The 49393-nt window shown below is 69.2% G+C and carries 47 protein-coding genes and 1 tRNA gene; 24 read left to right on the top strand and 24 right to left on the bottom strand.

Annotation, left to right across the window (positions count from 1 at the left end; genetic code table 11):
- From AC5Y4S_RS28690 to AC5Y4S_RS28680, 3 genes are all read left to right on the top strand, one after another.
- A partial coding sequence (locus AC5Y4S_RS28690) for a hypothetical protein (RefSeq protein WP_500035920.1) occupies nucleotides 1–236 on the top strand: 236 nt, incomplete at its 5' end.
- A 14-nt stretch (nucleotides 237–250) separates the two neighbouring features.
- Nucleotides 251–907, top strand: a complete 657-nt coding sequence (locus tag AC5Y4S_RS28685; RefSeq protein WP_500035919.1) for a glycosyltransferase family 2 protein — start codon at nucleotides 251–253, stop codon at nucleotides 905–907.
- The gene (locus AC5Y4S_RS28680; protein WP_500035918.1) at nucleotides 904–1566 is read left to right on the top strand and encodes a TIGR04282 family arsenosugar biosynthesis glycosyltransferase; all 663 of its coding nucleotides are present in this window, start codon (nucleotides 904–906) and stop codon (nucleotides 1564–1566) included. Before AC5Y4S_RS28685 ends, AC5Y4S_RS28680 begins: the two co-directional genes overlap by 4 nt.
- Before the next feature lie 238 nt (nucleotides 1567–1804).
- Here the strand turns inward: AC5Y4S_RS28680 and AC5Y4S_RS28675 are convergent, their stop codons facing one another.
- The 11 genes from AC5Y4S_RS28675 to AC5Y4S_RS28625 form a co-directional block, all read right to left on the bottom strand.
- On the bottom strand, nucleotides 1805–3157 hold the full coding sequence (locus AC5Y4S_RS28675) for a hypothetical protein (RefSeq protein WP_500035917.1): 1353 nt from the start codon (nucleotides 3155–3157) through the stop codon (nucleotides 1805–1807).
- 14 nt (nucleotides 3158–3171) lie between these two features.
- Nucleotides 3172–4248, bottom strand: coding sequence for an o-succinylbenzoate--CoA ligase (menE, locus tag AC5Y4S_RS28670; RefSeq protein ID WP_500035922.1), 1077 nt, complete (start codon nucleotides 4246–4248; stop codon nucleotides 3172–3174).
- A gap of 68 nt (nucleotides 4249–4316) precedes the next feature.
- Nucleotides 4317–4622 carry a DUF3349 domain-containing protein gene (locus AC5Y4S_RS28665; RefSeq protein ID WP_500035916.1) on the bottom strand — a complete coding sequence of 102 codons (306 nt, stop codon included), beginning with the start codon at nucleotides 4620–4622 and terminating at the stop codon, nucleotides 4317–4319.
- Nucleotides 4623–4668: 46 nt separating this feature from the next.
- Nucleotides 4669–4968, bottom strand: a complete 300-nt coding sequence (locus AC5Y4S_RS28660; protein ID WP_068109538.1) for a hypothetical protein — start codon at nucleotides 4966–4968, stop codon at nucleotides 4669–4671.
- The gene (locus AC5Y4S_RS28655) at nucleotides 4965–6182 is read right to left on the bottom strand and encodes an inorganic phosphate transporter (RefSeq protein WP_068177496.1); all 1218 of its coding nucleotides are present in this window, start codon (nucleotides 6180–6182) and stop codon (nucleotides 4965–4967) included. Before AC5Y4S_RS28655 ends, AC5Y4S_RS28660 begins: the two co-directional genes overlap by 4 nt.
- 115 nt (nucleotides 6183–6297) lie before the next feature.
- Entirely contained in the window at nucleotides 6298–6687 is a 390-nt protein-coding gene (locus AC5Y4S_RS28650; protein ID WP_068109545.1) for a VOC family protein, read from the bottom strand.
- Nucleotides 6688–6705: 18 nt separating this feature from the next.
- A complete protein-coding gene (locus AC5Y4S_RS28645) occupies nucleotides 6706–7596 on the bottom strand; it encodes an SDR family oxidoreductase (protein ID WP_500035915.1) in 891 nt (296 codons plus the stop codon).
- A 31-nt stretch (nucleotides 7597–7627) separates the two neighbouring features.
- Complete coding sequence (locus AC5Y4S_RS28640; protein WP_500035914.1) at nucleotides 7628–8530, bottom strand: 1,4-dihydroxy-2-naphthoyl-CoA synthase; 903 nt, start codon at nucleotides 8528–8530, stop codon at nucleotides 7628–7630.
- Nucleotides 8527–9219, bottom strand: coding sequence for a hypothetical protein (locus AC5Y4S_RS28635; RefSeq protein ID WP_500035913.1), 693 nt, complete (start codon nucleotides 9217–9219; stop codon nucleotides 8527–8529). The genes AC5Y4S_RS28640 and AC5Y4S_RS28635 overlap by 4 nt, the downstream gene beginning before the upstream one ends.
- A gap of 5 nt (nucleotides 9220–9224) precedes the next feature.
- Entirely contained in the window at nucleotides 9225–9680 is a 456-nt protein-coding gene (locus tag AC5Y4S_RS28630) for a nitroreductase family deazaflavin-dependent oxidoreductase (RefSeq protein WP_500035912.1), read from the bottom strand.
- 10 nt (nucleotides 9681–9690) lie between these two features.
- Nucleotides 9691–10545 carry an aldo/keto reductase gene (locus tag AC5Y4S_RS28625; protein WP_500035911.1) on the bottom strand — a complete coding sequence of 285 codons (855 nt, stop codon included), beginning with the start codon at nucleotides 10543–10545 and terminating at the stop codon, nucleotides 9691–9693.
- An 83-nt stretch (nucleotides 10546–10628) separates the two neighbouring features.
- Here AC5Y4S_RS28625 and AC5Y4S_RS28620 point away from each other — a divergent pair, with 83 nt between their 5' ends.
- Nucleotides 10629–11177: a TetR/AcrR family transcriptional regulator gene (locus AC5Y4S_RS28620; RefSeq protein WP_500035910.1), complete on the top strand. Its 549-nt coding sequence runs from the start codon at nucleotides 10629–10631 to the stop codon at nucleotides 11175–11177.
- Nucleotides 11178–11290: 113 nt separating this feature from the next.
- On the opposite strand, the gene AC5Y4S_RS28615 is transcribed toward AC5Y4S_RS28620, so the two are convergent.
- Complete coding sequence (locus AC5Y4S_RS28615; RefSeq protein WP_500035909.1) at nucleotides 11291–13042, bottom strand: PE family protein; 1752 nt, start codon at nucleotides 13040–13042, stop codon at nucleotides 11291–11293.
- Between the two features lie 249 nt (nucleotides 13043–13291).
- Here AC5Y4S_RS28615 and AC5Y4S_RS28610 point away from each other — a divergent pair, with 249 nt between their 5' ends.
- The 4 genes from AC5Y4S_RS28610 (at nucleotide 13292) to AC5Y4S_RS28595 (ending at nucleotide 19803) form a co-directional block, all read left to right on the top strand.
- Nucleotides 13292–15907 (top strand): ATP-binding protein, encoded by a 2616-nt coding sequence (locus AC5Y4S_RS28610; protein ID WP_500035908.1) that lies wholly within the window; start codon nucleotides 13292–13294, stop codon nucleotides 15905–15907.
- Between the two features lie 663 nt (nucleotides 15908–16570).
- Nucleotides 16571–17116: a hypothetical protein gene (locus AC5Y4S_RS28605; RefSeq protein WP_500035907.1), complete on the top strand. Its 546-nt coding sequence runs from the start codon at nucleotides 16571–16573 to the stop codon at nucleotides 17114–17116.
- Nucleotides 17117–18303: 1187 nt separating this feature from the next.
- Nucleotides 18304–18648 carry a hypothetical protein gene (locus AC5Y4S_RS28600; RefSeq protein WP_500035906.1) on the top strand — a complete coding sequence of 115 codons (345 nt, stop codon included), beginning with the start codon at nucleotides 18304–18306 and terminating at the stop codon, nucleotides 18646–18648.
- 93 nt (nucleotides 18649–18741) lie between these two features.
- Nucleotides 18742–19803: a hypothetical protein gene (locus AC5Y4S_RS28595; protein WP_500035905.1), complete on the top strand. Its 1062-nt coding sequence runs from the start codon at nucleotides 18742–18744 to the stop codon at nucleotides 19801–19803.
- A 4-nt stretch (nucleotides 19804–19807) separates the two neighbouring features.
- Here the strand turns inward: AC5Y4S_RS28595 and fadD8 are convergent, their stop codons facing one another.
- Entirely contained in the window at nucleotides 19808–21412 is a 1605-nt protein-coding gene (fadD8, locus tag AC5Y4S_RS28590; RefSeq protein WP_500035904.1) for a fatty-acid--CoA ligase FadD8, read from the bottom strand.
- Between the two features lie 67 nt (nucleotides 21413–21479).
- Between fadD8 and AC5Y4S_RS28585 the strand changes: the two genes are divergently transcribed.
- Genes AC5Y4S_RS28585 through AC5Y4S_RS28560 form a run of 6 tightly spaced genes read left to right on the top strand, consistent with a single transcriptional unit; the run spans nucleotide 21480 to nucleotide 28227 of the window.
- The gene (locus AC5Y4S_RS28585) at nucleotides 21480–23084 is read left to right on the top strand and encodes an amidohydrolase (protein ID WP_500035903.1); all 1605 of its coding nucleotides are present in this window, start codon (nucleotides 21480–21482) and stop codon (nucleotides 23082–23084) included.
- On the top strand, nucleotides 23081–24052 hold the full coding sequence (locus tag AC5Y4S_RS28580) for an o-succinylbenzoate synthase (protein ID WP_500035902.1): 972 nt from the start codon (nucleotides 23081–23083) through the stop codon (nucleotides 24050–24052). Before AC5Y4S_RS28585 ends, AC5Y4S_RS28580 begins: the two co-directional genes overlap by 4 nt.
- Nucleotides 24049–24837, top strand: a complete 789-nt coding sequence (locus AC5Y4S_RS28575) for an alpha/beta fold hydrolase (protein WP_500035901.1) — start codon at nucleotides 24049–24051, stop codon at nucleotides 24835–24837. Before AC5Y4S_RS28580 ends, AC5Y4S_RS28575 begins: the two co-directional genes overlap by 4 nt.
- 32 nt (nucleotides 24838–24869) lie before the next feature.
- Nucleotides 24870–26504 carry a 2-succinyl-5-enolpyruvyl-6-hydroxy-3-cyclohexene-1-carboxylic-acid synthase gene (gene menD / locus AC5Y4S_RS28570; RefSeq protein ID WP_500035900.1) on the top strand — a complete coding sequence of 545 codons (1635 nt, stop codon included), beginning with the start codon at nucleotides 24870–24872 and terminating at the stop codon, nucleotides 26502–26504.
- Nucleotides 26501–27043 (top strand): DUF3592 domain-containing protein, encoded by a 543-nt coding sequence (locus tag AC5Y4S_RS28565; RefSeq protein WP_500035899.1) that lies wholly within the window; start codon nucleotides 26501–26503, stop codon nucleotides 27041–27043. The genes menD and AC5Y4S_RS28565 overlap by 4 nt, the downstream gene beginning before the upstream one ends.
- Nucleotides 27044–27072: 29 nt before the next feature.
- Nucleotides 27073–28227 (top strand): glycosyltransferase family 4 protein, encoded by a 1155-nt coding sequence (locus AC5Y4S_RS28560; RefSeq protein ID WP_500035898.1) that lies wholly within the window; start codon nucleotides 27073–27075, stop codon nucleotides 28225–28227.
- A gap of 1 nt (nucleotide 28228) precedes the next feature.
- On the opposite strand, the gene AC5Y4S_RS28555 is transcribed toward AC5Y4S_RS28560, so the two are convergent.
- Complete coding sequence (locus AC5Y4S_RS28555; RefSeq protein ID WP_500035897.1) at nucleotides 28229–29053, bottom strand: SDR family oxidoreductase; 825 nt, start codon at nucleotides 29051–29053, stop codon at nucleotides 28229–28231.
- A 45-nt stretch (nucleotides 29054–29098) separates the two neighbouring features.
- Entirely contained in the window at nucleotides 29099–29575 is a 477-nt protein-coding gene (locus AC5Y4S_RS28550; RefSeq protein ID WP_500035896.1) for a MarR family winged helix-turn-helix transcriptional regulator, read from the bottom strand.
- Between the two features lie 76 nt (nucleotides 29576–29651).
- On the opposite strand from AC5Y4S_RS28550, the gene AC5Y4S_RS28545 reads away from it, so the two are divergent.
- Genes AC5Y4S_RS28545 through AC5Y4S_RS28535 form a run of 3 tightly spaced genes read left to right on the top strand, consistent with a single transcriptional unit; the run spans nucleotide 29652 to nucleotide 32823 of the window.
- Complete coding sequence (locus tag AC5Y4S_RS28545; RefSeq protein WP_500035895.1) at nucleotides 29652–30803, top strand: sulfotransferase family protein; 1152 nt, start codon at nucleotides 29652–29654, stop codon at nucleotides 30801–30803.
- Complete coding sequence (locus AC5Y4S_RS28540) at nucleotides 30793–32109, top strand: DUF1214 domain-containing protein (RefSeq protein ID WP_500035894.1); 1317 nt, start codon at nucleotides 30793–30795, stop codon at nucleotides 32107–32109. Before AC5Y4S_RS28545 ends, AC5Y4S_RS28540 begins: the two co-directional genes overlap by 11 nt.
- A gap of 18 nt (nucleotides 32110–32127) precedes the next feature.
- A complete protein-coding gene (locus AC5Y4S_RS28535) occupies nucleotides 32128–32823 on the top strand; it encodes a demethylmenaquinone methyltransferase (protein ID WP_068139389.1) in 696 nt (231 codons plus the stop codon).
- Here AC5Y4S_RS28535 and AC5Y4S_RS28530 read toward each other — a convergent pair.
- From AC5Y4S_RS28530 to menJ, 3 genes are all read right to left on the bottom strand, one after another.
- A complete protein-coding gene (locus AC5Y4S_RS28530; protein WP_068177465.1) occupies nucleotides 32820–33155 on the bottom strand; it encodes a DUF732 domain-containing protein in 336 nt (111 codons plus the stop codon). The two genes, AC5Y4S_RS28535 and AC5Y4S_RS28530, sit on opposite strands and share 4 nt — an antisense overlap.
- 26 nt (nucleotides 33156–33181) lie before the next feature.
- Nucleotides 33182–33859 (bottom strand): class I SAM-dependent methyltransferase, encoded by a 678-nt coding sequence (locus AC5Y4S_RS28525; RefSeq protein WP_500035893.1) that lies wholly within the window; start codon nucleotides 33857–33859, stop codon nucleotides 33182–33184.
- 129 nt (nucleotides 33860–33988) lie between these two features.
- Entirely contained in the window at nucleotides 33989–35215 is a 1227-nt protein-coding gene (gene menJ / locus AC5Y4S_RS28520) for a menaquinone reductase MenJ (RefSeq protein WP_500035892.1), read from the bottom strand.
- A 15-nt stretch (nucleotides 35216–35230) separates the two neighbouring features.
- Here menJ and grcC1 point away from each other — a divergent pair, with 15 nt between their 5' ends.
- From grcC1 to AC5Y4S_RS28500, 4 genes are all read left to right on the top strand, one after another.
- A complete protein-coding gene (grcC1, locus tag AC5Y4S_RS28515; protein WP_500035891.1) occupies nucleotides 35231–36238 on the top strand; it encodes a nonaprenyl/(2E,6E)-farnesyl/geranylgeranyl diphosphat synthase in 1008 nt (335 codons plus the stop codon).
- A gap of 72 nt (nucleotides 36239–36310) precedes the next feature.
- A complete protein-coding gene (gene htpX, locus AC5Y4S_RS28510) occupies nucleotides 36311–37165 on the top strand; it encodes a zinc metalloprotease HtpX (protein ID WP_500035890.1) in 855 nt (284 codons plus the stop codon).
- Nucleotides 37166–37252: 87 nt separating this feature from the next.
- Nucleotides 37253–37609, top strand: coding sequence for a type II toxin-antitoxin system HicB family antitoxin (locus tag AC5Y4S_RS28505; RefSeq protein ID WP_500035921.1), 357 nt, complete (start codon nucleotides 37253–37255; stop codon nucleotides 37607–37609).
- Between the two features lie 110 nt (nucleotides 37610–37719).
- Nucleotides 37720–39156, top strand: coding sequence for a PE family protein (locus tag AC5Y4S_RS28500; RefSeq protein WP_500035889.1), 1437 nt, complete (start codon nucleotides 37720–37722; stop codon nucleotides 39154–39156).
- Between the two features lie 4 nt (nucleotides 39157–39160).
- Here AC5Y4S_RS28500 and AC5Y4S_RS28495 read toward each other — a convergent pair whose 3' ends face one another.
- Nucleotides 39161–40660 carry a SulP family inorganic anion transporter gene (locus AC5Y4S_RS28495; protein WP_500035888.1) on the bottom strand — a complete coding sequence of 500 codons (1500 nt, stop codon included), beginning with the start codon at nucleotides 40658–40660 and terminating at the stop codon, nucleotides 39161–39163.
- A gap of 232 nt (nucleotides 40661–40892) precedes the next feature.
- Nucleotides 40893–41918, bottom strand: coding sequence for an NAD(P)H-dependent glycerol-3-phosphate dehydrogenase (locus tag AC5Y4S_RS28490; RefSeq protein ID WP_152531235.1), 1026 nt, complete (start codon nucleotides 41916–41918; stop codon nucleotides 40893–40895).
- A gap of 149 nt (nucleotides 41919–42067) precedes the next feature.
- Between AC5Y4S_RS28490 and AC5Y4S_RS28485 the strand changes: the two genes are divergently transcribed.
- On the top strand, nucleotides 42068–43510 hold the full coding sequence (locus AC5Y4S_RS28485) for a trypsin-like peptidase domain-containing protein (RefSeq protein WP_500035887.1): 1443 nt from the start codon (nucleotides 42068–42070) through the stop codon (nucleotides 43508–43510).
- Here the strand turns inward: AC5Y4S_RS28485 and AC5Y4S_RS28480 are convergent.
- A complete protein-coding gene (locus AC5Y4S_RS28480) occupies nucleotides 43438–44925 on the bottom strand; it encodes a flavin-containing monooxygenase (RefSeq protein WP_500035886.1) in 1488 nt (495 codons plus the stop codon). The genes AC5Y4S_RS28485 and AC5Y4S_RS28480 overlap by 73 nt on opposite strands.
- Nucleotides 44926–45034: 109 nt before the next feature.
- On the bottom strand, nucleotides 45035–45526 hold the full coding sequence (locus tag AC5Y4S_RS28475) for a YajQ family cyclic di-GMP-binding protein (RefSeq protein WP_500035885.1): 492 nt from the start codon (nucleotides 45524–45526) through the stop codon (nucleotides 45035–45037).
- Between the two features lie 80 nt (nucleotides 45527–45606).
- Between AC5Y4S_RS28475 and AC5Y4S_RS28470 the strand changes: the two genes are divergently transcribed.
- Nucleotides 45607–45692, top strand: a tRNA-Tyr gene (locus AC5Y4S_RS28470).
- 183 nt (nucleotides 45693–45875) lie between these two features.
- On the opposite strand, the gene AC5Y4S_RS28465 is transcribed toward AC5Y4S_RS28470, so the two are convergent.
- Entirely contained in the window at nucleotides 45876–46679 is an 804-nt protein-coding gene (locus AC5Y4S_RS28465) for a mycofactocin-coupled SDR family oxidoreductase (RefSeq protein WP_500035884.1), read from the bottom strand.
- Nucleotides 46680–46784: 105 nt separating this feature from the next.
- Here AC5Y4S_RS28465 and AC5Y4S_RS28460 point away from each other — a divergent pair, with 105 nt between their 5' ends.
- The gene (locus AC5Y4S_RS28460; protein ID WP_500035883.1) at nucleotides 46785–48077 is read left to right on the top strand and encodes an NRAMP family divalent metal transporter; all 1293 of its coding nucleotides are present in this window, start codon (nucleotides 46785–46787) and stop codon (nucleotides 48075–48077) included.
- Here the strand turns inward: AC5Y4S_RS28460 and AC5Y4S_RS28455 are convergent.
- Nucleotides 48074–49060 (bottom strand): cation diffusion facilitator family transporter, encoded by a 987-nt coding sequence (locus AC5Y4S_RS28455; RefSeq protein ID WP_500035882.1) that lies wholly within the window; start codon nucleotides 49058–49060, stop codon nucleotides 48074–48076. The two genes, AC5Y4S_RS28460 and AC5Y4S_RS28455, sit on opposite strands and share 4 nt — an antisense overlap.
- Nucleotides 49061–49393 lie beyond the last annotated feature (333 nt).

Genomic DNA, 49393 nt, shown 5'->3' with positions numbered 1-49393 from the left:
AGCCGACGACGACGCTGGCCCCGAAGGTGACCACCACGCAGGCGCCGGTGACGACGCAGGCGCCGGTGACGACGCAGGCACCCCCGCCGACGACGCAGGCGCCGCCGCCGACGAAACCGCAGACGCAGCAAACCATTCCGCCGCAGACGCAGCAGACCGTTCCGCATACCCAGCAGCCGGTGACCCCGCAGCAGCCGGTGACTCCGAAGCCGCCGCCGGCCACCACCCATCACTGATCGCGGCCCAGCGCATGCCCGACGACGCGGTCACGGTGGTGTTGCCCTGCCTCAACGAAGAGGAGTCGCTGCCGGGGGTGCTGGCGGCCATCCCCGCGGGTTATCGGGCGCTGGTCGTCGACAACAACAGCACCGACCAAACCGCGGCGGTGGCAACCCGTTTCGGCGCCCGGGTGGTCGCCGAGCCGCGGGCCGGCTACGGGTCGGCGGTGCACGCCGGCGTGGTGGCCGCGACGACCCCGATCGTCGCGGTCATCGATGCCGACGGCTCCATGGACCCCGGCGACCTGCCGCGGCTGGTCGCCGCACTCGAATGCGGCGCCGACCTGGTGACCGGGCGGCGGCGGCCGGTGCCCGGGCTGCACTGGCCGTGGGTCGCGCGGGTGGGCACCGTGGTGATGAGCTGGCGGCTGCGCACCCGCCACGGCCTGCCGGTGCACGACATCGCGCCGATGCGCGTCGCCCGGCGCGACGCGCTGCTGAACCTCGGCGTCGCCGACCGGCGATCGGGCTACCCGCTGGAATTGCTCGTCCGGGCCGCCGCGGCCGGCTGGCGCGTGGTCGAGCTCGACGTCAGCTACGGCCCACGCACCGGTGGCAAGTCGAAGGTCAGCGGATCGCTGCGGGGCAGCATCACCGCGATCCTGGACTTCTGGAAGGTGATCTCGTGAGCGTCCTGCCGGTGACCGTCCTGGTGGTCGCCAAGGCGCCCGAGCCGGGCCGGGCCAAGACGCGCCTCGCGGCGACCGTCGGTGACCGCGTGGCCGCCGACATCGCCGCCGCCGCGCTGCTGGACACGCTGGACGCCGTGGCCGCCGCGCCGGTCGCGGCGCGGGTGGTGGCGCTGACCGGCGATCTCGCAGCGGCGGCGGGCGCCGCCGAGATCCGGCGACGGCTCGAGTCGTTCACCGTGATCGCGCAGCGCGGGGACGACTTCGCCGACCGGCTCGCCAACGCCCACGCCGACTCGGCGGACGGATACCCGGTACTGCAAATCGGGATGGACACCCCCCAGGTCACCGCCGAGCTGCTGGCCGACTGCGCGCGCCGCCTGCTCGACGCGCCGGCAATCCTGGGGCTGGCGCACGACGGCGGCTGGTGGGTGCTGGGCGTCCGCGCGCCGGCGATGGCCGAATGCCTGCGCGGTGTGCCGATGTCTCGGCCCGACACCGGGGAATTGACGTTGAAAGCGTTGCGCGACGACGGCATCGACGTGATATCGGTGCAACTCCTGGCCGACATCGACGTGGCCGACGACGTCGGCGCGGTCCGCGACGCGTGCCCGGCCGCCAGTCGCTTCGCGCGGGTCACCCGCGCGGCCGGGCTCTAATGCGTGTGAATCCATGGCTTTTCGTGTGAACCCTTGGCGGAAAAATCGCCGAAATCCCGCCGTGGATACACACGCAAAGCCGTCGGTTCACACGCATAACCGTCGGTTCACACTTGCCGTGGCGGCGCCGTCTTCCGCGCATTGCGTGTGTGAATCCATGGCTTTTCGTGTGAACTCTGGGCGGAAAAATCGAAATCCCGCCCTGTATGCACACGCAAAGCCCTCAGTTCACACGCAATCACCAATTGGTGACGATGACGGTGTTCACGACCAACGCCCCGACGGCGTTGACCGCCAGCCACAGTCGGTGTGAGCGCACCGGCAGCAGCGCGGGCGCCGCGGTCAGCCAGACGGTGAACGGCAGCCAGATCCGCTCGACCTCGGCCTTGCTCAGCATGGAAAGGTCCGCACACGCGACGGCGGCCAGCATCGCCAGCAGCACCAGGTGGAAGCCGGAGCGCCGGCGGATGGCGGACCGGTCGAACACCCGCGTGATGCCGGCGACGCTGCCCAATCCGATCGCGCACACCACGCTGGCCAGGTTGGCCCACACCCAATACTGAAACGGCCGGTCCTTGGCGATGCCCTGCCAATAGCGTTGCTGCACAAGGGCATACCCGTCGAACCAATAAAATCCCGCGACGGCGAACGCCACCGCCACCGCCAGCGCGGCCAGCGCCGCGGGGCCGACCGCGCGCAGCACCGCGCGCCAGTCGGTCGCCGAGACCAGCACCGCCCACGCCGGCAGCCCCAGCAGCATCAGGCCGTAGCTCAGGAAGACGCTCCACCCCAGCAGCAGGCCCGCGCCGGCGGCCACCAACGCGGGGAACCGGACGGGGCGGCGCACCGCCACGGCCAACAGCGCCAGCCCCCACGCCGCAACCCCGGCGAAATAGCCGTCGGCCGAGACCGCGACCCAGATCGCCGTCGGGGCGACCGCGACGAACGGCGCCGCCCGCCGCGCGGTCTGTTCGTCGGCCAGCGCGCGCACCGCGACCACGACGGCCGCCGCCGCGCTGGACCCGGCCAGCAGGCACAGCAGCCCGGCCCAGGCGCCGCCGTGCAACCCGATCCGGTCCAGCCAGACGAACGTCAGGAGCGCGCCCGGCGGATGCCCCGACACGTGCGTCACCCACGAGTTCGGTTGGTAGTCGACGATGCGACTGGAGAACGTGCGCACCGCGGCGGGGATGTCGGTGATGCTGGGCACCTGCGACAGGTACTCGTCCCTGGTGGTCAGCCGCCCGGCGAAGCCGCGTTGCCAGCCGTCGATCAGCGCCAGCGCGAACGCCCATGCGCAAGCGGTGGCCCACGTCCCGAGCGTCAGCGCCCGCCACGAAAGCCGTTGCGCCACACGGGGACCCCACACCACGGCGGCCACCGCGATCAGGATGGCCGCCCCGGTTCCCCAGCTGGCGTGGATCTCCCACGCCCCGAAGATGGGCGTGGCCCCGGTGCGCGTGCCGAACCGCTCCTGGGCGACGTCCAGCCGCGGCCGAACCCCCCAGTGCAGGTGCGGCAGCACGAACGCCGCCGCCACCAGCACGGCCGCGAGCGCGACGGCAACTGACTCCCGTCGCGCGACCCTCACGGTCGCCCAGCCTATTAGTCCGTGCCGGAGAACCGGCGCACCAGCGCCGCGCGGTCGACCTTGCCGATGCCGCGCCGCGGCAGCGCGTCCACCACGTGCAGCTCGCGGGGCGCGGCGGTCGCCTCCAGCGCACGGCTGACATGGGCACGCAGCGCCTCGAGCGTCGGCGCGTCGCAGCCCTCGCGCACCACGATCGCCGCGACCACCCGCTGCCCCAGCCGGTCGTCGGCCAGGCCGAACACCGCGCAGTCGCCGACGGCGGGGTGGGTGCTCAGCGCGGCCTCGACCGGCTGCGGCAGCACGGTCAGCCCGCCGGTGCTGATCGCGTCGTCGGCCCGGCCCAGCACGGTCAGCACCCCCCTGCCGTCGATCGCGCCCAGGTCGTCGGTGTGAAACCAGCCCGGCTCGGCGAACGGGTCGGGCTCCACCGGGTTGCGATACCCGCTGGCCAGCGTCGCGCCGCCGATGACGATGCGCCCGCTGGGCGCCACCCGCAGCGCCACCCCGTCCAGCGGGAGGCCATCGTAGACGCAACCCCCCGCGGTCTCGCTCATCCCATATGTGCGCACCACCGCGATGCCCGCCGCCGCGGCGGCGTCCAGGATCGGCCGCGGGGCCGGCCCGCCGCCGAGCAGCACCGCGTCCAATTCGGCGAGCGCGCCCGCGGCCGACGGGTCGGCGAGGGCCTTGGCCAGCTGGGCGGCGACGAGCGACGCATACCGCCGCCCGGCCCCCAATCGCCTTACGGCAGAAGGCAATTCGGTGACATCGAAGCCATGGGAGACGTCCAGCTCGACGGGCGTCGAGCCGGCGAGCACGCTGCGCACCAGCACCTGCACCCCGGCGATGTGGTACGGCGGCAACGCCAGCAGCCAGGCGCCGGGCCCGCCGAGGCGGTCGTGGGTGGCCGTCGCGCTGGCGGTCAGGGCGGCGGCGGTCAGCAGCGCGCCCTTCGGTGCACCGGTGGTGCCCGACGTCGTCACGACCAGGGCCACATCGTCGTCGATGGGCTCACCCACCCGCAGCCCGGCCGCCGTGCGGTCGTCGTCGGCCGGCAGCGTTACCAGCGCCGAATCACGCCCGCCCAGCACCCGCTCCAGGGCGGGCAACAACAACGGGGCGGCGGAGCCCGACGCGACGCGGAGCGCGCGCAGCAGGGCTATGCGGGGTCCTCCGCGGCGCCGCTGGGCTCGTCGAACGGCCAACCGTGGGCGGCCAACCGCGCCCGCACCCGCTCCACGTCCCCTTCGGACGGCAACTCGTCGGTGATCTTGCTGATCGCCACACCGATGTCGATGTCGTCGAAACAGCCGCGCTCCATGAGTTCGCGCGCCACGGCGATGACCTCGTCGTGACCCAATCGTCGGGTCAGCAGGGCGAGCACCGGGAAGGTGTCGGTCGGCGGGACGCCCTCGGGGTATCCCGCGCGCAACCACGACACAATCGAACTGAGGAATCCGTTCACGTTGCTCTCACTCCGCGCGGGGGATGGCTGGGTGGACGATTCAATCCTACTTGGGCTTGGCTCCCAAGAACGCCTGTCCCGTCTGGTGCGCGATGAAGTCGCGCGAGATGTACAGCAGGGCGAACAGGATCACGGCCAGCACTATTGCGTAGATGACCCAGGCGATCCCCAGCAGCACCGGGTTCTTGTGCGGCGGGCTGCCGTCGGGGCTGACCTCTCCGCTCCCGACCGCCTGGAACCGCAGCCCGAGGGCGAACATCCCCGGCAGGAACGCCCCGGCCAGCATGCTGAAGATCAGGATCCGCAGGGAGGCCTGGTAGTTGAACCAGTCGCTGAAGTGGCTCATGAGGGGTTCCCCGCGCTCACGGTGTCGTCGTCGGACCCCACCTTGGACCCTCTATCGGACGGCGGATGTCCGTCGCCCTCGAGGCCGGCGGTGAGGCTGCCTTCCCATTCGGCGTTGACGTTCTTGTGGTCGACCTTGACCCGCCGCGACCGGATGTAGATCAACGTGGAGACCGCGACCAGCAGCCCGAAGCCGATGATCGCCCCGGGGTAGCCGCCGATGAGGTGGACGGTCCAGTAGGTGATCGCCCCGACCAATCCGGCCAACGGGAGCGTGATCAGCCACGCGGTCACCATCCGGCCGGCCACGCCCCAGCGGACCTCGCCACCGGGCTTGCCCAGCCCGCTGCCCATCACCGAGCCGGTGCAGACCTGCGTCGTCGACAGCGCGTATCCGAAGTGGGTGGACAGCAAAATGACTGCGGCCGAGGACGATTCGGCGGCCATGCCCTGCGGTGACTTGATCTCGACGAGTCCCTTGCCCAGGGTGCGGATGATCCGCCAACCGCCCAGGTAGGTGCCTGCCGCCATCGCCAGGGCGCAACAGAGGATGACCCAGAACGGTGGCGACGCCTCGGTCTTGCTGACCGCGCCGTACGACATCAGCGCCAGGAAGATGATGCCCATCGTCTTCTGGGCGTCACCCGTGCCGTGCGCTAGGGAGACCAGCGACGCCGACCCCCACTGGCCGTACCGGAAGCCCGCCTCGGTGCGCGACGTGTCGAGGCCGCGGGTGACGCGGTAGACCAGCCAGGTCGCGATCGCCCCGACCAGGATGGCCAGGATCGCGGCGACGACGGCCGGGATCAGCACCTTGGACACCAAACCCTTCCAGATCACCCCGTGCGAGCCGACGGCCGCGAGTGTGGCGCCGACGATGCCGCCGATCAGCGCGTGCGACGAGCTGGAGGGGATGCCGAGGAGCCAGGTGAGCAGGTTCCAGACGATGCCGCCGACCAGGCCGGCAAACACCAGTTCCAGCGTCACGATGTGCCCGTCGATGAGGCCTTTGGCGATCGTGGCCGCGACGGCGGTGGACATGAACGCGCCCACCAGGTTCAGCACCGCCGACAACGCGACAGCGGCCTTGGGCGCCAGCGCCCCACTGGCGATGGACGTTGCCATCGCGTTGCCGGTGTCGTGGAAGCCGTTGGTGAAATCGAATGCGAGTGCCGTGATTACGACAATGATTAGGAGGAACAAATCGATGTTCACAGCGCCTGATTCTCGTAGTAGGGGGATTAAATTGTCGAACCCAGGAATGGCAGAAACGCAGGTGTACCTTGACTTGTCTTCTGATGTTAGCCGTTAGTTAACCGAACGGTCCCCCTCAGTCGCCGCGGGTATCGCGGCGCAGCGGATGGTCGCCGGGGACCTCGACGAAGATCAGCGTGATCCCGTCCGGATCGGTCACGTGCATCTCTCGCAAACCCCACGGCTCGCGCCGCGCCTCGCGAGCGATCGGAACCCCGCGGCCCTCCAGCTCGGCCTGCGTTGCCGCGACGTCGCGGACCTGCAGCCACAGCGCGCCGGGAAACGGGCCGCGGGAATGGTCCGGCGAGCCGTAACCGGCCAGCTCCAGCAGGGACTGCCCCGCGAAAAACACCGTCCCCGCACCGTATTCGCGGGCTATCGCCAGGCCGATCTCGTCGCGGTAGAAGCTCAGCGACCGCTGATAGTCCGCCGGCCGGAGCAACATCCGGCTGGCCAGGATCTCCATAACCTCGTGTCTATCACGTCAGGCTTCATGGTTGGGCTGGATGGATTGGCGCTGCATGAGCGTGTTGACCCAGCGGGGGCCGAAGGTGTCCAGCGCCTTGGCGGCGATCGCCATGCGCGGCGCGATCCGCACCGGGCGGGTGCGGGCCGCGGTGACCATCCACTCGGCGGCCTCCTGGGACGTCAACGCGGGCATCCCGTCGTAGGCCTTGGTCGGCGCGATCATCGGCGTGGCGACCAGCGGGTAGTACAGCGTCGTGGAATGGACGCCCATTCGGCCCCACTCGGTTTCGACGACCCGGCTCACCGTCGACAGCGCGGCCTTGGAGGCGTTGTAGACCGAAAACAGCGGCGACGCCTCCGACAGGACTCCCCACGTCGAGACGTTGATGATGTGGCCGTCGCCGCGCTCGAGCATCGCGGGCGCGAGCCCGCGAATCAGCCGCAGCGGCGCGTAGTAGTTAAGCACCATGGTCCGCTCCACATCGTGCCAGCGTTCCAGCGACTCGGCCAGGGGCCGGCGGATCGACCGGCCGGCGTTGTTGATCAGGATGTCGACGCCGCCGACGCGCTTTTCGACGTCGGCCACCAGCGCGTCGACCGCGTCCAGGTCCGAGATGTCACAGGGGATCGGTATCGCGCTGCCGCCGGCCTTCGCGATCCGGTCCGCCAGCGCCTCGAGCAAATCCCCGCGGCGGGCGACGACGACCACCGTCGCGCCGGCGTGGGCCAGTTGTTCGGCCCCGGCCTCACCGATGCCCGACGACGCCCCGGTCAGCAGGATCCGCTTGCCGTCGAGGTCGACCGGCTTGATCGCGGGCCGGTTGACCAGTATCTGCGGGGACGCGGGCGGTCGCATGGTCGCCAGCACCAGCTGGTCTCTGAATCTGCTGAGGGGGCTCTTGCTCACGTGCGGAGTCTAGGCGGCGGCCCGCGGCCGCCTAGAAGTAGCGCGGGAACGCGCTCCAGTCCGGCGGCCTCTTCTCCAGGAACGCGTCGCGGCCCTCCACGGCCTCGTCGGTCATGTACGCCAGCCGGGTGGCCTCGCCGGCGAACAGCTGCTGGCCTACCAGCCCGTCGTCGAGCAGGTTAAACGCGAACTTCAGCATGCGTTGCGCCTGAGGGGATTTCGCGTTGATCTCGGCCGCCCACTGGATGCCGGTGCGTTCGAGGTCGACGTGATCCACGACCTCGTTGACCGCACCCATGTGGTGCATCTGCTCGGCGGTGTAGGGCCGGCCCAGGAAGAAGATCTCGCGGGCGAACTTCTGGCCGACCTGACGGGCCAGATACGCGCTGCCGTAGCCGCCGTCGAAGCTGCCGACATCGGCGTCGGTCTGCTTGAAGCGCGCGTGCTCGCGGCTCGCCAGGGTGAGGTCGCAGACCACGTGCAGGCTGTGCCCGCCCCCGGCGGCCCACCCGTTGACCAGGCAGATGACCACCTTGGGCATGAACCGGATCAGCCGCTGCACCTCGAGGATGTGCAACCGGCCGGCGCGGGCGGCGTCGACGGTGTCGGCGGTCTCCCCGCTCGCGTATTGATAGCCCGACCGGCCGCGGATGCGCTGATCGCCGCCGGAGCAGAACGCCCAGCCGCCGTCCTTGGGCGACGGGCCGTTGCCGGTCAGCAGCACCACGCCCACGTCGGGAGACATGCGCGCGTGGTCGAGCGCCCGGTAGAGCTCGTCGACGGTGTGCGGCCGAAACGCGTTGCGCACCTCGGGGCGGTCGAACGCCACCCGCACCGTGGCGTCGGTGACGTGGCGGTGGTAGGTGATATCGGTCAGGTCGTCGAATCCGTCGACGGGTCGCCAGGCCTGCGCGTCAAATGGGTTGTCACTCAAGGCTGTTGAACTCCGTCCTTGCTGATGGTGAGGTCGCCGCAGCCGATGGTCTGCGCCGAGACCACCGCGGGGTCCTGCGCGGACGTGGCCGCCACGGTGTCGGACTTTCCGATGGTAGCCAGCGTGCCGTTGAGGTTGATCTCGGTGCGCCGCACCGTCCACTGGCCGTCCTGGTTCAAGGCCTGCAGCCCGACCAGGTGCCGGCCGGGCGACGGTGGGCCGAGGTCGCTGCAGCCGATTCCGGTGCCGTTGCCGCGCAGGTTCGCCAGGTCGAACAGAAACGGCGCGCCCTGGTTGTCGGCGGCGGCCTGCAGTCGGCAGTCGGCGAACACGTAGAGGCGCGCGCTGCGGCCGTCGCTGACGATGATCTGGTGCTGCCCGTCTTGTTGCGCGTCGATCGCCAAGGCGCTCAACGAGATTGGGCTTGCTGACTCGATCTGTACGCCGGAGTTTGCGCCGCTCGCCGTCGTGACGCCGGCGACTCGGTTGGTGCGGCCACCGTCGCGAAACTGCCCGACCCACAACGTGTCCGGCTGGCCGTCCCAGTCGAGATCGCCGACCCTACGTTGTGCGGCGCCGGACGGGGGAGGGTCGCCGCCGGGCGCGCAGCCCGTCGCGCCGAAAGACCGCGCCGGGGGCACGCCCAACGCGGCGACCAGCAGCGTCACCACCAACAGCACACGCCGCATCGCGACTACACCGGGTCCAACCGGAACACCGCGCACCGGCCGGCCAGGGCTTCGAATTCCTCGGGGCGACCGTCGATCACAAGCCCCGCCCGCTTCATGAAGCCGACGCCGGTGGGCACCTCCGCCGGGAAGGCGCGCAGGATCGGCCGCGCATCGTCGGGCGACAACTCCACCATCCGCACCGTTTGGACGCGCCGCCCCCGGGCCACCGTCGCCTGCCCGGCGGCGCGCGCGTTGGCCACCCAGTCGGCGCCGGGGAACCCGGCGACGACGAACTCGTGGCCGTCGACCGTCATCGGGGTCACCGGTGTCGTCCGGTCCCGCCCGGACTTGCGGCCTTTCACCGTCAGCACGACCGGGCTCTCACCCCCGAAACTCATTCCCAGCCGCGACATCCGGATGACGAGCTTGTTTGCCGGCTTCAGCCACCACGGCGGCCGGACGGGTTCGACGCTGCCCACGGCAGCGACGTTACCCGCCGGGCTGCGCCTCGAGCCGTGCGAGCACGTCGGAACCCAGCGCGACGTCCCCGGCGCCGAGGTTCTCCTCGAGGTGCGCCACCGATCGCGTCCCCGGAATGAGCAATGTGTTGGGGGAGTGGGCCAGCAGCCATGCCAGCCCGATTTGAGCTGGTGTAGCGCCGATTTCGCCGGCGACCTCGACCACCACCGGGTGGTCGGTGACCTTCGGGAGGCCCGGGAAGGCCGACCCCAACGGGAAGTACGGCACCCACGCAATGCCCTCCGCCTTGCACAGGTCGAGCGTGGCCTCCTGGGACCGGTCGAGGAGGCTGTAGGCGTTCTGCACGCAGACGATGCCCGCGGGTAAGGCCCGGCGCACCACGTCGAGCGGGACGCTGCTGATGCCGATCGCGCCGATCTTGCCCTCGTCGCGCAGCGCGATCATCTCGGCCAGCTGGTCATCGAGGTCGACGTCCTGGTCGCCTTCGACGGCCGCGGAAGGCCCGAGGTCCATGCGCCGCAGGTTGACCACCGGTACGCAGTCCAGGCCGAGCTGGCGCAGGTCGTCCTCGACCGCGGCGCGCAGCTCCGCGGGTTGTTGCGCGGCGGCCAGCGGCATCGGCTCTTCGCCGGTCCATCGCGCGCCGACCTTGCTGACGATGACGAGGTCTTCGGGGTAGGGGGCCAGCGCCGCGCGGATCCGCCGGTTCACCTCGCCGGGACCGTAGAACGACGCGGTGTCGATGTGGTTGACGCCCAGTTCGACGGCGCGGCGCAGCACCGCGGCCGCGTCGTCGTCGGAGACCCCCTCGAACAGTTGCATCGCGCCGTAGCCGACACGGGCGACGATGGGAAAGGTTGTCATGGTGCTCCCGTCTGACACACTGGTAAGAAATGCGGAGGATCCTCCGCTTGTCCGAGCCTAGCAGAAACGGAGGAACCTCCGCTTTGGCTCAGCCGACCCGATCCGACGCGCGCCGCAACCGCGAGAAGCTATTGCAGGTGGCGACCGCCGCGTTTGCCACCGCGGAGGGGCGGCCGGTGTCGCTGGAATCGATCGCGCGCGACGCCGGCGTCGGGATCGGCACGCTTTACCGCCATTTCCCGACCCGGGAGGCCCTCGTCGAGGCGATCTACCGCGCCGAACTCGCCGAGGTGGCCGCGGCGGCCGAGGAGCTGCTCAAGCGCCATCCGCCCAGGACGGCCCTGCGGCGGTGGATGGACCGCTACGCCAGCTTTGTCGCCGCCAAGCGCGGGATGGCCGAGTCGTTACAGGCGATCTTCGCCTCCGGCGCCCTGCAGCCCAGCCAGACCCTCGACAGCATCGTCGGCGCCGTCGGCACGCTGCTGCGGGCGGGCGCCGACGACGGCAGCCTGCGTCCCGATGTCCACGCCGACGACGTGGTGGCCAGCCTGCTCGGCATCTTCCTGGTCACCGGTTCGCCGGAGCAGACGGCCCGCATGCTGGACCTGCTGCTGGCGGGCGTGTCGCGCTGATCGGGGTCGATCTTCGTGCCAGGACGCCGACGGGTTACCACGAAACGGCGTTGATCCCCAAACGGAATTCGCCTCAGAGCCGCTGATCACGGTGTTCCCGAACACAATTGGTGCTAGCCGCCGCCGTTGCCGCCGTGACCGCCGTTGCCGGTGCCGACATTGCCCGCGATGGCTCCGCCGCCGCCACCGCCGCCGATGCCGGCGTTGCCTCCGCTCCCGCCCGGGGCGCCGGGGTTGCCGCCGGTGCCGCCGGAGCCGCCGCCAAAGATTGCGCCACCGCCCGAGGTATTGATTCCAGCTTCTCCCCCGTCTCCGCCATTGCCACCGAATCCGGGGATGCCTCCGCCGCCGCCGCCACCACCGCCGCCGGACCCGACAACCGCGGTGGTCGCCGAGCCGCCGCCGGCGGAGCCGCCGCTGCCGCCTTCACCGCCGTCGAGGGCGCCGCCACCGGTGGAGCCGGTGCCCCCGGTGATCCCGGTGCCGGTGGCTCCGACGCTTGCGGCGCCGCCGCCGCCCCCGCCGCCACCGAGACCGCCAGCGGGGCCGACATAGCTGCTGCCGTAGCCGCCGTCGCCGCCTTGGCCGTCGGCGTAAGCGGTGGAACCCGGGTTGATTTGGGCCTCACCACCGCCGCCGCCTTTGCCGCCGTTACCGCCGTGGCCGCTGGTGCTGTGGCCGCCGGCGCCGCCACCGCCGCCGCCACCACCGGCGAGGGTGCCTTGCGTGATGTTGGTGATCGTGCCACCACCGCCGGCGCCGCCATTCCCGCCGTCGCCGCCATTGCCGCCGACGCTGTTGCCGCCGTTGCCGCCGGTGCCGCCGTTGCCGCCGACGTCGCCGCTGGCGGCGAACAGGCCGCCGTGGCCGCCGTTGCCGCCGTTGCCGCCGTTGCCATCGACGCCCGCGACCGCGCCGGCGCCGCCCGCGCTGCCACCGACGCCGGCGTTGCCGCCATTGCCGCCGTTTCCGCCTGAGCCGCCAAGAAGCGGAGAACCGCCCTGGCCGCCCTGGCCGCCGTCGCCGCCGGCGCCGCCGTTACCGTTGGCGCCCGCATGACCGCCGAACGAGCCCGACAGTCCCTCCGGCTCGCCCCCGACCCCACCCATGCCGCCGTTGCCGCCTTGACCACCGTTCGTGCCGCTTCCGGCGAGCGCACCAGAGATGCCAGCGCCGCCGGCACCGCCGAGGCCGCCGAGCCCGCCGATACCGCCGGCGCCGCCGCTGCCCATGATCAGCCCGCCATTGCCGCCCGCCCCGCCGGTTCCGCCGGTGCCGCCGGTGCCGCCGTCGGCGTGGCCCGCCGCCGAGCCCGCGGTGCCGGTGACGCCGGTCCCACCGGCGCCGCCCCGGCCACCGTTGCCGAAGAACCAGGCGTTGCCGCCGCGGCCGCCGGGCTGTCCGGGTGCACCCGAGCCGCCGTCACCGCCGGGCCCGAACAGCAACCCCCCCGGCCCGCCGGGCGCCCCGGTGCCCGGCGCGCCGTTGACGCCCTTGCCGATCAACGGGGTGCCGAGCAACAGCTCGGTGGGCGCGTTGATCACCCCGCGCACCTCTTGCCACGCGGCATCTAGCGGCGAGGCGTTGGCCGCCTCGGTGGCCGCATAGGCGCCGCCCGAGCCTCTCAGGGCCTGCACGAACTGGGCGTAAAACGCCGCGGCCTGAGCGCTGAGCTGCTGAAAGGCCTGTCCCTGCGCGGCAAACAGCGACGCCACCGCCGCCGACACCTCGTCTTCGGCGGCGGCGAGCAGGCGTGTGGTTGGGCCCGCGGCCGCGGCGTTGGCGGAGCTGATGCTCGAACCGATGCTGGCCAGCTCCGTTGCTGCCGCCCCTACATACTCGGGCGCTGCGAAAACGAATGACACGTGCGGATCCTTCGAACTAGTAGCAGTGATGGTTGGGAGTGAGCGGCGGAATGGGACGCGTCCGGGCGGTGTCGCGGATACAGTGAGAGCCGCATCATGTCCGGATGTGCGGTTGCTGTGGCCGCGGCGGCCCGTGGGCGCGTCTGTTTAGTGTGTGCCGGCGGGGAGGCGCGGTTGATGGGCAATTGGGCCCATTTTTCTGGCACCCGGTACAGACGGTGGGGTCTTGGTCAGAACGAGGCGGCGTCGGTGGAGGGGTTGCTGGAGCGCTCGGCGGTGCTCGCCGAGCTCGGCAATGTGGCGCGGCAGGTTGCGCGCGGCGGTGCGGGGCGGCTGGTTTTGGTGCGGGGGGAGGCCGGGGTCGGAAAGACCGCGGTGCTGGATCACTTTGTGGCCGGGCTGGATTCCTCGATGCGGATACTGCGGGGGTGGTGTGATCCGCTGGCCGCACCGCGCCCGTTGGGGCCACTGATTGACGCGTTGGCCGGGGTGGGCCCCGCCGCTGCCGGCGCGCTGGACGCGGCGATTCAATCCGGTGATACCGGCGTGCTCTACCGGCGGCTGCTGGCGGTCCTGCGCGGCGGGCACACCTGGGTATGGGTGATCGAAGACGCCCATTGGGCCGACGGTGCCACCTTGGATCTGCTGCGCTTCCTGGCCCGGCGCACCGAGTCACTGCCGCTGCTGCTGGTGGTGTCCTACCGCGACGATGAACTTGACCGCCAGCACCCACTGTCGGTCGCCCTGGGGGATGTGGCCACCTGCGCGGCGGTGCGCCGCATCGGGCTCGAGCCGCTGAGCCGCCGTGCGGTGGCGCAGCTGGCCACCGGCAGCGGGGTTAACGCCGAGCAGCTACACGAATTGACCGGGGGTAACCCGTTTTTCGTCACCGAGGTGCTGGCCGCCGGCCCGGCTGCGCTGACCCGGCAGGGCTTGCCCCGCAGCATCGCCGAAGCGGTCCGCGGCCGGCTGGCCCGCCTGTCGCCGGCCGCGCGCGAGACCGCTGCTGCGGTTGCGGTTTGCGGCCCACGCGCCGCTGTCGCCCTGGTGGAAAAGGTCTGTCCCGCGGCCGCCGTCGGACTGGCCGAATGCCTCGACGCCGGGGTGCTGGTGGAAGGGCACGACGTCATCGACTTCCGCCACGAACTGGCCCGCCGCGCCACCGCTGACCAGATCGCCAACTACCAGCGCCGAGTGTTGCATAAACAGGCGTTGGCGGTGCTGGCCGAACCGCCAATCGATCCGGATACGTTGGCGGCGTTGGCATTTCACGCCGAGCAGGCCAGCGATACTGATGCCGTCATCCGTTACGGGCCCGCGGCCGCCGAACGGGCGTCAGTACTTGGCGCGAACCGGGAAGCCGCCGAGCTATACGAGCTCACGCTGCGCCACGCCGATAGCGTGCCCGCCGAACAAAAGGTGCGCTGGATCGAGCAGCACGCCTTGACCTGCTATCTGTGCGGGCTCGCCGAGGCGGCGGTGTCATCGTGGCGCGAGGCGATCCAATGTCGTCTCGCGCTGGGTGATCCGCTCGGCCAAAGCGAGAATCTGCGCTGGCTGTCCCATGAGTTATGGGGAATGGGCCGGGTCAGCGAGGCCTTCGATGCTGCACGGGCCGCGTTGGAGCTGGTGCAAGACGGCGGACCGAGTTCGCAGCTGGGCTGGGCGCTGGCCAACTTGGCCGAGTTCGGGAGCTGGGGATTCGACTCGGCCGCCGTTGACTACGCCGACCGAGCCATCGCCTTAGGCACGCGCATCGGTGATAACGCCCTGGTTATCCGGGCCCGCGCGGCTGCCGCAACGGCTCAGATCCTCACCGCCGACTCCGGTTGGGAGCAGCTGGAATCGGCGTGGCGTGAAGCGATGGTCACCGAAACCCGCGGCGAACATGCCGGACTGCTGGCGACTCTCGTTTGCTGGCTGGCGGCGCTGCACTACGACATCGATCGCGCCGATCGCTACATCACTGACTCGCTCGCCTACTGCCGTGACCATAACGTGTTCACCTTCGAGGCCCTAGTCGTCGGGGTCGATGCGGCGGTGCGGCTGCACCGCGGCGACTGGGATCACGCCCGCACGGCTGCCGAAGATCTCCTCACCCGGCCAGGCCTGGCCGCCGTGAACCGGATTCTGCCGCAGCTCATCCTCGCCCTAATCCATGCGCGGCGCGGACAGCACTCCGCCACGCTGCTTAACGACGCCCTAGCCAGCGCCGAAACGGACCACCTTCGGTTCTTCTCGGTGTGGGCAGCGCGTGCTGAGGCGGCCTGGCTGGCCGGCGACGACGAAACCTGCCGCGGTGAAGCCTACGCAGGGCTGGCGGCCACGGGTGCCCGAGCTGACCCCTGGCTGATCGGAGCGCTGCACCGCTGGCTGTATCTGACCGGCGCTGTCCCCGCACCCTCCAGCGACGACCCCGCCACACCGTTCGAGCTAGAGATCCGGGGCGACTGGCAGGCCGCCGTCGAGGAATGGCTGCGCCGCGGCTGCCCCTACGAGGCGGCCATCGCCCAACTCGGCGGCGATATCGCCGCCGTGCAATCGGCACTGGCGACCTTCGACAGCCTCGGTGCCAGGGCCGCGGCGCGGCGCGCCCAACAACGGCTCACCGAGTTGCGTGGTCGCACCCGCCGCAGCCGGCGTGCCGACATCCTGGCCGACCCCGACGGGTTGACCCGGCGCGAACGAGAAATACTCACCCTGATCGCCGCGGGTCACAGCAACGCCGACATCGCCACCGAACTCACCATCAGCCGCCGAACCGTTGCCCACCATGTCGCGGCGATCCTGGCCAAACTCGGCGTCGACAACCGCATCCAAGCCGCCGCCCACGCACTGCAACGCCAATCCACATCAGGGCTCTGACACGGCTCCACGGTGCCGCCTGTACCGGGCGCCAAAAATGGGCCTACTTGCCCATCAACCGCGCCGACGCGTCGGCGCATGCTACTCACACGCGCCCCGGGGCGGGCCGCCCGGACGCGTACCGCTCTCGCCGCCGCGCCGCGCTGTTGGGATCGGTAGCCGCCCGAGCGGACTGCACTGTGTGCACGACCTGCCGAGCACGGCAACCGACGACAAAGTAAACACGACATGAACACCACTCACACCGTGAAGAAGATCATCGCGGGGACACTACTGTCAGGCGGCGTCGCGGTGGCCAGTTTGGCGCTGGGCGTAGGCACTGTCCGAGCCAACGCGGAACCACTTACCTGGTGTCCAGGGCAGTCCATGGACTACCCGTCTGGCCGGACATGAGCTTCGGGGTGAAACCCAAGATACCCGACCGGCACGTTCGGGACATGAATGTCTGCCATGCCTGGTACATGGTTGCGACCGGCTGGGGCAATGTCCCGTGGATCCAACCGAACCGGCAGCAGACGCTGTCTCGTTCGGATGTTTGGGATGGAGACAATCCACCGGGCGATAACCCAGGAAACGTCCAGTGCGGCCTGATGTTTTGCCCCAACCCGGGAGGCACGCCTCACGGGTTTCCATCCATAAACAGAACACCGTGACCATTTGCTGATGGAGGAGGACGTGGTGGACAAGAATGACCGCGGACAACGCATCGCCGCGGACGCGGACGCGGCGGATGCGGGCGTTGGATCGAAAACACGGCGGAATCGCCGGCCGCTGGGGATTAGGGGCTGGTTGTTCGCGATCTTTTTCGTAGGGTTGGGACTGTACTTCCTTAGCTTCAGCGCGCGGCAATTCTACGGGTATCAGGTTGGGACGCCGACGACGGCGACGGGTATTGAGTGCCGCTACGGCGTGCCGGGCTCCAACCCGGCCGACCCGGGCGACTTTAGATCTTCGTTTACGTTGTCAGAAGGCTGCACTGCTGTATGGAGCGTCGGCGGACAATCACAGACCGGCCCGATCGTTGGCGTCCAGCACCTCGGATCGTCGGACGTTCATGTGAGTGGCGGCACAGCCTTTACGGCACCGTCGGCAAGCTGGTTTTTCGTCGGCCATATCTTCGGAGGCCTGTTTCTCATCGTCGTGTTGGGCTTGGGCCCCCTGTGGGACTTCGGCCGTCTGTGGAGGTGGATGAAGCCGACCGGCCGCTGAGCCCGTCGCGTCGCGGAGTGGCGTACGCGAGGTGTGCGTTTCGCCTGAGGCTCTGCAGGTCTTCTCTATGCCGTGAGCGCGCGTGCGGCTGCAATGGTTTCGGCGGATTTGTCGGATGGCGTTAGCAACACCAGGGGGTTTTCGGAGAGATAGCGCCTGCAGCATGGGTAAGGACGGTTCCTGTTGGGGCACATGGAACATCGGCGGTCCGGCACAGAGCGGCATACTGGCGCAAAAGGCTCCTGGCGGATCGACGCTCGATGTTCGCGTGAGAAATAGCGGGACGTACGGAGCCACCTCGTGGCGTATGGGTGCAGTCCTTGGTGGCGTTTTGGCCCTGATCTCGATCCTCGTCTTCGCTGTGGAGGGAAGTCGGATCGGCCGGTTAGTCGGGAGACCCTGAATTAAGCGGCCCTGACCGAATCCGGGCCGCAAGACCCCACGGTGCTGGCTGTTTCGAGTGCCAAAAAATGGGCCAAATTGCCCATCAACCGTGCCCACCCGGCGGCGCACACTTTATACCCACGCGCACCTGGGCGGGCAGCAGCGACGGGTGAGCCGGCAGCGCATCGACCGAAGGCGAAGTCACAACATGAACACCAAGCACACCATCAAGAAGTTCGTCGCGCGGACACTGCTGTCAGGCGGCGTCGCTGCGGCGGGCTTATGCCTGGCCGCAGGTACCGCTCAAGCCCATCTCGGCCTTATGGCACCGGTGCAGGGCCTTTCGCCAGAAGACGGGCCAGTGCCGCCGGGCGCATCCGGGCCGTACAAATGTTGCCCCGGAGATCCGATGGGACTGCGCCCAGCGACCGGTCACGGATGCCCGGGCGGGTCAAACGGGCTTGGCGTTAACTGGGACAGGTCTCAGTGCCACACGTGGTGGGGCGTCGTGTGGGGGCACGGAAACGTTGACGCCAGTGTCTGGGAGGGACCCGATCCACCGCCGCCGGAAGCGACGCAGAAGCCACCGTGCGGGTTCCCTTTCATGTGTTCGGGAACGCCGTGATCACCGGCTGGCAGCCCTTGCGGGATACCGCTCGCGCGGCGGAGTGACTTGCCTTGTCTAACAGGATGATTCGCCTGGACTCGGCCGCGACGGAGATCGTCCGGGAAAGGAACGCGAGGCCATGGCGCACCAACACGCGATACAGAGGACCGTCGCCGCCGCGCTGCTGTCGGCTGGCGTGGCCGTCATCGTATTGGGACTGTCAACAGCTCCGGCGCGCGCCGACACATTTTCTCCGCAGCCGCATAACTGGTGTCCCGGACAAGGATTGCCGTTCCGGGGCATCCAATGGGACATGGGTGTGTGCCACACCTGGTACGAGGTTCCGTTCGGGCAGGGCAATGTGCGGATGGTTGACACGCACGGAAACCCGTTGAACAGCTTCGTGTCGGCGGACATTCCTGCGCCGGTGTTTACGCCTCCGCCTTCGCCGCCGCCACCACCGCCGCACCCCTTCTGCACCCCGCGCGGCAATTTGATCATCATCCCGCCGATTTGCGACGAGATCGGCGTGCGCGATTGATCGGCCGGAATGGCAGATGTTGCGGCCCGGCCGCCCGCGAATGTGTCGGTGGGTCTTCATGATTGGTGTCGGACACGAGCGGAGGCATTCCGGATGAACGCCAACGACGGATCGACTGCGTCGCGCCAGTTCGTGGCCGCGTCGCCGTCCGTTTCCTCCACGATGAATGAATTCGCGACCGGGAGCCGAACCCTTGTCCTCCTATACGCCATGGGGATTGGCGTCGGTTTGGGGGTCGGCGCGGGCGTAGGGGCGAGCGTGGGCGTGGGCATGGGGCTCGGCGTGGGCCTGGCCTCCGGGACGGCCACCATCATGCTGGTCCCCCTGGTCTGGTTGGCCTACGCGTGGTGGCGTTCGCGCCGATCCGTCCGTATTGGCGTCACGAGCGACGGCCTGACAGTCGGTCAGTGGCCCGGTGATGTCTTTTCACTCGTCGAGGCAGAGCTGGGCCCATGGGTGACGATGGGCGTGGCGTTGCACCTGCGCTGTGGCCGCCACCGGTTTGTTCTCGGCGCGCGAGATCGTCGCATCAGTCCCGCTACACGGCTGGACGCACCACCCGTCGCGGCCGTCGACGCGTGGTTAGCGGACTCGGAGTTCAACGAGCTTCTCGCCATCGGCGGTGGTCGCGGTGCGGTGAATCTACGCGAGCCCGCACCCGGGGAACGGACTCGGTGCCTGTTGTTTCCCAACCCCTATTTGGCGGAACAGGCGGGGTCGTTTGCCCTCCGAAAACAACTGCGGCTTCAGCGATCACTGCGGCACCCGAGCCTGTTCCTTGACGTGGACGACAGTGCGATCCGAGTGATCGACCCGCACAGCGATGCCACAGGTGCCTCGGCGTCGCCTACGCAGGCGACCGCGATGCCCGCGGCCTTCCAGCCCGATAGCGTCACGAGCGGCGATGGCAGCACGCATGTCTATCCCGGGGTCACCGGCCTGGTCGTCTGCGTTCCGGGTGTGCAGCCACTGACCATCGGATGTCTGGAGGCGGCGGGGCCGGGATTTCGATTTTCGTGGCGCGGCGATGTGTCCACGCGGAATGAACGTCCTGTTTACGTCGTCTCGGGCGCGGATTGGCTGACGCTCGCTCAGACATTCGGGTTTGCCTCCCGTGTGGAAGACGCAGCGGCAACCGGCCGGCCCTCGCGGTAAGGCGCTAGCCCACGGCGCGGCCGGCGCCCTCCCAGAACTGCGCCCGCACGGCCTTCTTGTCCGGCTTGCCCAGCCCGGTCAACGGCAGCGCGTCGACGACCACCACCCGCTTCGGTGACTGCACCGAGCCCTTACGGTCCTTGACGGCGGCCTGGATCTCGGCGGTCATCGCGTCGATCGCGTCGTCGTCGCGCGGCGCGTCGGTGCGCAGCACCACCACGGCGGTGACGGCCTCGCCCCACTTCTCGTCGGGCGTGCCGACCACACACACCTGCGCGACGGCCGGATGCTCGGCGATCACGTCCTCGACCTCGCGGGGGAACACGTTGAAGCCGCCGGTGACGATCATGTCCTTGACCCGGTCGACGATGAAGTAGAAGCCGTCCTCGTCCTCGCGGGCCATGTCGCCGGTGTGCAGCCACCCGTCTTTGAAAGTCTTCGACGTCTCGTCAGGCAGATTCCAGTAGCCGCCGGCCAAAAGCGGTCCGCTGACACAGATTTCGCCCGGCTCACCCTGCGGCACCGGCTTGCCGTCGGTGCCCAGCAGCGCCACCCGGGCGAACAGGGTCGGGCGCCCGCACGACGTCAGCCGCTTCTCGTCGTGGTCGGCCTTGGCCAGGTAGGTGATCACCATCGGGGCCTCGGACTGGCCGTAGTACTGGGCGAAAATCGGGCCGAACCGCCGGATCGCCTCGGCCAGGCGCACCGGGTTGATCGCCGAGGCGCCGTAGTAGACGGTCTCCAGCGACGACAGGTCGCGGGTGTGCGAATCGGGGTGGTCCATCAACGCGTAGAGCATCGACGGCACCAGCATGGTCGCCGTAATGCGTTGCTCTTCAATGACTTTCAACACCTCGGCCGGGTCGAACTTGCTCAGCACCACCATCTCGCCGCCCTTGACGACCGTGGGCGTGAAGAACGCCGCGCCGGCGTGCGACAGCGGCGTGCACATCAGGAAGCGCGGGTGCTCGGGCCACTCCCACTCGGCGAGTTGGATCGCCGTCATGGCGGCGATGTTCCCGGTGGTCCCGATCACGCCCTTGGGCTTGCCGGTCGTGCCGCCCGTGTAGGTCAGGCCGCCGATGTTGTCCGGCGGCAGGTCGGCGACCACCAGCGGCTTGGGCTCGTACTTCGCCGCCTCCGCGGACAGGTCGACGGCCACCCCGCTCAAAGCCTCGGGCACCGGGCCGATGGTCAGGATCTGCTTGAGCGACGGCACCTTCTCCAGCAGGCCCAGCGCGCGCTCGGTGAACATCGGGTTGGGGTCGATGATCAGCGAGCTCACCCCGGCGTCGGTGAGCACGTACGCGTGATCGTCGAGCGAGCCGAGCGGGTGCAGCGCGGTGCGCCGATAACCCTGGGTCTGGCTCGCGCCGAGGATCATCAGCACCTCGGGGCGGTTGAGCGACAGCAGCCCGACGGTGACACCGGTGCCCGCGCCCAGCGCCTCGAACGCCTGCGTGTACTGGCTGATCCGCTCGGCCAACTGACCACCCGTCAGCGTGGTGTCGCCGAGAAACAGCACCGGCCGGTTCTTGTGGCGCTTGAGCGCCCCCACCAAAAGGTGGCCGTTGTGGGTCGGGTTGCGCAACAGGTCGTTGTCACTCATAGGGGCAAGACTAGAACGTGTTGCAATTCGGGTGGGCCGGACCCTCCGACCCGTAGCATTCGTGCTCATGGCCGTCGCAGACCTCGTCGTCACGGGGACCGTGCTGACCGTCGACGACGCGCGGCCCACCGCGGAGGCGCTGGCCGTGACCGGCGGCCGGATCGTCGCCGTGGGCACCCGCTCCGACGTCGCCGCTCTCATCGGCCCCGGCACCCAGAACGTCGAAATCGGAGACGGCTGCGTCATGCCGGGATTCGTTGAGGCGCACGGCCATCCGCTGATGGAGGCCGTGGCGCTGTCGGACCGGATCGTCGACATCCGGCCGGTCACCGTCCCCAGGGCCGACGACGTCGTCGCCGCGATCCGTCGGGAGGCCGCCGCGCGGGGACCGGCCGGCGCCTACCTGAACGGCTGGGATGCCCTGCTGCAGCCCGGGCTCCCGCAGCCGACGTTGGCGTGGCTCGACGAGATCGCTCCCGACGGGCCGCTGGTGATCATCCACAATTCCGGGCACAAGGCCTTCTTCAATTCGCGCGCCGCGCGCCTCAACGGGCTGACGCGGGACACCCCGGACCCCAAGGGCGCCAAATACGGCCGCGCCGCCGACGGGGAACTCGACGGCACCGCCGAGGAAATCGCCGCGGTGTTTCCCCTGCTGGGCGGCGCCATCCAGGCCGACAGCTACCCGGCGATGCTGCTCGCCGAGTGCGCCCGGCTCAACCGGGCCGGGCTGACCACCTGTTCGGAGATGGCGTTCGACCCGAATTTCCGGCCCCTGATCGAGCAGCTGCGCGGCCAACTGACGGTGCGGCTGCGCACCTACGAGGTGTCCAACCCGCAGATGTCCACCACCGCCACGCCGGGCCAGGGCGACGACATGCTGCGCCAAGTCGGCATCAAGATCTGGGTCGACGGCTCGCCGTGGATCGGGAACATCGCCCTGTCGTTCCCCTACCTGGACACCGACGCCACCCGCGCCATCGGAATAGCGCCGGGATCCTGCGGCTGCGCCAACTACACCGCCGAACAGCTGAGGGAAATCGTAGGCGCCTACTACCCGTCGGGCTGGCAGACGGCCTGCCACGTGCAGGGTGACGCCGGCGTCGACACCATCCTGGACGTCTACGAGGAGGCTCTCAAGCGCCATCCGCGCGACGACCACCGGCTGCGCCTCGAACATGTCGGCGCCATCCGGCCCGAGCAACTTCGACGGGCCGCCGACCTCGGCGTCACCTGCAGCATCTTCGTCGACCAGATCCACTACTGGGGCGACGTCATCGTCGACGGCCTGTTCGGCCCTGAGCGCGGATCCCGTTGGATGCCTGCGGGTTCCGCGGTGGCCAGCGGCATGCGGATCTCGTTGCACAACGATCCGCCGGTGACGCCCGAGGAGCCGCTGCGCAACATCAGCGTCGCCGCGACCCACACGGCGCCCAGCGGCCGGGTGCTGGCGCCCGAGGAGCGGCTGACCGTCGAACAGGCGATCCGCGCGCAAACCATCGACGCCGCCTGGCAGCTGTTCGCCGACGACGTCATCGGCTCGCTGGAGGTCGGCAAGTACGCCGATCTGGTGGTGCTGTCGGCCGACCCCCGAACGGTGCCGCCCGAAGAGATCGCCGACCTCGAGGTGCGCGCGACGTATCTGGCGGGCCACCAGGTCTTTGGCCAGTGATACCCGCGCTCGAGGACCTGCTGGACCGCCTGCACGTGGTCGCGCTGCCGATGCGGGTGCGCTTCCGCGGCATCACCACCCGCGAACTGGCGCTGATCGAGGGTCCCGCCGGGTGGGGCGAGTTCGGCGCCTTCGTCGAATACGAGCCGCGCGAGGCCGCGCACTGGCTGGCGTCGGCCGTCGAGGGCGCGTACCGGCCGCCGCCGCCGGTGCGCCGCGACCGCATCCCGATCAACGCGACCGTGCCGGCTGTCCCCGCCGCTCAGGTCGGCGAGGTGCTGGCCCGGTTTCCGGGGGCCGGCACGGCCAAGGTGAAGGTCGCCGAGCCCGGGCAGACGCTGGCCGAGGACGTCGACCGGGTCAACGCGGCTCGCGAGCTGGTCCCGGTCGTGCGGGTGGACGCCAACGGCGGCTGGAGCGTCGAGCAAGCCGCCGAGGCGGCGGCCGCGCTGACGGCCGACGGCCCGCTGGAGTACCTCGAGCAGCCCTGCGAAACGGTCGACGAACTCGCCGCCCTGCGCGCTCAGGTCGACGTGCCCATCGCGGCCGACGAAAGCATCCGCAAGGCCGACGACCCGCTGGCCGTGGTCCGCGCCGGCGCCGCCGACATCGCGGTGCTGAAAGTCGCCCCGCTGGGCGGGATTTCGGCCCTGCTGGCCATCGCCGCCCAGATCCACATCCCCGTCGTGGTCTCCAGCGCGCTGGATTCGGCGGTCGGCATCAGCCATGGCCTGACCGCCGCTGCCGCCCTGCCGGAACTCGGCCATGCCTGCGGCCTGGGCACCGGCGGGCTGTTCGTGGAGGACGTCGCAGACGTCGCCCCGCCCATCGACGGCTACCTGCCGGTCGGGCCGGTGACACCGGACCCGGCGCGGCTACGGGCGCTGGCCGCGCCACCCGAGCGGCGGCAGTGGTGGATCGACCGGGTCAGCGCCTGCCATCCGCTGCTTGTACCGTCGTCCGGATGATCAATCTGGCTTACGACGACCGCGGCTCCGGTGAGCCCGTCGTCTTCATCGCCGGCCGCGGGGGCGCCGGGCGCACCTGGCACCCGCATCAGGTCCCCGCCTTTCTGGCGGCCGGGTACCGCTGCATCACCTTCGACAACCGCGGGATCGGCGACACGGAAAACGCCGAGGGATTCACGACGCAAACCATGGTCGCCGACACCGCGGCGCTGATCGAATCGCTGGGCGCCGCCCCGGCGCGCGTTGTCGGGGTGTCGATGGGGGCGTTCATCGCCCAGGAACTCATGGTGGCGCGGCCCGAGCTGGTCAGCTCGGCGGTGCTGATGGCCACCCGGGGCCGCCTGGACCGCGCGCGCCAGTTCTTCCACGAGGCCGAGGTCGAGCTGCACGCCTCCGGGGTCAGGGTGCCGCCCCTGCTCGACGCGAGAAACCGCCTGCTGGAAAGCTTTTCGCGCAAGACACTCAACGACGACGCCGTCGTCGACGACTGGATCGCGATGTTTTGCACCTGGCCGGTCAAGCAGACCCCGGGACTGCGCACCCAGATGTACGTCTCCCCGCAGACCAACCGGCTGTCCGCCTACCGCAGCATCGCGGCGCCGGTGCTGGTGATGGGCTTCGCCGACGACATCGTGACGCCGGCCTACCTGGGGCGCGAGGTCGCCGATGCCATGCCCAACGGCCGCTACCTGCAGATACCCGACGCCGGGCATCTGGGGTTTTTGGAGCGGCCGCAGGCCGTCAACACCGCGGCGCTGCAGTTCTTCGCCAGCGTGCGGGTCTGAGCCGTGCCGGCGGGTTGTGACACGCTGTAGGAGTGAACCCCTCGACGACCCAGGCCCGCGTCGTCGTTGACGAGCTGATCCGCGGCGGCGTCCGCGACGTGGTGCTGTGCCCCGGGTCACGCAACGCGCCGCTGGCGTTCGCGCTGCAGGACGCCGACCGCGCCGGCCGCCTGCGGCTGCACGTCCGCATCGACGAGCGCACCGCCGGCTACCTGGCCATCGGGCTGGCCATCGCGGCCAGCGCGCCGGTGTGCGTCGCGATGACGTCGGGCACCGCCGTAGCCAACCTGGGTCCCGCGGTGGTCGAGGCCAACTACGCCCGGGTGCCGCTGATCGTGCTGTCGGCCAACCGGCCCTACGAGCTGCTGGGCACCGGCGCCAACCAGACCATGGAGCAGCTGGGCTACTTCGGCACCCAGGTCCGCGCCACCATCAGCCTGGGCCTGGCCGAGGACGGGCCAGAGCGGATGGATTCGCTCAACGCCACCTGGCGATCGGCCACCTGCCGAGTGTTGGCCGCCGCCACCGGATCTCGCACCGCCAACGCCGGCCCGGTGCAGTTCGACATCCCGCTGCGCGAACCGTTGGTGCCCGATCGCGAACCCCACGGCGCCGTGGTCCCGCAGGGCCGGCCCGGCGGCAGGCCCTGGACCTACACCCCGCCCGTCACGTTCGACCAACCGCTGGAGATCGACCTGTCGCCCGACACGGTCGTCATCGCCGGACACGGCGCGGGCACGCACCCCAACCTCGAGCAGCTGCCCACCGTCGCCGAGCCGACCTCATTTTCCGGCCGCCCCGTGCCCAACCCGCTGCACCCGCTGACGCTGCCGCTGCTGCGCCCAAAGCAGGTGATCATGCTGGGGCGCCCGACGCTGCACCGGCCGGTGTCCACGCTGCTGGCCGACCCGCAGGTGCCGGTCTACGCGCTGACCACCGGGCCCCGCTGGCCCGACGTGTCCGGAAACTCGCAGGCCACCGGCACGCGGGCGGTCACCACCGGCGAGCCGCACCCGGCGTGGCTGCACCGCTGCGCGGAGATGAACCGGCACGCCAACCGGGCCGTCCGCGACCAGCTGGAGGCGCACCCGCTGACCACCGGGCTGCACGTCGCCGCGGCCGTGGCCGACGCGCTGCGCCCCGGTGACCAGCTGGTGCTCGGCGCGTCCAACCCGGTCCGGGACGCGGCGCTGGTGGGCCTGAACACCCACGGCATCAAGGTGCGGTCCAACCGCGGGGTCGCCGGCATCGACGGCACCGTATCCACCGCCATCGGGGCGGCTTTAGCGCATGACGGACGCACCGTGGCGCTGATCGGCGACCTGACCTTCGTGCACGACAGCTCCGGCCTGTTGATCGGCCCCACCGAGCCGACGCCGCAGCGGCTGACGATCGTGGTGTCCAACGACAACGGCGGCGGCATCTTCGAACTGCTCGAGCAGGGCGACCCGAGGTTCTCCGACGTGTCCTCGCGAATCTTCGGCACCCCGCACGACGTCGACGTCGGCGCGCTGTGCCGCGCCTATCACGTCGAGAGCCGCCAGATCGAGGTCGACGAGCTTGCCGCGGCCCTCGACGACCCGGCGGCGGGCATGCGGGTGCTGGAGGTCAAGGCGGACCGATCGTCGCTGCGGCAACTGCACGCGGCCATCAAGGCCGCCCTGTGATGCGTCCAAAAGCGTTGCTGCACATACTTCTTCATGGGCGCAGCGACTCGCCCCCGAAAACGCGGGCCAGGATTGCGTTGCGCTGGTTGCGGATCGCGGTGCTGATCGTCACCGGCCTGGTGACGTTGCAGTCGCTGCTCCTGGTGGCCGGGGCGTGGCGCGACGACCTTGCGATCCGACATCACATGGGGGTGGCGCAGGCGGAGGTGCTCAGCGCGGGGCCACGCCGCTCCACCATCGAATTCGTCACACCCGACCGCGTCACCTACCGGCCCGAGCTCGGCGTGCTGTATCCGTCCGAATTGGCCACGGGCATGCGGATCTACGTCGAATACAACAAGAACGACCCGAACCTCGTTCGCGTGCAGCACCGCAACGCCGGGCTGGCGATCATTCCCGCAGGATCCATCGCGGTGGTGGCCTGGCTGGTGGCCGCGGCCGCTCTGACTGGGCTTGCGCTGCTGGACAGGTGGCTGGACCGCCGCGCCGCCGCATCCGACCAGCAAATTTCGCACGACGTATTCCCGCAGGCAACCTAATCGACAGGCGACGCTGAGACCGTGGTGTCGTGCGCGTTGCAATCGTCGCCGAGTCCTTCCTCCCCAATGTCAATGGCGTCAGTAACTCAGTGCTGCGTGTCCTGGAGCACCTGCGTCGCACCGGCCACGAAGCCCTCGTCATCGCCCCCGACAACCCGCCGGGTCAGCCGCGGGCGGATCGCATTCACGACGGCATCCGGGTGCATCGGGTGCCGTCGCGCATGTTCCCCAAGGTGACCACGTTGCCGCTCGGGGTTCCCATGCCCCGAATGGTGAGCGTGCTACGGGGATTCGATCCCGACGTGGTGCACCTGGCGTCGCCGGCGCTGCTCGGGTACGGCGGGGTGAAGGCGGCCCGCTGGCTGGGCGTGCCGACCGTCGCGGTGTACCAGACGGACGTGCCGGGTTTCGCGGAAAGCTACGGCATTCCGATGACGACGCGCGCGGCGTGGGCCTGGTTTCGTCACCTGCACAGCCTGGCCGACCGCACGCTGGCGCCGTCCAGCGTGACGATGGAATCGCTTGTCGCCCATAGATTCCCGCGGGTGCACCGGTGGGCGCGCGGCGTCGACGTGCTGCGGTTCGCGCCGTCGGGGCGCGACGAGGCGCTGCGGCGGCGGTGGTCGCCGGCCGGCAAGCCGATCGTCGGGTTCGTGGGCCGGCTCGCCCCGGAGAAGCACGTCGAGCGGCTGGTCGCGCTGAACGCCAACGATTCCGTTCAGGTCGTCATCGTCGGCGACGGCGTCGACCAAGCGAAACTGCAATCCGCCATGCCCACAGCGGTTTTCACCGGCGCGCTGTACGGCGACGAACTCGCCACCGCGTACGCCAGCATGGACGTCTTCGTGCATCCCGGTGAGCACGAGACGTTCTGCCAGGTCGTGCAGGAGGCGCTGGCATCGGGGCTGCCGGTGATCGCCCCCGACGCCGGGGGACCGCGCGACCTCGTCGCCCCGTACCGCACCGGTCTGCTGTTGCCCGTCAACGAATTCGAGGCACGGTTGCCCGCCGCGGTCGACCACCTGCTCGCCGAACGACACCGCTACGCGCCGGCCGCCCGGCGCAGCGTGCTCGGGCGCAGCTGGCCGGTCATCTGCGACGAACTGCTCGGCCACTACGAGGCGGTGTTGTCGCCCTTCGCCCGGCGGCGGATGTTCGCGAACCGCTACGCGCAGGGGCAGTGAGCTAGCCCTGCGCCAGCTCCGCGACGTCCTGCCACTGCTCCCAGTTGCGTAGCCGGCTCTCGTAGTCGGCCTTGGCCGTTTGCAGCGGGCCGGCGCCGAAGAACACCCGCAGCGGCGGCTCGTCGGCTTCCACCACCTTTAGCAGCGCGGCCGCCGAGGCCGACGGGTCGCCTGGGCTGGCCCATCGCTTGCTGCGCTCGGCCTGGACGGCGGCGCGAACCTCGTCGTATGCCGGCAGGGGCTCGGAGTGCTTGGCCGACGCCCCCGCCCAGTCGGTGTCGAAGCCGCCCGGTTCGACGAGCGTGACGTGGATGCCGAACGGCGCGACCTCCTGGGCCAGCGCCTGCGAGAAGCCCTCCAGCGCCCACTTCGAGGCGTGGTAGATGCCGACCAACGGGAACGCAACGATGCCGCCGATCGAGGACACCTGGATGATGTGCCCGCTGCGCTGCTCGCGCAGGTACGGCAACGCGGCCTGGGTGACCCACAGCGCGCCGAACACGTTGGTCTCGATCTGGTCGCGCGCCTCTTGCTCGGACAGCTCCTCGATGAAGCCAAAGTGGCCGTAGCCGGCGTTGTTCACGACGACGTCCAGGCGCCCGAAGTGATCGTGCGCGCGCTTGACCGCCGCGAAGTCCCCGTCGCGATCCGTGACGTCCAACTGGATCGGCAGTAGCGCGTCGCCGTACTTGTCGACCAGGTCGTCCAGCGTCGCAATGTTGCGCGCCGTCGCGGCGACCTTGTCGCCGCGCTCCAACGCGGCGATCGCCCAGTCTCGTCCGAAGCCTCGTGATGTACCGGTGATAAACCAAACTTTTTCGCTCACGCAGCCCTATAACGCATTCGCCGGCGTCCCATTCCCGCGGAGCCGCTACGGCTTGATCGGCGTCTTGGTCGTGTCCTCGAGGAACTTCGTCAACAGCCGATCGAACTGCGCCAGCTCGGCCGCCGACCAGCCCGAAAGCGCCCGGGCCAGGTGCTCCCGACGCACCTCGTGCAGCGATCCCGCGGCGCGTTCGCCGTCCGCCGTAGTCGCGATCACCGAGACGCGCCCGTCTGCCGGATCGGCGCGCCGCGTCACCAGCCCCGCGTCGGCCAACGCCCGCACCCGACGAGTGGCCATCCCGACGTCCATGTGCGCCATGGTCGCCAGGCGCCCGATCGGCAGGGGCCCCTCGTCGATCAACACGCGCAGCAGCATGTACGACGGCTGGGACAGCTCGGTGTCCGCCGCCGACGCCTGCCGCGCGAACGCTGAACGACTCACGCTGAGCCGCACGACCCGTGACAGCGCAGCGCTGATGGAATCCACGGAATCCAGCTTGCGCGCGTACGTCACAGCCGCCACGGTATCAAAGATATACTTGACAATGTCAAATACATGCCGATAGCCTGCCCAAATCAGCTCGCGCTGAGGAGGTTTCATGCTGGGCACGCGCTTCTACTTCGACTGGCCCAACTACCGGACGATGCTGCGGCTGTTGCGCCGCGACCCACCGGCATCGAAGCGCTGGTCGCGCTACTTCGGATTCCTCATCGTCGTTCCGCTCGTCGCGGCCATCCACGCCGTGTGCTTCGCCCTCGACCCCATCCTGTTTGCATCGCTGCGCCGCACGCGGGTGACCGGGCCGACGTTTTGCATCGGGCACGCCCGAAGCGGCACGACCTACCTGCATCGGCTGATGGCCGCGGACCCGCAGTTCAGCTACGCCCTGATGTACGAGCTGTTCTTCCCGTCGCTGTTGGAGAAGCGGTTGCTGCGCCTGCTGTTTCGGGTCGATGCCGCGGTGTTCGGCAGGCGTCTGCGCCACCGCCTCGACGAGATCGAGGAGCAACGGTTCGCGGCGACCGACGACATGCACAAGACCGGCTTCTTCGTTCCCGAAGAGGACGACTTCTTCCTCACCTGGTCGCTGTGCTCGGGCTTCTGGATCGTCGTATTCCCGTTCATGGGCGAGCTCGACTTCTACCACGTCGACCAATGGCCCGAACGCAAGCGGCGCCGGGTGATGAATTTCTACAAAGAATGCGTCCGCCGACAGATCGCGCTCAACGGCGGCGGCACGCACCTGAGCAAGAACCCCACCTTCTGCGGGCGCGTCGAATCCCTGATCGAGACGTTCCCCGACGCGAGATTCATTGTGCCCATGCGTAATCCCGACGAGACGATCCCGAGCCTGCTCAAGATGCTGAAGACCGAATGGGGCCTGCGCGGGCGCGACGAACGCTTGATCGCAAAGTCGCTGCGCGTCCTGGCCGATCAATCGTTCGACACCTACCAACGCCCGCTTGACGTTCTGGCCAGGCACCCCGAGGTTCGCTCGGTCGTCGTCGACTATCGCGAGCTGATCGCGCGACCCGAGGACACCATGCGCCGCATCTACCGGGAGCTGGAGCTCGACCTGGGACCGCAGGCCGCCAAGGCATTCCGGTCGGCGGGCGGCGGGCACGAATCGGCCCACCGCTACAGCCTCGAGGAATTCGGCCTCGACCCTCGCGAGATCCACACCCGCCTGGCCGCCCTGTTCGACGAATACCATTGGGACACCGAAGGAGAGGACGCGAATGTCCACTGACTCAACCCGGGTCGAACTCCGCGCGGCCTGGGCGGACATGATCGACGCCCTCAACCGGGCCCGCGACGCCGTCGACTCCGAGGAGCTGCACGCGCCACCGCCGACCGAACAGGGCCTGGCGGAGGGGCACCGCTACCTGCTCGGCTTCGTGTTCAGTGCCATCGAGCGGGCGTGCTTCGAGGATCCCGAGTTCCCGTATTTCCGGCGCGCCATCCAACCGCTCGACAAGGCCACCATCGACAACGCCGACGCCCTGTACCTCTCGGCCGCGATCGACGGCGCCAAGGACTACCGGGTGCGCGGCCGGCTCGCCGTCGACGAAGGCCGAAAGGCGCCGCAGTACATCATCTTTGAGGCCCACACCGTGTACGCCGGCGACACCGGCAACCTCGCCGAGCTCGTCCCGGGCGGGCGCGCCGTCACCGGATCGTTGGATCTCGCCGACCTCGTCGTCGACGACGACGGCCGCTTCGAGATCCTGCTGGCTCCCCGGCGGCCGGCCGGCCACACCGGCAACTTCATCGCCACGACCACGGACGACGGCACCCAAACGGCGCGATTCCTGATCGCGCGCATGCTCTTTCACGACTGGGAACGCGAGGAGTCGCCGGAGCTGCACATCGTCCAGGTGGGCAAGGAGGGCGCCCGCCCGCAGCCGATCGATCCGGCCGCGGCGGCTCATCAGCTGCGTCGCGTCGGCTCCATCGTGGAAAACCAGATGAGGTTCTGGAACGAGTTTTACGACGTCGTGTTGGAGGCGCACGGCGACAAGAACGGTGACGGGTTCACCCTCATGCCGCGCAACGCCCTCAACGAGCCGGCGCTCGCCAACCTCGCCATGGGCGGCGGCCAGAGCACCAACGTCTACTCCGGCGGCGTGTTCGACCTCGAGCCCGACGAGGCCCTGCTCATCGAGGTCGCCGTCCCGGTGGCGCCGGCCTACATGGGCTTTCACCTGTCGAACCTCTGGGGCGAGTCACTCGATTACGCCAACTACATCAGCAGCCTGAACGGGTTTCAGGCCGAGCCGGACCCGGACGGGACCTTCCGCTATGTGGTCGCCCACCGCGACCCCGGCGTGCCGAACTGGCTGGACACCGCCGGGCACCGCGGCGGATTTCTGGCCCTGCGGTGGACGTACTCCACGCCCCCTCCACAATTGCCGAAGGCGACGGTCACCAAGGTGTCACTGGCAGACGCGCGTCAGCACCTTCCGGCGACCACCCGCGCCGTCACCCCCGAGGAGCGGCGCGAGCAGATCCGGGTCCGCCAGGAACACGTCCAGCGAAGGTACCGACAATATTGAACCGGTAGCCTCGGGGCGGTGAGCCGCGCGGCGTTGGACAAGAACCCCCGGGACGTCGCATCGATGTTCGACGGGGTCGCCCGCCGCTACGACGTGACCAACACCGTGCTGTCGTTGGGGCAGGACCGGTACTGGCGGCGGGCCACCCGCTCGGCGCTGCGGCTCGGCCCGGGTCAGCGGGTGCTGGACCTGGCCGCGGGCACCGCGGTGTCGACCGTGGAGCTGAGGAAATCCGGGGCGTGGTGCGTGGCCGCGGATTTCTCGGTCGGGATGCTCGCGGCGGGCGCCGGTCGCCAGGTGCCGAAGGTCGCCGGTGACGCCACCAAGCTGCCGTTCGGCGACGCGGTGTTCGACGCGGTCACCATCAGCTTCGGGTTGCGCAACGTGGCCGACCAGCAGGCGGCGCTGCGGGAGATGTTCCGCGTCACCCGGCCCGGCGGCCGGCTGGTGGTGTGCGAATTCTCCACGCCCACCAACGCGCTGTTCGCCACCGTCTACAAGGAGTACCTGATGCGCGCGCTGCCGAGGGTGGCGCGGGCGGTGTCGTCCAACCCCGACGCCTACGTGTACCTCGCGGAGTCGATCAGGGCCTGGCCCGACCAGCCGACGCTGGCGCACCGGATTTCAGCGGCCGGGTGGTCGGCGGTGCGCTGGCGCAATTTGACCGGCGGCATCGTGGCGTTGCACGCCGGGTATAAACCGGATCGCGTCTAGCTGCCGGCCCGCTGGATGAAGCCGACCTGGTCGGGGCAGTAGTGGTCGATCGCGGCGCCCAGGAATTGGAACGCCTGGCCCTCGGTGGTGCCCCGGGGCAGGTTGCGCTGGACGAAGGTGGCGGACTTGTACGGGTCGCCGTCCACACCCCGCCCGATCCGTTCACAGCTGATCTTCGCCAACCAGGCGAGCTGGTCCTGCGGACCGTACACGCCGAACTTGTTGACCGTGCTCTTGAACACGTAGTCGTAGTCATCGGCCTGCGCGGGCGCCGCCAGTGCGACAGCGGCGCCCGCCATGGCGATCAGAGAAGCCAGCCTCGAAGCCTTCATTAGCCGGACTATACACCTGGTTCGTTCTAGGAGCCCAGGTGCGCGGAGAGCAGCCAGGCCCCCACCGACTTGCGGCCGTCGGGCTCGTCGCGCACGTCGACGAACGGCAGGTCCACGACGGCGCCCTCGGGCAGGTTGGCGTAGATGCGCGCCGGCCTGATCTCGTCGACGACCCAGTACCTGGACACCACGTCGCGCAACTCGTCGGCGGTGACGGCGTTGATGGGGCCCTCGGGGATCGCGGCCTTGTCGAAGACCAGGGCGAAGTAGGAGGCGCCCGGTGCGGCGGCCCGCCGGATCGACTGCTGGTACCCCTCGCGTGCCTCGACCGGAATCGAGTGGAACAGCGTCGAGTCGACGATCGTGCCGAACCGGCCGTCAAAACCGGTGAAGTCACTGATGTCGGCCACCTGGAAGGTGGCGTTGCTCAGGCCCCGCTTCTCGGCCTCGCGCCGGGCCAGGTCGATCGCGGTGGGCGAAAGGTCCAGCCCCACCGTGGTGTATCCCCGCTCGGCCAGCGCCAGCGAGATCGCGGCCTCCCCGCAGCCCACGTCCAGCACGTCGCCGTGGAACCTGCCCTGCTCGATCAGGGCGGCCAGCTCGGGTTGCGGGGCGCCGATGCTCCACGGCGGACGCACACCCGCACCGAACGGTGATTCGCCGCGGTAGGCGCTTTCGAATTCGAAATCGGTTGGTTGAGTCATGCCCTAGATATATCAACCGAGTTGATACATGTCAATGGGGTTGATAACAGACGCCATGCCGCGAACAGGCACAAAAGCCCCCAATTCGGCTGTGAAATGGGGGCTTTTGCGTCTGCTCGCGAACCGAACTCAGCTGAACGGCGTTCGGCGATCGATCAGCCGTGACAACCGCCCGCCGCCGCGCCAGGCCCGCGCCACCCAGTCGGCGTCGTCGTCGGTGACCAGGTTGGCCATCACCCGCACGGCGATGGTCATCAGCCGCGTCGAGCGCATCGCGATCGGCCCGGTGGTGGGCAGGAACCGCTGGAAGGTCAGCAGCAGCGCCAGCCGGCGGGCGACCGAAAAGCCGCGGGCGTAGTGGTCCTGCAGCAGCGAGGGCCACACCCGCGACAGGTCGGGGCAGTCCAACAGCTCGGCGGCCAGCCGCCCCGTCTCCAGGCCGTAGTCGATGCCCTCGCCGTTCAGCGGGTTGACGCAGGCCGCGGCGTCGCCGATCAGCATCCAGTTCGGGCCGGCCACGCCGGAGACCGCGCCGCCCATCGGCAGCAGCGCCGACGACACCGCGCGCGGCTCGCTGGAAAAGCCCCATTCGTCGCGGCGCAGGTCGGTGTAGTAGGAGATCAGCGGGCGCAGCGCCAGATCGGCCGGCCGCTTCGAGGTCGACAACGCCCCGACGCCGATGTTCACCTCGCCGTTGCCCAGGGGGAAGATCCAGCCGTAGCCGGGCAGCACGGCGCCGTCGGGAGAGCGCAGCTCCAGGTGCGAAGTCAGCCACGGGTCGTCGGCGCGGGGGGTGGCCAGGTACCCGCGGGCGGCGACGCCGTAGACCGTCTCCTGATGCCAGCGCCGGCCCAGCTTGCGGCCCAGCGGCGAGCGGGCGCCGTCGGCGACGATCAACCGTCGGCACCCCACCTCCGTGCCGTCGGCCAGCTTCAGCGAGACCACCCGCCTCGACGAGTCATGGTGCGCGGCAACGGCTTTGACTCCCAGCAGCATCCGCGCCCCGGAATCCTCGGCGCACTTGCGGATCCGGTCGTCCAGCTCGAGGCGGGCCACCGCGCTGCCGGTCGACGGGAACGACGGGCCCGGCCAGTCGATCTCCACCTCGCCGCTGAATCCGCTCATCCTCAAGCCCCGGTGCCGGATGCGGGTGTCGAGCCAGTCGCCCAGCCCCAGGCGTTCGAGCTCGGCGACGGCGCGCGGGGTCAGGCCGTCGCCGCAGGCCTTGTCGCGGGGGAAGCTGGCGGAATCGATGACCAGCACGTCGGTGCCGGCGCGGGCGGCCCAGGCGGCCGCGGCCGAACCGGCAGGTCCGGCGCCCACGACCACCAGGTCGGCTCCGACATTCACGCTCACCAGTATGTTGGTCGCGTGAGTACTCCGGCGACGGTGGTGGCGGGCATCGACTTCGGAGATGCCGCTTTCGCCGCGACCGTGCGGGACGGTGTCGGGCGGATCGAGCAGCTCATGGACACCGAGCTGCGCAGCGCGGACGCGGTGATGACCGACTCGTTGACCTACCTGTTCAAGGCCGGCGGCAAGCGGTTCCGGCCGTTGTTCACCGTGTTGTCGGCGCAGCTCGGACCCAAGCCGGACGCCCCGGAGGTGACGATCGCCGGCGCGGTCATCGAACTGGTGCACCTGGCGACGCTCTACCACGACGACGTGATGGACGAGGCGGAGGTCCGGCGGGGCACGCCCACCGCCAACGTGCGCTGGGGCAACAACGTCGCGATCCTGGCCGGCGACTACCTGTTCGCGACCGCGTCACGGCTGGTGTCCCGGCTGGGCCCGGAGGCGGTGCGGCTCATCGCCGAGACGTTCGCCCAGCTGGTCACCGGCCAGATGCGCGAGGGCCGCGGGGCGGCGGAGGGCGCGGATCCGGTCGAGCACTACCTGAAGGTGGTGTACGAGAAGACGGCGTGCCTGATTGCCGCGGCCGGACAGTTCGGCGCGATGTTCTCCGGCGCCGACGCCGACCAGGTTGAGCGGCTGAGCCGCCTGGGCGGCATCGTCGGCACCGCGTTCCAGATCTCCGACGACATCATCGACATCGACAGCGACTCCGACGAGTCGGGCAAGCTGCCCGGCACCGATATCCGCGAAGGGGTGCACACCCTGCCGATGCTCTATGCGCTGCGCGAGCCGGGTCCCGAGGCGCCGCGGCTGCGCGAGCTGCTGTCCGGCCCGGTCGAGGACGACGAGGCGGTGGCCGAGGCTCTGGCGCTGTTGCGGGCGTCACCCGGGATGGCCAAGGCCAAGGATTTTCTGGTGCAGTACGCGGCGCAGGCGCGCCAGGAGCTGGGCCTATTGCCCGAGCTCCCCGGGCGGCGCGCCCTTCAGACGCTGGTCGATTACACGGTGAGTCGGCACGGTTAGCGGGTCAGCGGAACCCCGACCGCCTCTTTGGGCGTTCAATGGGCGATAGGTAATGCTCCAAGGAGGACACCGATGACCTGGCATCCGCATGCCAACTGGCTGAAGACCTTCGCCCTGTTGGTCGGCATGTCCGCGTTGATCGTGTTTGCCGGCTCGCTGTTCGGCCGGACGGCGATGTGGCTGGCGGTGCTGTTCGCCATCGGCATGAACACCTACACGTACTTCAACAGCGACAAGCTGGCGCTGCGGGCGATGCACGCGCAGCCGGTTTCCGAGCTGCAGGCGCCGGTGATGTACCGGATCGTGCGCGAGCTGGCCACGGCCGCGCACCAGCCGATGCCGCGGCTGTACATCAGCGACACCAACGCGCCCAACGCGTTCGCGACCGGACGCAACCCGCGCAATGCTGCGGTGTGCTGCACCACCGGAATCCTGGGGATCCTCAACGAGCGCGAGCTGCGCGCCGTGCTGGGCCATGAGCTGTCGCACGTCTACAACCGCGACATCCTGATCTCCTGCATTGCCGGGGCGATGGCGTCGGTGATCACCGCCCTGTCCTACATGGCGATGTTCTTCGGCGGCGGAAATCGGGAGGGCGGCAATCCCTTTGCGCTGCTGCTGGTTTCGCTGTTGGGTCCGATCGCCGCGACGGTGGTCCGGCTGGCCGTGTCCCGCTCGCGCGAGTACCAGGCCGACGAGTCGGGTGCCGTGCTGACCGGCGACCCGTTGGCGTTAGCGTCTGCGCTGCGCAAGATTTCCGGCGGGGTGCAGCTCGCGCCGCTGCCCCCAGAGCCGCAGCTGGCCAGCCAGGCTCACCTGATGATCGCCAACCCGTTCCGCGCGGGCGAGCGGATCGGTTCGCTGTTCTCCACGCACCCTCCGATCGAGGACCGCATCCGCCGGCTGGAGGCGATGGCGCGGGGGTAGGCGCCTGCCATATGGTCTCGGGAGCCGCGCTCTCCCTGGGGATAGGTGACTCGCGAATCCGATAGCGCATCTGCTATCAAATCCGGCGTGAACCGCTATGCCTACCGCGTGCAATGGTCGCCCGACTACAACCAGTACGTCGGCGTGTGCATCGAATTGCCTTACCTGAGGCGCGAAGCGCCGACCGCCGAACAGGCCGTCGCCGCCATCGAACAGGCCACCGGCGAGCACGTGGACGCCATGCGGACGTGCGGAGAAGCGCCCCCCACGCCCCTTTGCGAACGCAACTACAGCGGCACCTTCGTCGTCAGGACATCACCGCAACTGCACGCCCGCCTCGCCCTGGAAGCCAGCGAGGAGAGGGTCTCGATGAATCAGTGGATCGTTCAGAAGCTCAGCGGTCGGACGCCCAGCGACACTTTTGGGCTCTCCGGGTTCGATTAGCCGACGCCTGGGCCGCCGAAAACTGTAGGGATTTCCCTGATTCGCTTGGCGCCGATCGCCCCTAACCTCTGACTCACGCGCTCGCCTGGTCCCGAAGGTCGGAGGAAACGATGTCATTGCTAGTGGCGATTCCGGAGATATTGACCTCGGCGGCCGGGGATTTGGAAACCCTTGGCGACACGCTGAACGCCGCGCATGCGGCCGCCGCCGCGCCGACGACGGGCATCCTCGCGGCCGGAGCTGACGAGGTCTCGGCGGCCGTGTCGTCGCTGTTTGCCGAATACGGGCAGGCCTATCAAGCGCTCGGCGTCCAGGCGGCGTCGTTCCATCAGCAGTTCGTGCAGCTGCTGAACGCCGGCGGCGCTCAGTACGCCCTCGCAGAGGCGGCCAACACCAGCCCGCTGCAGATCCTCGAGCAAGACATCCTCGCCGTCATCAACACCCCCAGCCAGCTGCTCACCGGGCGGCCGCTGATCGGCAACGGCGCCAACGGCGCACCGGGCTCGGGGGCCAACGGTGGAAACGGCGGATGGTTGATCGGTAACGGCGGGGCGGGCGGATCCGGCGCATCCGGTCACAACGGCGGCAACGGCGGCGCGGGCGGACTCTTCGGTGGCACCGGCGGCGCCGGAGGGGTCGGTGGGGCCTCAAGCGCGATCAACGCCGCCGGCAACGGCGGCAACGGCGGGCCGGGCGGATTGCTCGGTGGCCACGGCGGCGCCGGGGGAGCCGGCGGCCTCGGGGCCAGCGGGTTAAGCGGCGGGAGCGGCGGCACCGGTGGTGCCGGCGGGCTCTTCGCCGCCGGCGGGGCCGGGGGTGCCGGCGGGGCAACGAACGGCAACACGAGTGCGGGAGGAAACGGTGGCCAGGGAGGGGCCGGCGGAGCGTTTGGACATGGCGGAGCGGGAGGCATCGGCGGCTCCGCACCCGACCTCGGCGGCAACGGTGGTGGCGGTGGCGCCGGCGGGCTGTTCGCCGCCGGCGGGGCCGGGGGTGCCGGCGGCGCCTCCTCGGGAAACCTCAGCGGAATTGGAACTGGCGGCTCGGGTGGGACCGGCGGAGCGGGCGGGCTCTTCGCGTCCGGCGGCGCGGGAGGCAGCGGCGGCGCCGCTCTGATGACGTCCGGCATTTCCATCGGCGGTCACGGGGGCACCGGCGGCGCTGGTGGCCTGCTCGGCGGGGACGGCGGGGCCGGCGGGTTCGGCGGGGCAGGTGGCCGGGGCGGCGACGGAGGCGACGGCGGCGCCGCCGGTTTGGTATTCGGAGCCGGCGGAGCCGGCGGCGCCGGTGGGGGATCCGTTATCAACAATGCCGGCGGCGGCGGCAATGGTGGGAAGGCCGCGCTGTTCGGCAACGGCGGCCACGGGGGCGACGGAGGGCCTAGCGGAGCTCTCGGTGGCTTCGGCGGCAACGGCGGCAACGCACAGCTGATCGGCAACGGCGGCGTCGGCGGAAGTTCCGGACAAGCCCCAGTGAAGCAGCCGCCCGGCGCCGGCGGGACCGGCGGCATCTTGCTTGGCTTGGACGGGCCGCCGGGGCAGCAGTAGCCAATCAGGCGGCGGCTTCGGGCCTTTGGTGCTCGACCAGATCACCCGTGCGCCCGCCGGTCTCGGCCAACCCCTCGATCCGGACAGTGCCGCCCGTCGCCTCGTACTGGCGCTGCCAATCGGTGATGGCCTGATGCGCGGCATGGTCGACGTAGTGGGCCGAAATGTCCACCGTCACAACGGCTCCGGCCGGGATCGATGCCAGCACGCGGGTCAGCCGGGGCAGGGCGAGGAAGGTGCAGGCCGGACCCTCGATCACCACCCGCCAGTCGTCGCCCACCGGCGTGGCCTCGACCTTGACCCGGATCACCCGCCATCCGGTCAACACGACGGCCAGGGCGAGCCCGATCATCACCCCGTGCAGCAGGTTGAGGAAGACGACGCTGACCGCGGTCACGACGTAGACGGCGAGATCGCCGTGCTTCATTGCCGTTTCGATGTGCGCCGGCTTCAGCAGTTGGATGCCGATGACGATCAGCAGGCCGGCCAGCGCCGCCGTCGGGATCTGCTCGACGAGTTCGGCGAATGGAACTGTGAACAGCAGGATCCACACGCCGTGCATGATCGAGGAGGCACGGGATTTGGCGCCCGCGTTGACATTGGTTGAGCTGCGGACGATTACACCGGTTACCGGAAGGCCGCCGATGGTCCCGGACAAGAAGTTCGCGGTGCCCTGCCCGATCAACTCGCGGTCGAAGTCGGTGCGCGGGCCGTTGTGCATCCTGTCCACCGAAACCGCCGACAGCAGGCTTTCGACGCTGGCGATGAGCGTGACGGTGATGACGCCGATGGCTACGGCGCCCCAGTTGCCGTGCGGAATGTCGGGCAGCCGCAGCGCATTCAGCGGCGACTCGTCGATCTCGATCCGTCGCACGTGGAACGGCAGGACCAGCGAGACGACCGTCACCGCAACGATGGCCACCAGGGGTCCCGGCACGAAGCGCAGCCGAGCCGGCGCCCAGCGCCAGGCGATCAAGATGACGATCACCAGTGCGCCCAGCAGCGCCCCGGGCCGATGGGCATCGATGATCTGACCCGGCAGGCCGATCAGGTTGTGCCACGCCGTGCTTTTGGATTTTCCGCCTAGCAAGACGTGGGCCTGCTGCAGCGCGATGGTGATGCCGATTCCGGCCAACATGGCGTGCACGACGACCGGTGAGATCGCCAGCGCGGCGCGCGCAACACGACTGAGCCCCAACAGAATCTGGAGCACGCCCGCGGCGGCGGTGATCAGACACGTTACGCCCCAACCGAAGTCGGAGATAAGGCCCGCGACCACCACCGTCAGGCCGGCGGCGGGACCGCTCACCTGCAGCGGCGATCCGCCGAGGGACCCGACGATGATTCCGCCCACGATCGCGGCGATCAGCCCCGCCAGCACCGGCGCGTTCGAGGCGATCGCGATCCCCAGCGACAACGGCAGTGCGACCAGGAAAACCACCAGGGACGAGGGCAGGTCGTGTCGGAGGATGGATCGTATGCGTTCCATTTGAATGTCTTGCATCGGTCGCTTTCCACTCGTTGGGTGTAAGCGGGGAATGTTTTGAGCCCCGTAACTGCACTCGGCTACGACGGCGTAGCTTGTTGGCGCACAGGCGATTACAACTGCGCGATCCGGCCGTCAGGGCCTGGCTGCCTCGTTCGACGGTATTGGCGCGACGAAGCGCGGGTCAAGCCGACCGCGCGGGCGCATATGGAATGCAAATAATTTCGTTACGAGTTGTTTGGTTGACGAGTCAGAAGCCCGACCCGTGGACTTCGTGCCCCGGAACCTCGACCATCAGGCCGCGGTAGGCCTGCTCGACGGTCGAGCCGTGGTTGATCACCGCGTCGACCTCGCGGGCGATGGGCATGTTCAGGCCAAACTCATTGGCGAACTCGGTGATCACGCTGGCGGCCTTGACGCCCTCGGCGACCTGGTTCATCGAGGCGATGATCTCGTCGATCGGCTTGCCGGCACCGAGCTGTTCGCCCACGTGGCGATTGCGGCTGCGCTGGCTCGTGCAGGTCACGATCAGGTCACCGAGCCCCGCCAGCCCCGGGAATGTGTCGGGATTGCCACCCATCGCCACCCCGAGCTTGGTCATCTCGCGCAGCGCACGCGCGATCACCAGCGCGCGGGTGTTCTCCCCGATCCCCAGCGAATAGCCCATCCCGACGGCGATGGCGTAGACGTTCTTCAGCGCGCCGGCCAACTCGACGCCGATGACGTCGTCGGTGGTGTAGACGCGGAACCGCCGGGTGCGGAACAGGCCCGACAGCCGGGTCGCCAGGTGTTGGTCGGGCATCGCAAGCACTGCCGCGGCGGCGTAGCCCTCGCCCACCTCGCGCGCGATGTTCGGCCCGGCCAGGATTCCCGCCGGGTGGCCGGGCAGCACCTCCTCGATGATCTGCGACATCCGCATGTTGGTGCCCTGTTCGAGCCCCTTCACCAGCGACACGACCGGTACCCAAGGCCGCAGCTCCTTGGCCAGTTCGGTGAGGACCCCCCGGAAGCCATGCGAGGGCACGCCCATGACGACGACGTCGGCGCAGCTGGCGGCCTCGGCAAAGTCGCTGGTCGCGCGCAGCGTGGAGCTCAGTTCGACGCCCTCGCCGAGGTAGCGCGTGTTGCGATGGTTGTCGTTGATGTCGTTGGCGGTTTCCTCCGAACGCACCCATTGCAGGGTCGGCCCGCGGCGCGCGCAGATCGACGCGACGGTGGTTCCCCATGATCCGCCACCGAGAACGACAACGTTGGGTTCACGCATAGCCATGGCGATCACAGTATTGCCGCCACCGGAGATTTAGAAGCAGTTCACCAACTGTGCGTCTCTCGAAACCAAGGGCCCGAAGGCAGGGGACTTCCGCCCCTACTTCCGCCGCCCGGCGTGCCCGATCGTCAAGGGACAGGTTCATACGAGGAGGATGCATGCCCGGACGCGCTCGTTGCGGTCGCGTGTTCGCATTGCTGTCGGCGGCCGCTCTTGCCGTAGTGGTTGGCTCGCCCGGGATCGCGGCGGCCGACGACGGCCGTCCGCGCGTCAACCCGGAGGAACGGGCGGCGGCCATGATCCGGCCGGCGGTGATGTATCTCGCCGGCCAGAGCTACGGCGCGGTCCGCCTGCCCGACGGCCAGATCCTGTCTCAGTTCGGCCCCGGTACCACCATGCCGTTCATCGCGACCTGGAGCTGCACCGGCTTCGTCGTCAACCCCGACGGCTGGGTGGCCACGGCCGGTCATTGCGTCGATTCGGAGACCGCCAAGCTGCTGATCCTCAAACGCGCGGCCAAGGAATACATCACCCAGTTCCCCGACGCGTCCGAATCGCGGGATCCCGCCACGACCCTGGACTGGCTTCGCAAGAACGCGCGGGTCGAAGGGGACACCCCCGACCGGGGTCCCGAAATCGGCCTCGCGCTGTCTTACGGCACCGGGACCAAGATCGCCGGCAAGCTCGCGGCCAGCGTGGTGGATTTCCGGCCGCTGGGCAAGGGCGACGTCGCCCTCCTCAAGGTGGACAAGCACAACCTGCCGTCGTCGGAGCTCGCCACCGACGCCGACGTCAGCATCGGCACATCGGTTCTGGCGGTGGGCTTTTCGCAGAGCACCGAGAACGTCACCGGTCCCTCGCTGGACCCGACGAACAAGAGCGGCAAGGTCAGCAAGAAGTCGACCATGGGTTCGGCCGCCGAGTACGAGATCGATGCCGCGGTTTCGGAGGGCATGAGCGGCGGCCCGACCGTCGACCTCAACGGCAAGGTGGTCGGCATCAACAGCTTCGCCCCCGTCGGCGAACCGCAGGCGTTCAACTTCATCGCGCCCGCCGACGGCCTCGCCGCGATAATGGCGAGCAAGGGTGTCAAGGCGACGCTGGGGCCAGCCGACGCGTATTACCGCAAAGGCCTCAAGCATTATTACGCGGGCCAATACACCGAGGCGATCGACGACTTCGACCAGACGCTGTCGATGTCGCCCGACTATCCTGGGCTGGCCGATCTCCGGACCAGCGCGGCCAACCTGCGCCAGCAGCACGGCGACTTCTCGGTGCTCAGCGGCGCAAACCTGTTGTGGTACATCGTGGGTGGCGTCGCGCTGGTGCTTGCCGCGGGCGCGGGTTTCACGTTCCTGGTGGTGCGGAGGCGCCGGCCGTTGCTGTCCTCGGTCAGGATTTCGGGTTTTCGGCCGTTTACGCGCAAGCCCCCGGAACCGCCGACGGAGACCGAACCGCACTTCTGCTCGAGCTGCGGGGCCGAACACCACCACGCGGAAAAGTTCTGTCCCAATTGCGGGACGCGAATTCAGCCGGCGAGCGACGCCCGGTCGGCCGCGCGGCCGAACACCATCGACTCCTCGATGCGGTCGAAGCGGTAGTCGAGGGCATCGGCGAAGTAGTTCTGCCGCACATTCCACGGCCGCCGGGTCCCCGACTTGGGCAGCGCATGACCCGACCGCTTCACGTAGTTGGCCTTGATGTCCCAGGACGGCTTGACGTCCATCGGCTCGTTGCCCAGCTGCGGGTAGGCGTGCGTGTAGCCGTGGGAAGCCATGTGCGCCATCAGCTTTGCCGTCGCACGGGCGGTGATGTCGGCGCGCAGCGTCCACGACGCCTTGGTGTAACCCACACACCAGAACAGGTTGGGCACGTCTTCCAGCATGTGCGCCTTGTAGACGAAGCGGTCGCGGTGATCGACCGGTTCGCCGTCGAGGCTGATGGCGGCCCCGCCCAGTGCCTGCAGCTGCAGGCCGGTCGCCGTGACGATGATGTCGGCGTCGAGGTGTGCGCCGGATTCGAGCGCGATGCCGGTGGCATCGAAGTGGTCGATGCGGTCGGTGACCACCTCGGCGCGCCCGGCGCTGATCGCGTTGAAGAAATCGGCGTCGGGAATCAGGCACATCCGCTGATCCCAGGGGTTGTACCGCGGCTTGAAATGGACGTCGACCTCATACCCGGGGGGCAGCTTGCCGATCGCCCTGCGCCGCAGCAGCCACCGCACGAAACCCGGGGCCTTGCCGGACAACAACACGAACACCGCCTCCATCAGCGCGGTGTGAATCCGGAGCACCAGGTGGGAGGCCTTGCGCGGCAACAGTTTACGAGCGACGGGGGCGACCTTGCCGTACTTGGACGCCGAGACCAGATACGTCGGCGATCGCTGCAGCATGGTCACTTTTCCCGCGCGTTCGGCCATCGACGGGATCAGCGTGACGGCGGTCGCCCCGCTGCCGATGACGACGACCTTCTTGCCGGCGTAGTCCAGGTCCTCCGGCCAGCGCTGGGGATGCGCGACGATGCCGCCGAACCGCTCGATGCCGGGGAACTCGGGCATGTAGCCCTCGTCGTAGTTGTAGTAGCCGCTGGCGAAGAACACGAACCGGCTTCGCAAAGTCATGCTGGCCCCGTCCTGTTCGACGGTCACCGTCCACGTGTCGGTGGATGAGTCCCAATCCGCCGCGCGCACATGGCTGTTGAACCGGATGTGGCGGTCGATGCCGTACTTGCGCGCGGTGGCGCTCAAGTACGCGCGGATGTGGCCGCCGTCGGCGATCCCCTCCTTTCGGCTCCACGGTTCGAACGGAAACGCCAGGGTGAACATGCTGCTGTCGGAGCGAACGCCGGGGTAGCGGAACAAGTCCCAGGTTCCGCCGATCTGCGCCCGCCGCTCCAGGATGGTGTAGGTCACGCCCGGGTTGCGCTCGGTGATCCGGTAGGCCGCGTCGATGCCGGAGATGCCCGCGCCAACGATGATGACGTCGAACTGGTCGACCTGCTGCGGAGTCACCGTCATCGTGAACCTCGCTTGGAAAACCAACGCCGCGAGCCTAACGTCACTGCGAAAAATGGCGCGAAATATCGCAGTGGCGTTAGGCTCGCGGATCCGACGGGGGCGTACATACCTACCGATAGTTGACGAACTGCAGCGCCACGTCCAGATCGGCCTGCTTGAGCAGCGCGATAACGGCCTGCAGATCGTCGCGCTTTTTGCTGCTGACGCGGATCTCATCGCCCTGGATCTGCGTCTTGACGTTCTTGGGGCCCTCGTCGCGGATCAGCTTGGTGATCTTCTTGGCGTTCTCGCTGCTGATGCCCTGCTTGAGGGTCCCGCTGACCTTGTAGGTCTTGCCGGAGGCCTGCGGCTCGCCCGCGTCGAAGGCCTTCATCGAGATGTCGCGGCGGATCAGCTTCTCCTTGAAGACGTCGACGGCGGCCTTGACCCGCTCCTCGGTGGACGACGTCAGCTCGATGGCCTCGTCACCCTTCCACTCGATCTTGGTGTCGGTGCCGCGGAAGTCGAAACGGGTGGCCAGCTCCTTGGCGGCCTGGTTGAGCGCGTTGTCGACCTCCTGCCGGTCGACCTTGCTGACGATGTCGAACGATGAGTCCGCCATTCGATCCGTCCCTTCTCGCGTGATAGCCGGGGTGATAGCCGTTTGTGCCTTGTCTACCCGTTCGTTGTAACCTGTCTGGCGGCAGGTTGCCCGAGCGGCCAATGGGAGCGGACTGTAAATCCGTCGGCTTACGCCTACACAGGTTCGAATCCTGTACCTGCCACCAAGGTCAGGGCCTACTTGCGCGGCCGCGGCGCGACGTTCACAAGCCTCCCTCAACCCCGGTGAAGGCGGCTGCGCACCGGGAGTGGAGAACAGCGATCTCGGCGCAACCTGCGAAGCCGCAGCTAACTCGACGCGTTTCATTGCGCTGACAAACGGCGAACCGACGGGAGGTCGCCACCATCGGCTAGTGCATGCGCGCGCTGCCACCGAGGCCGATCTCGAGGACGCTGCCGGTGATGACTCCGGGATCGGTGACCAGGTACACGACCCCGCGGCTGACGTCCTCGGGTTGCAGCCACGGCTGAGGTATCGGGTTGGCCCTCATCATCCGGCGCACCAAATCGTCCGGAACCTCGTCACTTTCGGAGGGCTGAACCATCGGTGTCTGGGTTGTCGTCGGGCACACCACGTTCACCGTCACACCCTCTTTGGCGACCTCGAGGGCGACGGATTTGGCCAGGCCGATGATGCCCCACTTGGTGGCGTTGTATGCCGCCAACTCGGGGATGCCCATCCTGCCTCCCATCGAGGACGTCACCACGATCCTGCCGAAGCGCTGGCGTCGCATCACCGGAATGGCTGCGCGCAGCGTGTGAAATACACCGGTCAGGTTGGTGTCGAGCAGCTGTTGCCAGACTTGGTCGCTCACCTGCTCCAGGGGACCGGTGCTGACGATGCCGGCGTTCGCCACCACAATGTGCAGGCCACCCATGTCTGTCACCGTCTGCCGCACCGCGGCGTCGACCTGCGCCGAGTCGCGCACGTCGAGAGTTATTGGCAGGCAACGCTTGCCGAGCTGTTCGACTCGCTTGGCCGTGTCTCGCAGGTCGTCCTCGGTGCCGAGCGGGTAGGTCAGGTCCACCATCGGTCCGGGCGCATCGGCGGCGACGATGTCCGCGCCTTCGGCCGCCAGTGCCAGGGCGTGCGAGCGCCCCTGTCCCCTTGCCGCTCCCGTGATCAGCGCCACGCGCCCGTCCAATGCACCCATAGCGGGCAACGGTAACCGCAAACCGGGAGCGTTGACACCGGCTGGTTAGGTAAGGCTAAGTTGGATGGGTCTGTCGCTGCCGCCGCACGAAGGAGCTAGCCGAGGGTGACCGAAACAACCACACCGGTGGCCGACGCGTCGGACCAGCCGCCCGAACCGGCTTCGCGCCGCGGTCGCTGGCTGCGCCGGGGGCTGCTGACGGTGTGGGGCCCGGGCCTGGTCGTGATGCTGGCCGACACCGACGCGGGGTCGCTGATCACCGCGTCGCAGTCCGGCGCCCAATGGGGCTACCGGATGGTGCTGCCGCAGCTGATCCTGATGCCGATCCTCTATGTCGTTCAGGAAATGACGGTGCGGCTGGGCATCGTCACCAAGAAGGGGCATGGCGCGCTGATCCGGGAACGGTTCGGCCGCTTCTGGGCGTGGGTGTCGGCGTTCACGCTGTTCGCGTCGTCGATCGGGGCGCTGCTCACCGAGTTCGCGGGCGTCGCCGGGGTCGGGGAGCTGTTCGGCGTCTCGCGGTGGGTGAGCATCCCGATCGCGACCGCGGCGCTGCTGGCCTTGGCGCTGACCGGCAGCTACCGGCGCGTGGAACGCATCGGCCTCGTCATCGGCTCGGCCGAACTGGCGTTCCTGGTCGCCATGGTGATGGCGCGGCCCGAGCCCAAAGCCTTTGTCGAGGGCCTGAAGTCGATGCCGCTGGGCAACTCGTCGTATCTGCTGCTCATCGCCGCCAACGTCGGCGCCGTCATCATGCCCTGGATGGTGTTCTACCAGCAGGGCGCGGTGGTCGATAAGCACCTGTCGGTGGCCACGATCCGCCAGGCGCGCCACGACACGGCCGCCGGCGCCGTGCTGACCCAGCTGATCATGATCTCGGTGGTGGTCACCGTCGCCTCGACGATCGGGGCCCATGGCGGCGAGACCGCGCTGAACACCGTCGGCGACATCGCCAACGCGCTCACGCCGTACCTGGGCCGCGTCGGCGGCACGGTCCTGTTCGGGCTGGGCATGCTCGGCGCGGCGCTGGTCGCCGCGATCGTCGCGTCCCTCGCCGGCGCGTGGGGGCTGTCCGAGGTCTTCGGCTGGAAGCACACCCTCAACCAGCGGCCCAACCGGGCGACCGCCAAGTTCTACATCACGTACGGGCTCGCGCATGTGATCGGCGCCGCGCTCGTGCTGGCCAGCGTCGACCTGGTCAACCTCGCCGTCGACGTCGAGGTGATGAACGCCCTGCTGCTGCCCATCGTGTTGGGCCTGTTGCTGGCGCTGGAATCTCGTGCGCTGCCCGAGGAGTGGCGCATGCGCGGTCCCCGCAAATACATCGCCTGGGCCCTGTGCCTGGTCGTGATGGGCTTCGGGCTCTACATGGTCCCGCAGGCACTCGGCTTCACTTAGCCGGTGTGCGCCGGGTAGGCGTGCACGAGCGCGCTGTCGAGCCGGGGCACGGCGTGGGTGAGTTGGTGTTCGGCGTCGTGCGCGATGCGGTGGGCGTCCTCGAGGCTGGTGTCGGGATCGATGTCCAGCTCGGCGTCTGCGTGCAGGCGGTGCCCGATCCAGCGCATCCGGACCATGCGCACGCTGCGGACGCCGGGCCGTGCGGCCAGCGTGGCTTCGGCGGTGTCGACGAGTTCGGGGTCGACGGCGTCCATCAGCCGCCGGAAGATGTCGCGCACGGCACCGCGCAGCACGGCCAGGATCGCCACCATGATGATCAGGCCGACGATCGGGTCGGCCAGCGGGTAGCCGAGGGCGACGCCGCCGGCGCCGAAAAGCACGGCGAGCGAGGTGAATCCGTCGGTGCGGGCGTGCAGGCCGTCGGCGACCAGGGCGGCCGAGCCGATCCGGCGGCCGATCCGGATCCGGTACATGGCGACGAGCTCGTTGCCGAGGAAGCCGATCACGCCGGCGGCCGCGACCCAGCCGACGTGCGCGATGGCGACGGGGTGGATCAGACGCACGACGGCTTCGTAGCCGGCGACGATCGCCGACAGCGTGATCATGCCGATGACGAACAAGCCGGCGATGTCCTCCGCCCGGCCGTAGCCATAGGTATAGCGCCGCGTCGCCGGGCGGGTGCCCAACGCGAACGCGACCCACAGCGGGACCGCCGTCAGGGCGTCCGAGAAGTTGTGGATCGTGTCGGCGGCCAGCGCGATCGATCCGGAGACGACGGCGATGACCACCTGCACGATCGCGGTCGCGCCCAGCCCGACCAGGCTGACTTTGACCGCCCGGATGCCGATGGTGCTGGATTCCAGGGCGGTGTCGACGCTGTCGGCGGCGTCGTGGCTGTGCGGCATCAAGAGCTGCGCCACGATGCCCCGAATGCCGTGGGCGTGTTCGTGCCCATGGTCGTGGGCATGGCTATCTGCATGCATACGCAGATAATAAGTTACCGGGACGGCGATCGCGAACTCGAGTCGGCGGGAGCGCCGGGGCGACAGAACGGGGCAAGCGGTTTCGTTGTGCTGCTTGCAATTCGATGAGCCCGCCCGGCTGCGGCGTCGACACGAGTAAGTCCTCGGCTGCCCTACAGGTGCGCGGCGAACATCAGCGCTGTGCCCGCCGCGGTGAACGCCTGGTGCCGCCTTGCGCGACAAGGGTATACGAGTACGTTGCGATGCTGAGGCCGAAGAGTACGGTGACCATCCATCGCACGACGTCGCTCGTCAGCATATGAAATAGCTAAGGCCCCGACGGGGTCGAGGCCT

Source organism: Mycobacterium sp. NGS64, from assembly GCF_059812245.1.
The sequence above is the reverse complement of the archived record's forward strand: the minus strand, read 5'-3'. Positions and strand labels throughout refer to the sequence as shown.

What these genes read in the sequence shown, in the direction of transcription:
- AC5Y4S_RS28685 (WP_500035919.1), top strand. Translation starts at nt 251, where the DNA reads ATGCCCGACGACGCGGTCACGGTGGTGTTGCCCTGCCTCAACGAAGAG.
- AC5Y4S_RS28660 (WP_068109538.1), bottom strand. Translation starts at nt 4,968, where the DNA reads ATGAGCCACTTCAGCGACTGGTTCAACTACCAGGCCTCCCTGCGGATC.
- AC5Y4S_RS28650 (WP_068109545.1), bottom strand. Translation starts at nt 6,687, where the DNA reads ATGGAGATCCTGGCCAGCCGGATGTTGCTCCGGCCGGCGGACTATCAG.
- AC5Y4S_RS28635 (WP_500035913.1), bottom strand. Translation starts at nt 9,219, where the DNA reads ATGCGGCGTGTGCTGTTGGTGGTGACGCTGCTGGTCGCCGCGTTGGGC.
- AC5Y4S_RS28625 (WP_500035911.1), bottom strand. Translation starts at nt 10,545, where the DNA reads ATGACAACCTTTCCCATCGTCGCCCGTGTCGGCTACGGCGCGATGCAA.
- AC5Y4S_RS28605 (WP_500035907.1), top strand. Translation starts at nt 16,571, where the DNA reads ATGGAGGAGGACGTGGTGGACAAGAATGACCGCGGACAACGCATCGCC.
- AC5Y4S_RS28595 (WP_500035905.1), top strand. Translation starts at nt 18,742, where the DNA reads ATGAACGCCAACGACGGATCGACTGCGTCGCGCCAGTTCGTGGCCGCG.
- fadD8 (WP_500035904.1), bottom strand. Translation starts at nt 21,412, where the DNA reads ATGAGTGACAACGACCTGTTGCGCAACCCGACCCACAACGGCCACCTT.
- AC5Y4S_RS28585 (WP_500035903.1), top strand. Translation starts at nt 21,480, where the DNA reads ATGGCCGTCGCAGACCTCGTCGTCACGGGGACCGTGCTGACCGTCGAC.
- AC5Y4S_RS28575 (WP_500035901.1), top strand. Translation starts at nt 24,049, where the DNA reads ATGATCAATCTGGCTTACGACGACCGCGGCTCCGGTGAGCCCGTCGTC.
- AC5Y4S_RS28545 (WP_500035895.1), top strand. Translation starts at nt 29,652, where the DNA reads ATGCTGGGCACGCGCTTCTACTTCGACTGGCCCAACTACCGGACGATG.
- AC5Y4S_RS28540 (WP_500035894.1), top strand. Translation starts at nt 30,793, where the DNA reads ATGTCCACTGACTCAACCCGGGTCGAACTCCGCGCGGCCTGGGCGGAC.
- AC5Y4S_RS28530 (WP_068177465.1), bottom strand. Translation starts at nt 33,155, where the DNA reads ATGAAGGCTTCGAGGCTGGCTTCTCTGATCGCCATGGCGGGCGCCGCT.
- AC5Y4S_RS28525 (WP_500035893.1), bottom strand. Translation starts at nt 33,859, where the DNA reads ATGACTCAACCAACCGATTTCGAATTCGAAAGCGCCTACCGCGGCGAA.
- htpX (WP_500035890.1), top strand. Translation starts at nt 36,311, where the DNA reads ATGACCTGGCATCCGCATGCCAACTGGCTGAAGACCTTCGCCCTGTTG.
- AC5Y4S_RS28500 (WP_500035889.1), top strand. Translation starts at nt 37,720, where the DNA reads ATGTCATTGCTAGTGGCGATTCCGGAGATATTGACCTCGGCGGCCGGG.
- AC5Y4S_RS28495 (WP_500035888.1), bottom strand. Translation starts at nt 40,660, where the DNA reads ATGCAAGACATTCAAATGGAACGCATACGATCCATCCTCCGACACGAC.
- AC5Y4S_RS28485 (WP_500035887.1), top strand. Translation starts at nt 42,068, where the DNA reads ATGCCCGGACGCGCTCGTTGCGGTCGCGTGTTCGCATTGCTGTCGGCG.
- AC5Y4S_RS28480 (WP_500035886.1), bottom strand. Translation starts at nt 44,925, where the DNA reads ATGACGGTGACTCCGCAGCAGGTCGACCAGTTCGACGTCATCATCGTT.
- AC5Y4S_RS28475 (WP_500035885.1), bottom strand. Translation starts at nt 45,526, where the DNA reads ATGGCGGACTCATCGTTCGACATCGTCAGCAAGGTCGACCGGCAGGAG.
- AC5Y4S_RS28465 (WP_500035884.1), bottom strand. Translation starts at nt 46,679, where the DNA reads ATGGGTGCATTGGACGGGCGCGTGGCGCTGATCACGGGAGCGGCAAGG.
- AC5Y4S_RS28455 (WP_500035882.1), bottom strand. Translation starts at nt 49,060, where the DNA reads ATGCATGCAGATAGCCATGCCCACGACCATGGGCACGAACACGCCCAC.